At 53.4% G+C, this 49,039-nt stretch carries 38 protein-coding genes and 1 pseudogene (1 of these 39 running past the window's edge); 9 read left to right on the top strand and 30 right to left on the bottom strand.

Annotation, left to right across the window (positions count from 1 at the left end; translation table 11 throughout):
* Window positions 1–761: 761 nt before the first annotated feature.
* The 8 genes from IDH45_RS09155 to IDH45_RS09120 form a co-directional block, all read right to left on the bottom strand.
* Window positions 762–1,613: a phosphotransferase family protein gene (locus tag IDH45_RS09155; protein ID WP_190926761.1), complete on the bottom strand. Its 852-nt coding sequence runs from the start codon at window positions 1,611–1,613 to the stop codon at window positions 762–764.
* Window positions 1,614–1,672: 59 nt separating this feature from the next.
* Complete coding sequence (locus IDH45_RS09150) at window positions 1,673–3,151, bottom strand: Lsa family ABC-F type ribosomal protection protein (protein ID WP_190926759.1); 1,479 nt, start codon at window positions 3,149–3,151, stop codon at window positions 1,673–1,675.
* Window positions 3,152–3,553: 402 nt separating this feature from the next.
* Window positions 3,554–3,820: a hypothetical protein gene (locus IDH45_RS09145; protein WP_190926757.1), complete on the bottom strand. Its 267-nt coding sequence runs from the start codon at window positions 3,818–3,820 to the stop codon at window positions 3,554–3,556.
* Window positions 3,821–4,047: 227 nt separating this feature from the next.
* Window positions 4,048–5,373 (bottom strand): ABC transporter substrate-binding protein, encoded by a 1,326-nt coding sequence (locus IDH45_RS09140; protein ID WP_190926755.1) that lies wholly within the window; start codon window positions 5,371–5,373, stop codon window positions 4,048–4,050.
* Window positions 5,374–5,577: 204 nt separating this feature from the next.
* The gene (locus IDH45_RS09135) at window positions 5,578–6,066 is read right to left on the bottom strand and encodes an NUDIX hydrolase (RefSeq protein ID WP_317891177.1); all 489 of its coding nucleotides are present in this window, start codon (window positions 6,064–6,066) and stop codon (window positions 5,578–5,580) included.
* Between the two features lie 193 nt (window positions 6,067–6,259).
* Window positions 6,260–6,580 carry a thioredoxin family protein gene (locus IDH45_RS09130; protein WP_190926751.1) on the bottom strand — a complete coding sequence of 107 codons (321 nt, stop codon included), beginning with the start codon at window positions 6,578–6,580 and terminating at the stop codon, window positions 6,260–6,262.
* Between the two features lie 214 nt (window positions 6,581–6,794).
* Window positions 6,795–8,540 carry an ABC transporter ATP-binding protein gene (locus IDH45_RS09125; RefSeq protein ID WP_190926749.1) on the bottom strand — a complete coding sequence of 582 codons (1,746 nt, stop codon included), beginning with the start codon at window positions 8,538–8,540 and terminating at the stop codon, window positions 6,795–6,797.
* Entirely contained in the window at window positions 8,527–10,296 is a 1,770-nt protein-coding gene (locus IDH45_RS09120; protein WP_190926747.1) for an ABC transporter ATP-binding protein, read from the bottom strand. Before IDH45_RS09120 ends, IDH45_RS09125 begins: the two co-directional genes overlap by 14 nt.
* 304 nt (window positions 10,297–10,600) lie before the next feature.
* On the opposite strand from IDH45_RS09120, the gene IDH45_RS09115 reads away from it, so the two are divergent.
* Genes IDH45_RS09115 through IDH45_RS09105 form a run of 3 tightly spaced genes read left to right on the top strand, consistent with a single transcriptional unit; the run spans window position 10,601 to window position 15,220 of the window.
* The gene (locus IDH45_RS09115) at window positions 10,601–11,080 is read left to right on the top strand and encodes a MarR family winged helix-turn-helix transcriptional regulator (RefSeq protein ID WP_190926746.1); all 480 of its coding nucleotides are present in this window, start codon (window positions 10,601–10,603) and stop codon (window positions 11,078–11,080) included.
* A gap of 31 nt (window positions 11,081–11,111) precedes the next feature.
* Window positions 11,112–13,334, top strand: a complete 2,223-nt coding sequence (locus IDH45_RS09110) for an ABC transporter ATP-binding protein (RefSeq protein WP_190926743.1) — start codon at window positions 11,112–11,114, stop codon at window positions 13,332–13,334.
* Entirely contained in the window at window positions 13,331–15,220 is a 1,890-nt protein-coding gene (locus tag IDH45_RS09105; protein WP_190926741.1) for an ABC transporter ATP-binding protein, read from the top strand. The genes IDH45_RS09110 and IDH45_RS09105 overlap by 4 nt, the downstream gene beginning before the upstream one ends.
* A 102-nt stretch (window positions 15,221–15,322) precedes the next feature.
* On the opposite strand, the gene IDH45_RS09100 is transcribed toward IDH45_RS09105, so the two are convergent.
* The 3 genes from IDH45_RS09100 to IDH45_RS09090 form a co-directional block, all read right to left on the bottom strand.
* A complete protein-coding gene (locus tag IDH45_RS09100; protein WP_190926739.1) occupies window positions 15,323–16,465 on the bottom strand; it encodes a Gfo/Idh/MocA family protein in 1,143 nt (380 codons plus the stop codon).
* Between the two features lie 70 nt (window positions 16,466–16,535).
* On the bottom strand, window positions 16,536–17,861 hold the full coding sequence (locus tag IDH45_RS09095) for an ABC transporter substrate-binding protein (protein WP_190926738.1): 1,326 nt from the start codon (window positions 17,859–17,861) through the stop codon (window positions 16,536–16,538).
* 131 nt (window positions 17,862–17,992) lie between these two features.
* The gene (locus IDH45_RS09090; RefSeq protein WP_190926736.1) at window positions 17,993–19,252 is read right to left on the bottom strand and encodes an alpha-L-fucosidase; all 1,260 of its coding nucleotides are present in this window, start codon (window positions 19,250–19,252) and stop codon (window positions 17,993–17,995) included.
* 157 nt (window positions 19,253–19,409) lie between these two features.
* On the opposite strand from IDH45_RS09090, the gene IDH45_RS09085 reads away from it, so the two are divergent.
* The gene (locus IDH45_RS09085) at window positions 19,410–20,351 is read left to right on the top strand and encodes a helix-turn-helix transcriptional regulator (RefSeq protein WP_190926735.1); all 942 of its coding nucleotides are present in this window, start codon (window positions 19,410–19,412) and stop codon (window positions 20,349–20,351) included.
* 89 nt (window positions 20,352–20,440) lie between these two features.
* Here IDH45_RS09085 and IDH45_RS09080 read toward each other — a convergent pair whose 3' ends face one another.
* The 3 genes from IDH45_RS09080 to IDH45_RS09070 form a co-directional block, all read right to left on the bottom strand.
* Window positions 20,441–23,551: a hybrid sensor histidine kinase/response regulator gene (locus tag IDH45_RS09080; protein WP_223836497.1), complete on the bottom strand. Its 3,111-nt coding sequence runs from the start codon at window positions 23,549–23,551 to the stop codon at window positions 20,441–20,443.
* A 167-nt stretch (window positions 23,552–23,718) separates the two neighbouring features.
* The gene (locus IDH45_RS09075) at window positions 23,719–24,693 is read right to left on the bottom strand and encodes a Gfo/Idh/MocA family protein (protein WP_190926733.1); all 975 of its coding nucleotides are present in this window, start codon (window positions 24,691–24,693) and stop codon (window positions 23,719–23,721) included.
* A 24-nt stretch (window positions 24,694–24,717) separates the two neighbouring features.
* Window positions 24,718–25,488, bottom strand: a complete 771-nt coding sequence (locus IDH45_RS09070) for a TIM barrel protein (protein ID WP_190926731.1) — start codon at window positions 25,486–25,488, stop codon at window positions 24,718–24,720.
* A 227-nt stretch (window positions 25,489–25,715) separates the two neighbouring features.
* On the opposite strand from IDH45_RS09070, the gene IDH45_RS09065 reads away from it, so the two are divergent.
* On the top strand, window positions 25,716–26,561 hold the full coding sequence (locus IDH45_RS09065; protein ID WP_190926729.1) for a helix-turn-helix domain-containing protein: 846 nt from the start codon (window positions 25,716–25,718) through the stop codon (window positions 26,559–26,561).
* Between the two features lie 579 nt (window positions 26,562–27,140).
* On the opposite strand, the gene IDH45_RS09060 is transcribed toward IDH45_RS09065, so the two are convergent.
* Both IDH45_RS09060 and IDH45_RS09055 read right to left on the bottom strand, forming a co-directional pair.
* Window positions 27,141–28,292, bottom strand: coding sequence for a DUF2264 domain-containing protein (locus IDH45_RS09060; RefSeq protein ID WP_190926727.1), 1,152 nt, complete (start codon window positions 28,290–28,292; stop codon window positions 27,141–27,143).
* A gap of 141 nt (window positions 28,293–28,433) precedes the next feature.
* Window positions 28,434–29,486 (bottom strand): hypothetical protein, encoded by a 1,053-nt coding sequence (locus IDH45_RS09055; protein WP_190926725.1) that lies wholly within the window; start codon window positions 29,484–29,486, stop codon window positions 28,434–28,436.
* Between the two features lie 344 nt (window positions 29,487–29,830).
* Between IDH45_RS09055 and IDH45_RS09050 the strand changes: the two genes are divergently transcribed.
* On the top strand, window positions 29,831–30,628 hold the full coding sequence (locus tag IDH45_RS09050; RefSeq protein WP_190926723.1) for a helix-turn-helix domain-containing protein: 798 nt from the start codon (window positions 29,831–29,833) through the stop codon (window positions 30,626–30,628).
* A gap of 248 nt (window positions 30,629–30,876) precedes the next feature.
* On the opposite strand, the gene IDH45_RS09045 is transcribed toward IDH45_RS09050, so the two are convergent.
* The 4 genes from IDH45_RS09045 to IDH45_RS09030 form a co-directional block, all read right to left on the bottom strand.
* Entirely contained in the window at window positions 30,877–32,274 is a 1,398-nt protein-coding gene (locus IDH45_RS09045; protein ID WP_190926721.1) for an enolase C-terminal domain-like protein, read from the bottom strand.
* Entirely contained in the window at window positions 32,261–33,118 is an 858-nt protein-coding gene (locus IDH45_RS09040; RefSeq protein WP_190926719.1) for a sugar phosphate isomerase/epimerase family protein, read from the bottom strand. Before IDH45_RS09040 ends, IDH45_RS09045 begins: the two co-directional genes overlap by 14 nt.
* A 20-nt stretch (window positions 33,119–33,138) precedes the next feature.
* A complete protein-coding gene (locus IDH45_RS09035) occupies window positions 33,139–34,122 on the bottom strand; it encodes a hydroxyacid dehydrogenase (protein WP_190926718.1) in 984 nt (327 codons plus the stop codon).
* A gap of 165 nt (window positions 34,123–34,287) precedes the next feature.
* Complete coding sequence (locus tag IDH45_RS09030; protein ID WP_190926716.1) at window positions 34,288–35,124, bottom strand: phytanoyl-CoA dioxygenase family protein; 837 nt, start codon at window positions 35,122–35,124, stop codon at window positions 34,288–34,290.
* Window positions 35,125–35,417: 293 nt separating this feature from the next.
* Here IDH45_RS09030 and IDH45_RS09025 point away from each other — a divergent pair, with 293 nt between their 5' ends.
* The gene (locus IDH45_RS09025; RefSeq protein ID WP_190926714.1) at window positions 35,418–35,957 is read left to right on the top strand and encodes a hypothetical protein; all 540 of its coding nucleotides are present in this window, start codon (window positions 35,418–35,420) and stop codon (window positions 35,955–35,957) included.
* 105 nt (window positions 35,958–36,062) lie between these two features.
* Here the strand turns inward: IDH45_RS09025 and IDH45_RS09020 are convergent, their stop codons facing one another.
* From IDH45_RS09020 to IDH45_RS08990, 7 genes are all read right to left on the bottom strand, one after another.
* Window positions 36,063–36,407 (bottom strand): Dabb family protein, encoded by a 345-nt coding sequence (locus IDH45_RS09020; RefSeq protein WP_190926712.1) that lies wholly within the window; start codon window positions 36,405–36,407, stop codon window positions 36,063–36,065.
* A 65-nt stretch (window positions 36,408–36,472) separates the two neighbouring features.
* Window positions 36,473–36,997, bottom strand: coding sequence for a hypothetical protein (locus IDH45_RS09015; RefSeq protein ID WP_190926711.1), 525 nt, complete (start codon window positions 36,995–36,997; stop codon window positions 36,473–36,475).
* 82 nt (window positions 36,998–37,079) lie between these two features.
* Window positions 37,080–37,799, bottom strand: coding sequence for a kasugamycin N-acetyltransferase AAC(2')-IIb (gene aac(2')-IIb / locus IDH45_RS09010; protein WP_223836496.1), 720 nt, complete (start codon window positions 37,797–37,799; stop codon window positions 37,080–37,082).
* A 428-nt stretch (window positions 37,800–38,227) separates the two neighbouring features.
* On the bottom strand, window positions 38,228–39,163 hold the full coding sequence (locus IDH45_RS09005; protein ID WP_190926709.1) for a Gmad2 immunoglobulin-like domain-containing protein: 936 nt from the start codon (window positions 39,161–39,163) through the stop codon (window positions 38,228–38,230).
* 342 nt (window positions 39,164–39,505) lie between these two features.
* Window positions 39,506–41,887: a polyprenyl synthetase family protein gene (locus IDH45_RS09000; RefSeq protein WP_190926707.1), complete on the bottom strand. Its 2,382-nt coding sequence runs from the start codon at window positions 41,885–41,887 to the stop codon at window positions 39,506–39,508.
* Window positions 41,888–42,324: 437 nt separating this feature from the next.
* A complete protein-coding gene (locus tag IDH45_RS08995; RefSeq protein ID WP_190926705.1) occupies window positions 42,325–43,650 on the bottom strand; it encodes an FAD-dependent oxidoreductase in 1,326 nt (441 codons plus the stop codon).
* Entirely contained in the window at window positions 43,647–44,966 is a 1,320-nt protein-coding gene (locus IDH45_RS08990; protein ID WP_190926703.1) for an ABC transporter substrate-binding protein, read from the bottom strand. The genes IDH45_RS08995 and IDH45_RS08990 overlap by 4 nt, the downstream gene beginning before the upstream one ends.
* Window positions 44,967–45,135: 169 nt before the next feature.
* Here IDH45_RS08990 and IDH45_RS08985 point away from each other — a divergent pair, with 169 nt between their 5' ends.
* Window positions 45,136–45,948 (top strand): AraC family transcriptional regulator, encoded by an 813-nt coding sequence (locus IDH45_RS08985; RefSeq protein WP_190926701.1) that lies wholly within the window; start codon window positions 45,136–45,138, stop codon window positions 45,946–45,948.
* Window positions 45,949–46,800: 852 nt separating this feature from the next.
* On the opposite strand, the gene IDH45_RS08980 is transcribed toward IDH45_RS08985, so the two are convergent.
* On the bottom strand, window positions 46,801–47,796 hold the full coding sequence (locus tag IDH45_RS08980; protein WP_190926699.1) for a right-handed parallel beta-helix repeat-containing protein: 996 nt from the start codon (window positions 47,794–47,796) through the stop codon (window positions 46,801–46,803).
* Window positions 47,797–47,814: 18 nt separating this feature from the next.
* Here IDH45_RS08980 and IDH45_RS08975 point away from each other — a divergent pair, with 18 nt between their 5' ends.
* Window positions 47,815–48,453, top strand: coding sequence for a helix-turn-helix transcriptional regulator (locus IDH45_RS08975; protein ID WP_190926698.1), 639 nt, complete (start codon window positions 47,815–47,817; stop codon window positions 48,451–48,453).
* Window positions 48,454–48,480: 27 nt separating this feature from the next.
* On the opposite strand, the pseudogene IDH45_RS35205 reads toward IDH45_RS08975, so the two are convergent.
* Window positions 48,481–48,690: pseudogene (locus IDH45_RS35205) on the bottom strand (hypothetical protein); the annotation flags it as partial.
* An 80-nt stretch (window positions 48,691–48,770) separates the two neighbouring features.
* On the bottom strand, window positions 48,771–49,039 hold the 3' portion of the coding sequence (locus IDH45_RS08965) for a right-handed parallel beta-helix repeat-containing protein (RefSeq protein WP_190926696.1). It continues 1,744 nt past the right edge of the window; 269 of the gene's 2,013 nt are visible here — the last part of the coding sequence; the start codon falls outside the window, past its right edge; its stop codon occupies window positions 48,771–48,773.

Here is a 49,039-nt window from a genome sequence, read left to right as displayed (position 1 = left end):
GTGGGGGCGGGGGTGCGGGGTGCGGGGTGCGGGGTTCAAGCTTCAAAAGTTGCGGGCTCCTGCTGGCTCAAGAAATGTCGCGGCTGGGTTATTCGTGAAAAATCTGGACGAAGGACTTTTCCGGAGGGCGGACGAATGACCGCATACGGGGCAGACTTTTGGCGGGCAAAACGAGTTCCGGTTCGCTGAAATTTATCTGCTGGCTGGTTCCAATAACAAGATAAGAGTCTTTGGCAGCCTTTATTTTCGGCCAATTTGGAAAGCGCTGCCGAATAGAAGCGGTTTGCATCCCTAATTTCATACCAATTGGCTCGATCAGCACCTTTTCGGAGATATTAGCAGCTTCAAACCGCTCTTATTTCCCCGTTCAAGCGAAATTCGGGCAAATTAAGGGGTATGAACCGCTCTTATTCAGCTCCTCTCCTGCCCGGGAACAAGGGACATACATGGCGCCGCCCCTTACACGTTGAACATGTGCGCCAGTATAGACTTTCAGCGCGACTATGGGCGAGCGGCTGTAGTGCGAGCAACCACTTTGTTCCAGGTGCTCACAAATGGGTTTGCACGTCAATGGACCGCCCGGCAGAAATGCCGGACGGTTTTTAATTCGGAAGTGTAAGTTCGTTACCGTAAGAAGCGAGAAGAGTGACCAGTCAGGCAGGAGCGGGTAGGCGAAGATGAGCCCTATTTATCCGTAGCAATCAAGGCCTTCGGCATGTAATGCTTCTAAGCGAAGTCTTTCCACGATTGCTGAACACTCTTTAACTTTCAAAAAATCTCGCGTACCCTTTATGGAAGTCAGGCTTCCTGGGGTCGTTCCGGATATTCTCGATCATATCGTACAAACCGTAGATCCGGTCATACATTTGATTCCTGTCATACAACCCGCTATCCTCCGAACCGTATGCCTCAAGCACCGCATGCCGGAACTCCTCCCGATAATAACGCATATACATCAAATCCAGCGCCGGGTCTTCCACGCCCGCTTCGCCAAAGTCCAATACTCCCAGGCGGCCGGCATCCGAATCCCACACGATGTTATCGAAATGGAAATCTCCATGCACAACACAGGTCTCCACCGTCGCCGCGCTCTCATAATACTCGTTCAGGAATACCGTCACGTGCCGAATCTCAGAAGCAGACAGCCGGGTCTCCAGCAGCTTCAGCCCGGACTCCATATCCCTCGACACATCCTGAACAAATCCGGACCGCAGGCCGAGCCCTTGTGCGGGCATACGGTGAAGCTGCCTTAATAAGCTTCCCACCGCGCTGCCGATCCGCCGCCCCTCTTCCGGATTTTCCTCCACAAGCCGAGGCGTAATCCGTTCTCCCGGGACATAGGTTTCCACGGCGAAATGATTCGCCTGCGACCGATACCGGCACACCGGTAAAATCGCCTCCGACTGCATGGCTAACCGGCGAATCAGCTCTTGTCTTGCGTCGTATGTCTCGGTCCGCAGACCGTCGCGAAAAAACGAAAGAACCGTTTGTTGATCCAAAATAACCACATCTTTCTCGCAGCCCGTCGTAATGACCTTGAGCTCCCGATACGGCAAATCTCCGATTTCGGCTTTCACAAGTTCCAGCCTTTGATCAAGCAACTGCTCGTTCATCCTTTTCCCCTTGGCGTCAGACTTAAGAGTACCGCGGATTTCCAGCCTGACGAGCAGCCTTACAGCTCGACGACTTTCGTAGCAATATGGTCGCAAAATTCGCTGTCATGCTCCACGAACAGGATCGTCGGCGAATGTTCGAGCAGCAGCTCCTCGATCTGCATCCGGGAAATAACGTCGATGTAATTGAGCGGCTCATCCCAGACGTGCAAATGCACTTTCTCACAAAGACTTTTGGCAATCAGCACTTTTTTCTTCTGGCCGCCACTATACGTGGAGATATCCTTCTCGAATTGGACTCTGGAGAAATCCAGTTTCCTTAAAATCGATTTAAACAAGCTTTCGTCAATCTCATGCTCTCTCGCATAATCCGATAAAGATCCTTGTAGATGCGAGGTGTCCTGGGAGACGTAAGAGATTTTCAGCTGGCTTCCTTTTCGGAACATGCCCGTATAGGATACATCCTCACCGCAAATCAGCTTGATCAGGCTTGACTTGCCGGAGCCGTTTTTCCCCGCCAGCGCGATTCGATCCCCCTGCCCGATCGTAAAGCTGGTCTCCGGACAAACCTGCCTCTCACCGTAATAGATCGATACTTTGTCAAGCTCGACAAGCTGGTGTTTATGATATGTCAGCTGAGAAATCTTCAAGCTTTCGGACGTGTCCACATTTTTCAGCAGCCTGGACTTTTCCTCGATCGCGGACTGCTGCCTGTGCTCCATCGATTTGGACCGTTTCATCATTTTGGCGGCTTTATGGCCGACATACCCTTTATCCACCTTGGAGCCGGAATTTCTAGTGCCGTTTTTCGTTTTCTCCACTTCGTGCGACCAGTTCCCCGTCCTTCTGGACGATTCCGACAGGCGCTGAATATCTTTTTTCAGCTTTTCGTTCTCCGCAAGCTCGTAATCGTCCTGTCTTTGTTTATTGGCCCACCAGTCCGAGAAGTTGCCTTTTTGGATTTCGATATCGGTCTTATTGATCGAGAGAATATGGTCGACGCAGTTATCCAGAAACGCCCGATCGTGGGAGACGAGGATATAACCGTTCTTCTTGCTGAGATAATCGCTGACCCGTTTTCTTGCTTCTTTATCGAGATGATTGGTCGGTTCGTCGATCAGCAGAAATCGGTTTTCTTTCAAAAACAAGGCGGCCAGCAGCACCTTCGTCTGTTCTCCGTTAGACAACGAGTCGAAGGGACGATATAAGACGTCCTCCGATACGTCAAGCAGCGACAGCTCGCGCATCAATTGCCAATGGACATAATCCGGGTAAATGTCGCCGACTACATCCACTGTGTTTTGTTCCTTGTTATCGACCGGGTACGGAAAATAGTCGAAATGGACATGAGCCGAAATCGTGCCGCTGTATTCATATTTGCCGAGTAGCAAGTTCAGAAAGGTCGTCTTCCCTCTTCCGTTGCGGCCCGTAAATCCCAGCTTCCAGTCGGTATCGAGCTGGAAATTGACGTTCTCGAAAATGTTATCGTAACTGCCGTCGTAGGCAAATGTCAAATTGACTACATTGATTAATGACATAAAATATCCTCCTGTATAGAAAATAAAAGAGCCGCAAGAAAGTTACCTTTCAGCAGCTCAAATAAATACAGCAAATCCGGCCCGTCAATGGACCAGATCCGGATATTTAAGTTGAGTGATCCGAATAACGTAACTTTCTTGCATATAACGAATAAAACAGGCGAAATAATCGCTTTGATGTTTTATTTCATTACAATCTGCAAGAACAATCACATTATTCTTCTCAACTCCTAGGATTCAAATTAACCGTATCATATCACGTTCAAGACCGCCGATCAACTAGAGCGTACAAAAAACATTGCAGCGTATGTTTCTGCACGGCCCTTCTCTTCGCTTCCCTCCCCCTTCCTTTGCGCTTCCGCCAGCTCCCCGTTCATCCCGGGCTTCGATGAAGCCGGCCGGTTATCTTTTCCTCCACAGCGTTTTGCCGATATAAAACACAGCCGCTCCAAGTAGAATCAGCCCTGAAGCTTCAAGCACGCTCCACACCGGACTGGAGATCGTACCGATCGCCGTCTGCTGCTGCAAATAGTCAACGGATTCGTATGCGTTAAACAGGTCCGGAACATACTCTTTGGTTAGATACATCCCCCGTACGACCTGAACCATATAATAGACGACCGCAATAATAATTCCAGCCAGGAGAGATTGAACGATCGATTTTCTCATCTCGCCCTTCCTTCCTTAGTCGTGACGACTACATCCTTCCTCTTGGAATACCTTACCATACAAACCGTAATCGGTACAGTGAGCCGCAGTGGGCTGCGTGTTCGGCCGCTGCGCACTTTTGTGCCAAACTGTGCCCAAAGGAGACTGCTGAACTATCAGACAGCCTCCGGGCAGAGGAGCGATTCCCCGGGACATCCTCGCAACCGAAGACGCTTGATCTGCGATCTTTATTTTTTCAGCTTCTCCAGTTCTTTGTTGATCAAATCTTCCGCTTCCATCAAGGCCGTGTTGACATCTTTTCCCGTAACCGCCGCATCGTAAAATTTTTGGCGTAAAATCGGGAATACCGCTGCATCGTATTTCGTTACAGGTTGCGGCGTTGGCGCTAGTTTGTTATAAGTAAACGCCCCTGCGTTGCGGCCTTGCAAAACCTCTACATCTTTCCCGAAATTTTCTTTCAGCTGTTTGCTTTTCAGGGCGCTCGGGCGGCCTTGGCGCATACTGTTGCCTTGAATCTCTTCCGACATCAGATGGGCAACGGCGAGGAACGCTTGATCGGGATGTTTGCTCGTTTTCGATACGCCGATCAACGGCGCGAACATTTGAATCGTCGTTTTCGGCGCTTGCGGGAACGACGGCAATGCGACTACGTCCCAATTAAGCCCGTTTTTCGTCGCATCCGGCAAACTGCCAAACAGCGTTGTCCCCGCCCACATCGCAATCGTCTTCGTCCGGAGAAAGCCGTCTACCCCTTTGCCCCATTCGTTTCCGGGAATCGAATAAAATTCTTTCATCGTAGTGAATACTTGCTTCCATGCCTCATTGTTCACACTCGCCTTAAACGTTTTGGCGTCTACCATCGTCGCGGACAACTGATTGTACGGCAGCATGACGTTAAACGCAAAATCGAACCCGATGTATTGGACGCCGTCTTCCTTACGCGTCAATCGTTTCGCCAAGTCCAGCACTTCGCTCCACATCATGCCGTCTTTCGGATAAGGGACGCCGAACTTATCGAACAGGTCCTTGTTGTAATGCAAGGTTGCAATGTTAACCGAGAACGGGAACATCAGAAACTGTCCGTCCGGGAAGTTCGGCCGGATCACTTGGACAATATCCGGGTCCAGCGCATCCAGATCGAACTTATACGTCTTGATGTATGGCGTAAGGTCGGCGAGCACGTCCATCTCCCGGTACACGGGAATATCCCCGCTGCTGTCCCCAAAAATAATATCCGGCACCCGGCCTGAAGCGACCAGTTCCGGCATCGTCATCCCCGGCGATTTTTTAATCATGTCCAGCTTCATATGCGGATACTTTTTCTGAATCGGCTCGATGATCGACGTCTGGAACGCGGCATCGCCCATACTGCTGTTAAACACGGTCAACGTAACCGGGTCGGTGTTGATGACCGGTTCTTTCGCCGCACCCCCGGCAGCTTCTCCCGTCGGACCTCCTTCGTTTTTCGAACAGCCGGATGCAATCAAGGACATCGCTAGCCATGCAGCGGCCGTTGCCTTCACTGCGGCCGCCGTTTTCTCTTTTTGTTTCATCGTGTACCCTCCTCATGAATTGGCTCGTATCGGATCGGAACTTTGTCCGGTTCCAATGTACCAAAACGGCTCCATCGCGGTAAGCTTCACTTTTTGCTTAAGCACACCCTTTTTGCGAAACGCAAAAAAAGCCTTTCCCCGCAAGGAAAAAGACTTGTTTCGGTTTATACTTGCTACACACCTGTCCGGAGAGACCGGTCCCGATTAAAAACCTGGCAATTGGATACGGTGTTTCAAATAAAACGTGATCGCGGCACAATCGATATTAATAAACTGCAGCGGATCGCTGCGAATAAGTTCGGCGAGCTCGTCTACGGTGACCCATCGGGGATTTTGCGCGCAATCGCCTTCGGGAAGCAGTTCGCCTTCCGCTCTGCATAGAAAGTAATACCCGACCGAGTCGATTCCGCCTTTAATCGTCTGGTATGCTGTGAAAGGCCGGATACATTCGACGACGACATTCGGATTGATCCCGACCGTATCGATCCGCGTATCTTCCCCTTCAATCCACACGACATCGAGGCCGGTTTCTTCCTTCACTTCGCGGCGCAGCGCGCTTGTCAGCGACTCGAACTGCTCCACGCCGCCTCCCGGAAGCTCCAGCTGTTTCGGTTGGTTCGGCTTGTTGCGCGTCTGGATGATGATCTCGGTTGTGCCATCGCGTTCGCGCTCGATGATGGCGCGGGAATTCACATAAAACAACGGCAACCTCTCCTCATTCGAAGTCATGTTCGATCCATCGCATAGGCAACTTATGGATATCGACTCTTCCAAATACTACAATTCTCGGTATCCGTAAAAAATCCTTCCCGGCGGCTGCTCCAGGCTAGGAAGCATTTCTCCATCCGTCACTTTCCCTCTAACCCGGTCTGAGGGTGACGGCTCATTAACTTGTGTACTTCGCAAGCAGCGCCGCATACACACTTTTGGGCCGGAGCCCGACCAGCTTCTCCACCGGTACTCCGTTATGAAATACGATAACGGTCGGCATCGACATAATTCCGAATTCGGAAGCGAGGGTCGGGGAGTCGTCGCAGTCCACTTTCAACACCGACAGCCGTTCCCCGTATTCGCTCGCCAGATCGCCCAGGATCGGCAAAAGCACTTTGCACGGCGGGCACCACACCGCTCCAAATTCGACGAGCGTCACCCCTTGCTGGCGGATCATCCCTCGAAATGTCGTATCGTCAACAGCATACAAACTCATCGGTCATTCCTCCTGTTGGGTAGCTGCAGTTGCGAGTCGTTCCTAAGCCCGGCTCTTTTAGCCCCGGTCGTTCTCCCAACCGGTAGGTCCATCATAAACCCTTACATTAATGTCAGAGTCAATACATGCAAACACACATTTTTTCAAAAAATGAATTGGTCTAATACGGCGGATTCACCGATCGATGATGGACTTCCACGCTCTCCCCGGAATTTTATGAACTGGAGATCAACTGCTCCTCGTCCAGCTCGGCCAATCGCCGGAATGCAGAAGAGCGGCTGTACAGCTCTTTATAGGAACCGCAATGTTCCATTTGCCCTCCGGCCAAAAAATAGATGAGATCCGCATTTTTGATCGTGGATAAACGATGGGCGATTAAGATCGTCGTTTTGCCTTGACGGTCCTGATCAAGCGCCTGCATCACCCGTCGCTCCGTCTCCAGATCAAGCGCGGACGTCGCTTCGTCCAGCACGAGAATTTCCGGATTGCGCAGCATGGCGCGAGCAAGCGCCAGTCGTTGCCGCTGCCCGCCCGACATTGTGATCCCCCGTTCCCCGAGAACGCTGTCATAACCGTCCGTCATGCGGATGATCGTTTCATGAATTTGAGCTTTCCGGCAAGCATCGATCATCTCTTGTTCGGTTATGTCCATGCCGAACGTTACATTTTGACGTACCGTATCCGGGAAAAAATAAGGCTCCTGCAGCACGATCGCCAAGCGCCGGTTCCAGTCATCCGCAGCCAGCTGTTCCAGAGGTTGCTGATTGATGAAGACTTGTCCTTGCTGGGGAGAGATCGTTCGGAGCAGCATTTGCAGCAAGGTCGATTTCCCCCCTCCGCTTACGCCGACCAGGGCGATTTTGTGACCGGCCGGAATATCCATAGACAACCCTTCGAATACTGGGGTCGTTTGCGATGGATACGTAAAATGGATTTGTTGAAATCGGATATGGTTGACCGGCTCGCCCAAGCGAAGGGTACCCGAATGCGACTCGGCTTGCCGCATGATCGTCTTTAAACGGTCCGCCGATGCCACGCCGCGCGACAGATCCATGCTGAAATTGAACAAGTTCTGGAAGGAATTGACCAGCTGGGCGATATATTGGTAAGCGACGAGGAACATGCCGATGCTTAAATCCCCCCGGATCACCGCATACCCGCCGAAACCGAGCACAGCGACGTGAATTCCCCATTTGGTCGGTTCGGTCATGAACAACTGTAGGTTGCTCTTTCGTCCTTCCTCCATCACTTTGCGGAAATAACGCGCAAAGCCGGAATGATACTTGTCCATCTCCCACTGCTGCCGGTTGTACGAGATCACTTCGCGGGTTGAGGAGATGCCTTCCTCGATGACGACACCGAGCTGAATCCGTTCATCGTTGACCTCCCGGCTGATTCGTTTGATCATAGGTCCGGAATATTTGCCGATCCATACATAAAAAACGATAAGGGCTGCGGTCACGATCACAATCATCGGCCCCATCTGGCTTAAGATCATAAAAATCGAGAAAACGTAAAACAGATGCTGCAGCCCTCTCGGAATCCGATTGGATAACACTTGCGCGATCGAATCCGCATCATGGGTCATATGGTGCACATATGTGGAAGTGCGTTCCTGCTGGAATACCGCCTGCGGCAGCCGTAAAATCGCATCCATCAAACTTCGGGTGATCAAATGTTTGCTGTCCATCCGATTGAGAAACACATAGTGGGCAACCCGGATATATAGAAGCATAAATACGATTATCAGAACGACGAACACGGCAATAAGCGCCGGCAAGCGCTCATACCTGCCAACAAGAATCACATCGTCGACAAAAAACTTTTGAATGCCGGTAACTCCAAGAGTGACTAGACACTGGGCAAGCATAAGGAGAAGCATCACCGCATAGTTTCTCCGGAACGGGGCTACGAATTGCCAATACCATCGCACATCCGGCTTGGGGTTAGCCTGCTTCATATTCGTCACTCCCCCTCCACAATTGATACAACACACCACGCTGCTTCATAAGCGATTCCCAGTCGCCGACCTCTACAATCGATCCCTGATCCATCACGACAATCCGGTCGTAATCCCTGATCGTGGATAACCGATGGGCTACAGTCAGGACGGTGGCCTGCTCCAGCGCTCGGAGCGACCGGACGATTTCCAGCTCATGCTCGCGATCGAGCGAGGAGGTGGCTTCATCCAGCAATACAATCGGCGGATTTTTGAGCAGCATACGCGCCACCGATATGCGCTGCTTCTGCCCGCCCGACAGCTTCACGCCACGCTCGCCGATCCAGGTCCCGTACCCTTCCGGAAGCTGCCGGATAAACGGATGTGCGGCCGCACGTTCGGCAGCGGCCGTTATCTCTTCCTCCGCACACAACGGATTTCCGAACCGGATATTCTCACTGACCGAACTGCCGAATAAATATGTTTCTTGAAACACATATCCCATCGATTCCCTCAGTTGCCCCAGCGACAACTCCCGGATCGGAACCCCGTCCAGCAAAATCCGGCCTTGCAGCGGATCGTAAAATCGGCTCAGCAGCTTCAGAACCGTCGTTTTGCCGCTCCCGCTTTCGCCTACCAGCGCGACTCTTTCACCCGGACGAACCGTTAAATTAAAATCACGCAGCACAGGCGTCCCGCTCCCGTAAGCAAAGGAGACGTTCTCAAACGTAATTTCGCCGCGCACGTTTTCTAACGAGACAGGCTCCGCCGCTTCCTTCACCTCGGGCACAAGGTGAATAAACCGGTACAACCGGTCTACCTGAACGAGGAGCAGCCTCTGTTCCGTTATTGAGCCGATCAAAGCTTGCATGAAGCCCATCATGCTAAAATAATAGAGAAGAAATGTAATGAACTCTCCGATCTGGACTCGTCCTTCTCGAATCTCGAAACTGCCGGCAATAAACAACAGCGCTGCGCCGACATAATGCGAGAAGTGCCGGAACGATTCCGACCGGTATAAATAGGCGAGCATTTTTAACCATTGCTTCGAGTAGGCTTTATATTTCTGATCGATCTCTTGAAAGACCCATCTTTCTGCGCCGTAAGCTTTCACTTCCGTCATTGCGGAGACGGAATCGTAGATTCGCTTCTGGTAATTTTTATCCAGCTCCGACGCTTCTCTGCGATGGATGCCGGTTTTTCTTTCCAGCGTCGGACCGATGAAATAGTAGATTAGAAACGCGCACAACGACAATACAGTAAGCGTAATGCTCGAGCCAAGCATCAATCCGATACACAGGAGAATAAAAATCGTCCGGGTAATCAGATTCGGGATGTGATGCCGGTACAGCTCCTGAACGGTGCCGACATCCGAACGAAGCAAGGTCAAAATCTCGCCGGTCGGCGTATTCTCGAAGTAAGGATAGCCAAGCCTGCGCAGCTGATGAAAAGATTGCAGCTGAATATCCCGGGACGTATACTCCCGCATCCGGCGCTCGATCAGATTGCGGACGCTTGACAAGGTCAACATGACGGCGATTACGGCAAGGAAGATCCACAGCAGTTTGTCAAGCGCGGCAACATCCTTGGAGGGGATGATCTGATCGATGATAATCCCGATCATTCTCGGAATCGACAGCTCGCCCAAACCGATTAGCAGACCGCAGCTCACCAGCAGCAGGAGCATCCCCCGATACGGCCGCATGAAGCCCAGTATCCAAACATACGATCGGAGCCCCTCTTTGAAGCGCTTCCATTTCGACTCCCTGGTTTCCATTTTTTGCTCCTCTTCCCGATTCGGCACATTACAATTCGCCTAAATGAAATCCCTATATATGGCAATGTAGTTACGATTATACTACACAAAAGGAGCCGGACTCTAGAGAAATTATAAATCCGGCGGTTTCACATGAAAAAACAATTCTATTTACTCCGGTTATATATTTAGGTAAACTAACAAATAGGTAAGCTAATAAATAGGTTGGCTAAACATATGCCAAGCAGAATCCAAGTCATACGGTACGGTCTAGCAACAAAATAGAAAAAAGAAGGTGGCGCTTCAAAGTGGAGGATGATCCGATATGGAACAGGAAATGAGTCAGGGCAAGCGGCTGATTGAGGTGATGGCCAAAATTAGACGCGTGTCGTCCAAGCATCAAGTTGAAGATATGATCCCCCAACGCGAGTTTTATGTATTGGAAATCATCCATAGCCGGATGCGGTGCCGTTCCGGGGAACAGGAGAACCCCGCTCCCCCGGGGGTTCGGGTATCCGAATTAAGCGAGATGTTGCACATTACGATGCCTTCGGTGTCGCAAATGATTAATGGACTGGAGCAGAAAGGTTATGTGAAGCGGGTTACGACCAAAAATGACAGGCGTGTCGTCTATATTACGCTTGATACCGAAGGCGAAGCCGCGTTAAACAAAGCCAAAAAAGCGTTTTTATCTTTTACGGACGAAATTGTTTCACGGCTCGGGCACGAGGAAACCGAGCAGCTGATCTCGCTTTGCACCCGTCTTTATGAGATTATCGGCGATATCCGGAGCCGGCAATCGTGATTAACCCTACTGGAAAGGAAAGGAACCTGTCATGGCCAAACTCGCCAAATATTTAAAGCCCTTCAGCGCGATGCTTGTTTTGTCGATCGCCTTATTGTTTGGACAAGCGATCTCGGATCTGAATTTGCCGAATTACATGTCCGACATCGTCAACACAGGCATTCAGCAAAGCGGAATCGAAAGCGCCGTACCCGATGCGCTCAGCGAGGACGGCTTCACGTTGATGACCTCCCTCATGCAGGAGCAGGAAAAACAAATAATCAAAAATCGTTTTACCCTCGTTCAAGCGGGAGATAACGAATACACCGTTAAATATCCCCTGCTGAAAACGAAAAATGCGTATGTCTTAAAAGAAAAAGACGACACCCTTATAAACGAATTAAATCCGATCTTCGGCAAAGCCGCCGCAACCTTCATTGAAATCTCGAAGCAGCTCTCCGCCTCTTCGGGGAATCAAGCAGCTCCAGCCAAAAAGATGGATATGGCCAACGTCGATTACAAAGAGCTGTACGCTCTAAACCCCGTACTTCAGCAGCTTCCCACCGCAAAGCTGAATGAAGCGATCGCTTCGGCGGACCAGATGGACCCCGCCATGCAGATTCAGACGGGTACGGCTTTCGTGAAGCTGTTATACGGCGAGCTTGGAATGGACGTAGGCCGGATTCAGAACCAGTATATTATGAAGACGGGATTTTTCATGCTGCTGATCGCATTAGGCGGGGCCGCCGCTGCGATCGGAGTTGGCTATTTATCGGCGCGGATCGCAGCAGGCATAGCCAAGAAGCTTCGGCGCGACGTATTCAGCAAGATTGAGAGCTTCTCGAACAACGAATTTGACAAGTTCTCGACCTCCTCGCTGATTACCCGCACGACCAACGATATTACCCAGGTTCAGACGCTCATTATTATGGGTATTCGGATCTTGTTCTATGCTCCGATCTTAGGGGTCGGCGGCGTCATTATGGTGCTGAGAGAGAACAGCTCGATGACGTGGATTATCGGCCTGGCAGTCGCTCTGCTGATTGCCTTGATCGGAATCGTCTTTTATGTCGCGATGCCCAAGTTTAAAATCATCCAGAAGCTGATCGATAAATTAAATCTCGTTGCGAGAGAAAATTTGAGCGGTCTTTCGGTCGTCCGCGCCTTCAGCAACCAAAGCTTCGAGAAAAAACGTTTCGATTCGGCTAACCAGGATTTAACGAATACCAACCTGTTCGTCAACCGCGTTATGGTATTTATGATGCCGGCCATGATGCTGATCATGAACCTGATTACTTTGCTGATCGTATGGGTCGGTGCGAATCAGATCGCGGTATCCGCCATGCAAGTCGGAGATATGATGGCATTTATGCAGTATGCGATGCAGATCATTATGTCCTTCTTGATGATCTCAATGATGTTCATTATGGTGCCGCGCGCTTCCGTATCCGCTCAGCGTATCGTTGAAGTGCTTGCGACCGAACCTTCGATTGTAGATCCCGTTCAAGTGAAGCCGTTTCAGTCCGATATGCGTGGTGTCGTAGAATTCCGCAACGTAAGCTTTCATTACCAGGATGCCCCGGAGGATGTGTTGACCGGCATTACGTTCACGGCCAAGCCCGGGGAAACGACAGCTTTTATCGGCTCGACCGGTTCGGGCAAATCGACGCTGATTAACTTGATCCCTCGCTTCTACGACGTTACTTCAGGCGAAGTGTTCGTTAACGGCGTGAATGTAAAGGACGTGACCCAACACAATCTTCATGAACAGATTGGTTATGTCCCTCAGAAAGGCTTGCTCATGTCCGGCTCGATTGCAAGCAACCTGCGTTACGGCAAAAAAGAAGCGACCGACGAAGAAGTGCGTCATGCCGCCGAGATTGCCCAAGCCGCCGATTTCATCCAGAAGGATGAGGCCGGATTTGAGAAAAATATATCGGAAGGCGGCGCCAACGTGTCCGGAGGCCAGAAGCAGCGTCTGTCGATCGCACGCGCGCTCGTGAAGAAGTCGCCCATCTATATTTTCGACGACAGTTTCTCCGCCCTTGATTACAAAACCGATACGGCTCTCAGACAAGCCTTGAAGAAATATACGGGAGACAGCACCGTCCTGATCGTCGCGCAGCGCGTGAATACGATTCGCCATGCTGAGCAAATTATCGTATTGGACGAAGGAAAAATCGTCGGCATTGGCACCCACGACGAATTGCTTCAAAGCTGCCCGACTTATCTGGAGATCGCTTCATCCCAGCTGTCGAAGGAGGAATTGCAATGAGCGACAAAGCCTCCAAGTTCGGAAAACCGAGAAACAAAGGGCCGATGGGCGGCGGACCCGGGGGACCCGGCGGACCGGGAATGATGATGCCCGGCGAGAAAGCGAAAGACTTTAAAGGAACGTTCCGAAAGCTGATCGCTTACCTGGGCAAGTATAAAACGGCCGTTTTCTTCGTCATCTTGTTCGCGATCGGATCTACGATCTTTAATATTCTCGGCCCTAAAATACTCGGGGAAGCGACAACGAAAGTATTCGAAGGCGTCATGGCCATGATCTCGGGCACGGGCGACGGCATCGATTTCGGTTACGTCAGCCGGATTATGCTGATCCTGGTTGCGTTATATTTGATCAGCGCATTGTTTGCTTATATTCAAGGTTATATCATGTCCAATGTTGCGATGAAGGTGACCTATAATCTTAGGCGCGATATATCCGAGAAAATTCATAAGCTGCCCCTTAAATATTTTGATAAACGTAATTACGGCGAAGTATTGTCGCACATTACGAATGACGTCGATGCCATCAGTCAAAGTCTGAACCAAAGCTTGACTCAGATCATCACCTCCGTTACGAGCATCGTCGGTATTATGATCATGATGTTTACGATCAGCTGGCAAATGACCCTAGTCGCGTTATTCGTTCTGCCGCTGTCCTTTATCTTCATTATGTTCGTCGTGAAAAAGTCGCAGAAGCACTTCGTGGCCCAACAAGAGTCGCTCGGGCACGTCAACGGGCATATTGAGGAGATGTACGGCAGCCATACGGTGATGAAGGCATTCAACGGCGAGGAAGAATCGCTCAAAAAGTTCGACGAGCATAACGAAAAGCTGTACAATTCCGCATGGAAATCGCAGTTTCTCTCCGGGATGATGATGCCGATCATGATGTTTATCGGCAATCTCGGGTATGTTGCCGTTTGTATTCTAGGCGGATATTTGGCCGTGAACGGACGAATCTCGGTCGGGGATATCCAGGCGTTTATCCAATACATGCGCCAGTTTACCCAACCTATTGCTCAGGTGGCCAACATCTCGAACGTCCTTCAGCAGACGGTTGCGGCTGCGGAACGCGTATTTGAGTTTTTGGCCGAGGAAGAAGAGCCTGCAGATACGGCAACGCCTGCGGACACTTCCAAAGTAAAAGGCGCGGTCCGGTTTGACAACGTCCACTTCGGCTACAATCCGGAGAAGCCGGTCATTAATAACTTTACGGCTCTTGTTCAGCCCGGGCAGAAGGTGGCCATCGTCGGCCCTACCGGTGCCGGCAAATCGACGATCATCAAGCTGCTGATGCGCTTCTACGATATACAGAGCGGCGCCATCCTGATCGACGATACCGACATTCGGGACTTTGCCCGCAACGATCTGCGCTCGCTTTTCGGTATGGTGCTGCAGGATACTTGGTTGTACAACAATACGATCAAGGAAAATATCCGTTACGGGAAGCTGGACGCGACCGACGAAGAGCTGTACACGGCGGCGAAGGCCGCTCAGGTGGACCATTTCATCCGTACGCTGCCTGACGGTTACGACATGGTGCTTAACGAAGAAGCGAGCAACGTTTCGCAAGGCCAAAAGCAGCTGCTCACGATCGCGCGCGCGATTTTGTCCAATCCGCAAATTCTGATCCTGGACGAAGCGACGAGCTCGGTCGATACCCGGACCGAGATTCTGATTCAGAAAGCGATGGCAAACCTCATGAAGGGTCGCACCAGCTTCGTGATCGCTCACCGTCTGTCGACCATCCGGGATGCCGATCTGATCTTCGTCATGAAGGACGGCGACATTATCGAGCAAGGCACGCATGACGAGCTGCTGGCGCGGGGCGGCTTCTACGAAAACTTGTACAACAGCCAGTTTTCCGAGGGCGAGGAAGAAGCAAGCTGATAAAACGACAAGGGCTGCCGGTTTCGGCAGCCTTTTGCTTGTTAAGTACCCCACATTAAAGATATCGTCATTACTTTTCCCTTCATCTGAACATCCGACGGCTTATTCAGCTCCATCCTTCGACCGCTTGAATCGGCTGGTCCGCATCCGCTCCTCCAGGTGCGACAAGTACAAGTCTTCATCGATCGGCAGATCGACCCACCTGTCGGTCCAAGTGGACAAATGCATCGCGTTGGACAACATCAGCCCCTTGATTCCCTCTTCCCCCGGAGCAATCAGCGGAGTGCCTGTACGAATCGCATCGGCGAAATTTTGCGTCGTCAGCAGATGCCCGTCCTTCCCCTGCTTCGGAAGCGGAATGTCGCACTTCCAGCATTCCGGCTGGCGAAACAGATCGGTCGATGTGCGGTTGAACTCCGACTCCGGCACCCTCAGCCTCCAGAACGTCATATTTCCGTCCTCGATCACCAGCTTGCCGCGGTCTCCTACCACCTCATACCGGTTCGTCCCCGGCGACTCTCCCGTCGACGTAATCAATTGTCCGGTCGCCCCGTTCTCGTATTCGGCAAATGCGATCACTTCGTCCTCTACCTCGATATCGCGGTTTTTCCCGAAATAACACGACGCCCGAATCCGCCTCGGCATCATATCGATCGTCCACTGCCACAGATCTAGCTGGTGCGGAGCCTGATTAATGAGGACGCCCCCGCCTTCGCCGGCCCACGTTCCTCTCCACGTGCCCGAATCGTAATAGCTCTGCGGACGGTACCAATTCGTCACGATCCAGTTCGTGCGTCGGATCGCCCCCAACTCGCCGGATATGACGAGCTCCCGAAGCTTCCGGTACAACGGCTGTGTCCGCGCATTGTACATGATTCCGAACACGGTGCCCGCCCGGGCGGCCGCCTCGTTCATCTGCCGGACCTGCTTCGTATAGACGCCGGCCGGCTTCTCGGTCAGCACATGCAGGCCGCACTCGAACGCCCGAATCGCGATGGCGGGATGGTCGAAATGAGGGGTAGCGATGTATACGGCGTCGATGCTTCCCGAGGTAAGCATCGCTTCGATCGAGTCGAACCCGGTCACGGAGGACGGGAAATGTCCGGCAGCCCATTTCAGCCTATCGGGATACATCTCGCATACGGCGGCAAGCTCCGCTCCTTCGATCTCGCCTTTCAACAAGTAGTTGGCCGTCATCGTCCCCATATTGCCTAATCCGATAACTCCGAGTCTTACGTTGCTCATCGATTATTGATTCTCCTCTCCAGAATCCGATCCGGGAATCGGGCAGCTGTATGCGGCTGCCCGTTCAGCTTTATTTGGCCTGCAGCTCCTTGATCGCTTTCTCGGCCGTCTCGGTCGCCACCCGCAGCGCCGTATTGGTGTCTTCCTGTCCTTGCGATATCCGGCTCAGCGCCGTGAGCAGCCCGGCTTCGGCGGCGCTTGAATATTTGGTGTACAAGGCCGGATCGGCGTATTTTTCCGGAATCATGCCCTTCCGGTTTTTGCCTGCCGAATATTCGTCATCCTGGGCGTACGCCTTCATCACCTCGGGGCTTTTCAGAATCGAAGGAATTCCTTTCTTCGACTGCTCCAGCTGGAATTCATCCGACGTCAAGTATGCAATGACCTGGAAGGCGGCATCCTTATGCTTGCTGGTGGACGACACATAGAAGAAAGTCGGATACGACTGCGGGCCGAGTCCCGGCGATTCCTTCAGATAAGGCAAGCTAACGACGTCCCAGTTCATCGTCTTGAACGCTTCTCTCATCGCAGGCTCACGCATGCTGGTCGTTAGGTGAGCGAGCATCGCCAGTGTTTTATCCTTAATGAACAGATTGACCTGTTTGCTCAGCACAGCGGTATCCGCATCGCCCTCATTGCCCGGCAGCCTGAAAAATCTCGTGAGATTTTCCGTCATCTGCTTAAAGTTGTCGCTGCCGTACAGCACCTTGTTCGTCTTGGACTCCAGATAAGGAAGCGATTGCTGGTTGAGGCGCATCATATGCGGGAACGACATGGAAAATCCGCGGTACATCACTCCGCCTTCCGTACGGCTCACTTTTTTGGTCAGCTCGTACAGCTCGTCCCAGGTCATCCCGTCCTTCGGGTAAGGAGCGCCGAATTTGTCGAAAATGTCCTTGTTGTAATACAACGCCAGCGTGGTCGTATGGACGGGCAAACCGTACAGGCCTCCGTCGGCAAGTTGCTGCTGCATTTTCACTGTGGACGGCTCCAGACGGTTTAAGTCGTACTGATTTTTCTTAATCAGCTCCGAGATGTCGTATTGCAAACCGAATTCCATCAGCTGCGACGGGGTCAGCCCGATCGAGGTGTACACGATATCGATCGTTTCCTGAGCCGTAACGCGATCTTTCAACGCCGCGCTCGGATGGTATTCCAGCGTGACGTGGGGAAATTTTTTCCGGATCGCGTTACCGTAATCCTGCATGAACCGCTCCTGATCGTCGCTGTTTACGCCATTGTTCACGACGAGCGTTACCGGCTGGTCCGCCGGCTTGACCGCTCCCTCCGGGGCGCCGCTGCCCTCTTTGCCGCTTCCGCCTCCATTCCCTCCGCATGAAGCCAATAGTACCGCCGTCATCGGTATGACCCATCCCATTGCGAGCTTGTTTTTCATTTTGCTCGGCCCCTTTTCGTGAATTTGTATATCCATCTTGCAGCGAAGTTTCGTTGCAGCTTAACGATAGCGCTTACAATTTAGATCGAATATAGCCGATACGATGCCGAAGCCGTTCTTCGGACCGATAGTCAAGCGAAGCAAACCTCCGCCACTCTGACCACATAGTTCACGCCGTAGGGGAAGCTCGTCGCTGTGAATGAAAACGTCCCGGCTGCCGCATCCTGAGTAAATTCCAACCTCTCTCCGTTGTCCAGCCAGCGTACGGATTCGACCTTCCGGCTCAGCCCCGTAAATGTTTTCGCTCCCGGGCCTCCGCCTCCGACGGTTACATCGGCATGTCCGCTTATTTTCAGATGATGGATGAACAGATACAGCTTGCCGTCCGGCGTTTCCAGCGCAAAATTGCTTCCCTCCCCTTCCACGTCGGCTGGTTTTCCTTCGTAGATCGGCTTGCCGTTCACCTTCAGCCATTGACCGAGCACTTCCAGCATCGCCTGCTGGATCGGAACGATTTTGCCGCGGGCGGACGGACCGACATTCAATAAATAATTAGCCCCAACCTTTCTGCACGCGCACAGACTTTCGATCAAATGCGGAACCGACTTGTACATATAATCCGCATCCCCGATCCCCCAATGATCGTTCATCGTCTCGCACATTTCGGCAGCCACGTATTTGCTCATGCCGCTTCGGACCATCGGTTTCGGACGCCCCTGCTCGTACGTGACGCTGTCGATCTCCGGATGGCCCAGCTCGCCTTTTTTCCACAGCCCCGTGTTGTTGATGATCATCGCTTCCGGTTGAAGCCTGCGAATCATCCCGTACAGATCGTCCAGCTTCCAGTCCGCTTCCGGCTTGCTCCAGTTGCCGTCGAACCAGATCCCGCCGATCGGCCCGTAATGGGTGCACAACAGTTCTACAGACTGGTACAAGTAATCCAGATAAGCGCCAAAGTCGGATTGGAAGGAGGGCTCATACCAGTCCAGCGTCGTGTGATAAAACAGGGGCAGTACGCCGCCTTCCCTGCACGCTGCGACGAATTCGGCGACCAGATCCCGCTTCGCCAGGCTGTGCGGAGCATCGTACCGGTTCAACCCCCGCGTGTCGTACAGCGAGAAGCCGTCGTGATGACGCGTCGTGAGCGTAATGTACTTCATCCCGGCTTTTTGGGCGATGGCGACAATTTCCTTGGCGTTAAACTCTTCTGCAGAGAACGTATCCGCCAGCCGCATATAGTCGTCCCCAGCTATTTTGCCGATCTGCTGAATCCACTCCCCCTTCCCGAGCTGCGAATAAAGACCCCAGTGAATAAACATGCCGAAGCCGAGCTGTTCAAACCGTTCGATTCTTGGTTCCGGTTTTGGCTTTGGTAAAAGTACAGGTTCCATAAGTTTTTTTCCTTCCTGGATCGTTGGATTTATTCGAAGGCGCTTTCATTACTAATGTATAAAATCTGGCGTTTGTTTTGTAGATTGGATCACGAACAATAATTGGACGATCCCGACTATTTGTTTCGGATTACGGTAACGCCCGGGATATGATAAGATGGGAAGCATAGTCGGCGTACAGCCAATCTGGCGACGGAAGGAAGATGGGGCCGTGTTATGCCTGGAGTTGAAAATCCCGCCGCTCCCGCAAGTCATTACGGTCGGAAGATCGGTCACCGGCAAAGGCTATCAACATTTCAGAAGATGCTTCGAGGCGTACAATATCGTGTTCGTCCAATCGGGTTCCTTTTACATTACGGAAGATGATATCGCTTACAATATGAAGGAGGGCGACATCCTCGTACTGGAACCGGGCAAAACCCACTGGGGGCATCACCCCTCTCCCGAGCATACGGAGCTGATCTGGGTCCATCTGTCCCATCCGAGAGCGATCCGGTCGCTGGACCGCGAGCAAATTCCTTGGTCTTACCCGCTTCAGCGAAACGAAGACAACGACGAACGTCCGTTCGATCAATCGATGTACTTGCCGAAAATGACTTATATCGACCCTGCCTCGATCGTGCCTTTGCTGGAACGGATGTATTTGATGTTCCATTCGTTTTCCGTATCGAATGCGCTGCCGCTTCATGCTTTAGTGTCGGAGCTGCTGGTCAAAATCCAGTCCGTGGCACAAGTCCGCGGACGCTCCCGGTCCGCTTATTTATCCGAGAAGGTCATCGAGTATTTGCAGCAGCACGCCAACGTCCCTCTGCACTACCAGCATCTGGAGGAATCGCTTCATTATCATTTCGATTATTTGTCCCGCTGCCTCAAGAAACATACCGGCAAAACGCCGCTTCAATATATGCGCGGCATCCAGATCAATCAAGCCAAATCGCTGCTGGAAAATACGGAGCTGACAATCGCCGAGATCGGCGAGCGGGTCGGGCTGAACAGCCACGGTTACTTGAACCGGATCTTCCGGCAAAGCACCGGGATGACGCCGAATCAATACCGGGCCTCCTGCCGCAGAAACTACGGACCGGAACCTCAAAAATAAGCTCCTCCTGCCACCGGAAACGAAAGAAAGATCGTCTGTTTTCGACCGATCGATCAAAAACAGGCGATCTTTAATTAGGAGATATTTCTTTAATCGGAGCCGAGAAGCCGCTGTTCGGTTTTGGCAACTGTAAACGAGACGGAAGTCCCTGCACCGGTCCTGCTTTCTATTCTCAGCCCATGACCGGTAAACTGCTTCAACCGCCGATCCGTATTCAATAGGCCGATTCCCGAACGTTTGTTTTTGTTCCGGTTCAATAACTGCTTGATCATATCTTCATCGATCCCCGTTCCGTTATCGGAAACGCATATTTCGACAATCGGTCCGAGATCGCTGATCCGTATGCGGACTTCTCCACCCGAGCGTCGTTTCAGTATACCGTGCGTTACCGCATTTTCCACAAGCGGCTGGATCGTAAGCGGCGGCAGAAACACGGTCACGTGATCGTCGATCTCCCAGGCTACCCGCAGCCTTTCTTCGAACCTCTCCTGCTGAATGTTCAAATACGAACGCACGAGCTTCAGCTCATGGTCCAGCGGCACCGCCCCGTCAGAGTTTTGAAAATCGATCCCGTACTTGATATACGTAGTCAGCTCCTCCACCAGATCGTCCATCCGGTCTTTGTCGATCCGGCTCAGCGCGGTTACCGCATTAAACGTATTGATGAGGAAATGCGGCTTGATCTGGGCTTGCAGCAAGGCCGCTTCCATCCGCAGCCGTTCGCCCACCGATTTTCTCAGATTCGTCAGCGACCGTATGCGGGCCTTCAACTCGATCGCGTTCACCGGCTTGGTGACATAATCGTTGGCGCCGGCGCGAAATCCGGCTTCGATATCCTGATCCTGACTGCTCGCCGTAAGCAGCAGAATCGGAAGCTCCTCGACGGAATAACGTTCGCGGACCCGCTCCGTCAGCTCGTAACCGGACATGATCGGCATCATGACGTCGGAGATGATCAAATCCCATACGCCGGTTTCCAGCAAGCGCAGCGCTTCCTTCCCCCCGATCGCCGTGAATAGCTCGTACGGCTCCTCGGCAAATATCGCCTTCAGCACATTCAGATTAACCGGATCGTCATCAACCGTGAGCAAGCGGAGCCGTTCCGGAGCCGGGCTGCGCGCCGGTCCGTTAGTCGGAGCGGTCTCTTGGCTGCTCCCCCTGCTGCCTCCGTATGCGGAATCGGCCGATGCCGTTTGCTGGACCGCGGAGTCCATTTCCTCCCTGTCCGCCGCCAGCTTCAGCCGGAAGGTGAATACGGAGCCTTCGTGCAGCTTCGAGCGGACCGTTAACGTGCCGCCGTGCATCTCGACCAGTTGCTTGCATATGTTCAACCCCAACCCGAAGCCGCCGCTGCGGGAACCTTTATCCGGGGATACCTGCTCGTACGGCTCGAATACCCGGCTCAGCAGCTCCTCATCCATGCCCAGCCCCGTATCGGAGACGGAGACGACCGCCCATCCGCCGTCCGCCTCGGCTTGCACGGACACCTCGCCTGCGTTCGAATACTTCACTGCATTATGCAGCAGATTGAACAATATCTGGTTCAGTCTGTTCTCATCGGCATGAACGAGCGGGAACTCGGCCGGAATGCGGTTGACCAACCGGAGAGGCTTGCCTTCCGTCATAAACCGCAGCATATCCATAACGCCCGAAGCGACGCTGTGCACGGACAGATCCGCCAGCTGCAGGTGAATCCGGTTGTCTCTCAGCCGGGCCATATCCAGCAGGTCGTTAAGCAGATACGACATCCGCCTGCCCACCTTGACGAGCATCTGCAGATCGCTTACGCTGTCGATTCCGAGCTTGGACTGTTCCCTCGCCGCTACCGATTGGGAGATGTTGATGAGGCCGTGCAGCGGATTGCGCAGTTCGTGGGCGACGGTGGACAGAAACTCGTCCTTCTGCTTGCTGGCCTGCTGCAGCTTGCTCGTCAGCTCCCTGGATTCCTCGGACATCCGGATATAACGTCTGAACCAGTAAGCGGAAAAGGAAATCATGGCGATGATCAGATCGAACGGATAAGAGATCAGCTCGATTCCGGCAATATGCATAACAACAAGCCAGATCAGGCTGTTGATCGCAGCGGTTGCAGCCAGCAGCAAGAAGATATTGTCCATGTCGATCCGGACAGCCGACCGGAACAGCAGCACCGGCGTCATCAGACAGGGAATGAACATCAGTATCAGGTAGACTTCTTGTAAAGACAGTACAGTAGATAACGGCAGGACCAGCACGGATATAAACGCAACGCCGCATAGCAGCTCATAGATCCGCGATACGCTTCGATGAACAAACGGAACCTTTTCTTTAACGAGCTGGTATAGAAAAAATCCGCCGCTGATCATAACGAGATAGATGCTCTTCAGACTCCATACGAAAGGGAACGGAATCCACGCGTATAGTAACCTTTCCCCGTCCAGCAAAGTTGCCATAATGATGCATACGATCATGAGGGAGTAATAGATCAGACGGCGGTCTTTGCCTCCGACGAGGTACAAGACGAAGCCGTACAGCACATGAATCGCATATGCGACACAAGCGACCCAGACCATATCTCTGGACAAGCCGGTATCCCTGCTCAACGTGGTCTCCAGACCAAACTTGATCGAGCGGAAAATCCCGCCGTTGAGGCGGTTGTCGAAATTGGCGGCTTGAATAACGAGGTCAATCTCGTCAATTCCTTCGCCCACTGAAAATTTTGAAGTGTACGGAACGTCCAGCGGCTTATAGCCTGCTTGGCTGTCGGCCGGCTGGCCGGAACGACCGATCGATTGCCCGTTTACGTAGACTTCCGATGAGCTTTTTATGCTCGTTACATGGATACCGTAATAGCTGCCCTTGCCCGGATCGACCAAGATCCGCAACCGGTAAGAGCCATATCCGTACTTCTCGCTGCCCTTCGGCCGGTCGTCGAAGCTCCAGCTGCCGGGTACTTGGATCGGCAGCCCCGCAGGATCAGAACGATCGGCCGCCGGAACCGCCCCCTCCTTGTACAGCAACGTATCCGGATAAAACATCCATTCGCCGTTAAGCGGAAGGGAATGCTCGGTCAGCGGCTCCCAGCCCCGCAGGTCCAGGACGCCGCCGGCGGCAACCGGATAGGAATCGGCCGAATGGGATTCCAGCCACCAATAACGAAACCCGGTCAGTACGGCTAAAAAAATCGTAGTTATGATCCAAATTTTTCTGGTAGTCATCATAACTATTCATTTCGACAAACTTTGTCGGTATTCCTCTCGCACGCGTTGGGAGAGGATGGAAAATAAGTGTCCCGAAAGGTTATATTTCTTGAATAATTAAAAAAGCACTGCTTCATGGATAAGAAGCAGTGCCCGCACATGATATAACAACGCTTTAAAGCAACTTTCTACAGCTTGACCGGCTTTCCCGTCGCAGCCGACAGATTCGCCGCAACCGTAACTTCGTGTGTTTTCAGGGAATCCGCATACGACGACTTGATCGGCGACGGATCTCCCGTGCGTACAGCATCAAGAAAGGCGATATCTTCGAATACCCGGGGATTTGGCGTGAGCGCGAAAGGTGCCGCAGCCTCCTCCTTGTTTCTTACGATCCGGCTTCCATTGCTCTGCACCTCGACGACGCCCTGCCCGGTGTATACGTTCAGTCCCGTCTTATGTCCGGCCGGCAGCATGCACGAATTGGAGATGGTCGCTACGCTCCCGTTCGCCAGCTTCATCGTCACCGTTCCTACATCCGCCACGTTAGCGCCTTCCTCCAGCTCATGGAGAATCCGATGCCCGTACGCCGCATACACTTCCACCACTTCGCCGCACAAATATCTCAGCAGATCCGTGATATGCGTCGTCTGCTCGACAAACTGCCCCCCGGATAAATGCTGCACCCGCCACCACGGGACTTTCGGCATACTGCCGAGCCAATAACCAAGCGCCATCCCGATGCAGCCGGACTCCAGAAAGCTCTTCGCCTCGTCGAGCGACTGGATATATCGCCACTGGTAGCCCACGGACGTGATCAGCCCTTTCCCGGCAATCTGCTCCGCCAGTTGGCGCGGCAGTTCGTTGTTCACGCCAAGCGGCTTCTCCACCAGAAAGGGAATGCTGCGTTCGATCAACGCCCGCTCGGCCTCGCCATGCGCCATAGGAGGCACACATACAAAGGCGGCATCCAGCTTCCGGTCGTCCAGCATCTCGGTAATGCTGGAATAAGCTTTCGCATCCTTCCAATCTTTAGCCGCCGTAGCGGCGCGCTCCAGCTGCAAATCGCAAAATGCGGAAATCGTAACCCCTTCAATGGCAGCCAGGTTCGTGATATGTCCCTTGGCGACTCCTCCCGTTCCGATAAAGCCGACCTTAAGCGTCATTACGTATCACCCTTTCCCGTTATCTCACGATTCCACATTCCGGAGAATATCCCGCTTGAACTGATGCAGCGCTTCATCCGTATCGATCGTATATCCACACTCCAGACCGACAAAACCGTCAAATCCGGTATCCTTGATGGATTTCAAAATATTCAGATAATTCAGCTCACCCGTTCCCGGCTGCTTCCTCCCCGGATTGTCCGCGATATGAAAATGATTGATCCGATCGATATAAGCGACGGCGTTGCGGATGACGTTGCCTTCGGTAATTTGCTGGTGATACACGTCAAACACCAGCTTGATGAACGGACTGCCGACCCGGTCGATCACTTCGGCGGATTCATCCGAAGCTTGCAGGAAATGCCCGGGGTGGTTGATAAGCCCGTTTAAAGGCTCCAGCTCCAGCACGACACCGGCCGCTTCACACATGGAGGCACAGATCTTCAACGTCTCCACCATATCGTGTGTTTGCTTCTCTCTGGAAATTCCCGGTATCTCTTGCCCCGTCTGCGTTATGATGCTCGCCGTACCGGCCTCCTTGCAGAACGCCAGCGTTTGCCGAAGTCCGTCCAGATACTGCTCCCTCGCCGCGCCGTCAACCAGATTGAAGAAGGTGGTGCATACCGCGCTGATTCCGACTCCTAACCGATCCTGCGCCTTCACCAGCTCACGGACATCCGCCACCGATTTCCAGTTCAAATATTCCAGACCGTGAAAACCGTGCTCCGCCACCTTTTCCAGTAATTCAATTACATTTTTTCCTTTGTAAGCGCCTGCACTTAATGCGTACTTCAACTAGCCTCTCCTCCTTCGCTGTGCCGTGGGCTTCTGCCTTCACCACGGTGCCGGATTACTAGACAAATGAAATAACGTTCGTTATGATTGCGGTATCCCGCATCTGCGGATCTGATAGGCATCCCTTATATGTACACGTTTATATTACCATCGCAAAGAAAATGAAAACAATCTGCTTTTTTGAAGATCAATAGCACTTTTTGAATAAAAAGCGAAGGAAATGATCGATGAGCAATCGGAGACGCCAGTTTATATCAAGCGAAGCGACCTCGGGCAATATCCCCCTGCGCCTTTACAATATGGGTCTTATTCAGCAGAAAAAAATTATCCGGCTGGAAGGATTTCCAGTTCTCCATCTATTCGTCAACCATACGGGCAGCGGTCAGTTCGAGACGCTGCACGACGGCAGGCTGTGGACGCTCTCCGACAATCAGGCGTGCATCCTGCCCGCCCGGGTGCCGCATACTTACTACCCGCTTCCCGACACCGTCTGGAAACACGGCTTCGTCACCATCACCGGGCCGTCCGTTAACGATCTGCTGGAAACGATGAATCTGCCGCTAATGGAAACGATTCCGCTCCAATCGACCGAGTCGATCTGGAAATTGTTCGAGAGCTTGTTCCAGCTCGTCCGGGATAACCCCCCGGAGCAGGAGTGGAACGTCTCTGCGCTGCTCTACGAGCTGTTGCTTGAAGTGCTGAAGCAGTCGCTCCTCCATCACGAGGCGTCTACTCGGACGAAAAGCAGCTCCGGCGCCATCAAAATGGCTGCCAGGATGATCCGCGAGCATTATGCGGAACCGATCCTGCTGGCCGAATACGCCCAAAGCCTCGGGTATACCGTCCAGCATTTGAACCGGCTGTTCAAGCAAGCGTACGGCGTGACGATGCACCAATATTTGGACGATATCCGATTCGAGAAGTCGCTGCAGCTGCTCAGTCTCGATATGAGCGTACAGGACATCGCGTCCGCCCTCGGGATGGAAGCCAATTATTTCATACGCGCCTTCAAACGCGTTCACGGCATTACGCCCGGCCAATACAAGGCCCAGTATGTTTCCGGGCAGGAGTGAAGCAGGGTTTTGCTCCATTTAAGGGGCTGTCTCCATAATCCAAAGTCGTTTGCGATTTTGCGAGCCCGCGTGGAACCGATGTTCCTCTAGAAAAAAGGACCTCAACCTCCACGCCTCGTGGAAGTTGGGGTCCTTTCGTTTGGAAATGGGACGCTCTTTGTCAGGCGGTTTCCGGCTTGCGTGCCGGTCACGCGTCGACTGTTTGTCCGCCTGGGCTCTAAACCAAATAGGAGTCTTCGGCACCCTCTATATTCGGCCTTTTCGCAAAAAAGAAACCAATAAAGGCGGTTTGTACCCCTTATTCAGCCAGTTGGCGCGGGCTGGACCCTTATCGCCGATTTTAGCAGCTGCAAACCGCTCTTATTTCCCCAGCCAAGCGAGTTTCGGACCATATAAAAGCTGCAAACCGCCCTTATTCGCTACCTACCTCACTCACACTAGAAGCAGGCAAACTCCGATCAGCCGCGATAAACAACTTGCGACACTTCACTTGCCGGCCCGATAAACCGCATGAGCAAACTTACACTTTCCTGCAACCCGAAGGCTGTCTGCAGAAGCGAGGGATACACCGGCATAACATCAGCTGCGCTTCAGCGCTGAATCGATGGCAAATGCGTTGCCCGACCACGCCCGGCGCGACGTCCACTCCGCCTCTCCGCACCAGAATGGGTCGTCCACCGGCAAGCCGAGCGGGAGAAAGACGACCGAGCACAAATACAGGCTGCCCGTCGATATATACGTCTCTCCGATCTCCGGCTGGTGTCCGCAAAAACCGATCGTCAGCCAGCCGCCCGGATCAAACGTCCCCGGCGCTTCGATCGTCCGGCGGATAACCGCCGTAAGCGCACATCGGACCTGCGCAGGGATCAGCGGCGCGGGAAGCTCGCGGCGGAGCGACATTTGGGCCAGCGTCTGGAACGCTCCGAATCGATAGGCGAGTGAGCGGCCGAGAGGCGGGAACGTCCCTTCCGGGGATATCAGCCTTTCCTGGACGGCTGCATAACGCTGCGCCCGGCTTCGGATTCGTTCGGCCATTCCTTGCCATTCGCTGTAACATTCCCCCGCCTTATCAACAATATCGAGCAGCATCGGCTGGATGACGAAACTGTTATAGTAATCGGCGTGGTATTCTGGACCGTCTCCGTATGTGCCGTCACCGACATACCATTGTTCGTGCTGCTTCAGCGCATAGTCTACGCGCATCGGGTCCCAGTCGCTCTCCCCCATCCGGTAAAGCGCCGTCTCGATGATCGCCGCAAACAGCACCCAATTGTTATGGAACGGCTTGCGCGTACGCGTCGCTTTCAGCGCGGCCACCGTGTTCCGCCTCACACGTTCCTCCAGCTTGTCCCACAGCTCGGTCGGAGCGCGCAAGATCGCATGGGCCAAAAAAGCCGCATCCACGATTGGCTGGAAGCCATCGCAAAAATTCATATAATCGGTCGACAATGGATCGGTTCCGGCGTCGATCGCTTCCCGGGCCAGCACCGCCGTTCGTTTCCGCCGCTCCCCCTCCTCGCCGTCCGCGGCCCCCGTCTCCAGCCATGGAGCTATGCCTGCGAGCAGACGGCCCAATGCTTCCAGATGAGCATAGTTTGGACGGTCGTCCAGCTTTCCTTCGACCGGCATCGTTGCCTTTAACCGGCGTTCAGCCAGCGCGCCCAAGACGGGGTCCGCAATACGTATCATAGTATGTATCCAATAATCCCTGTCGTCTTTGCCTAATGTCATACCGGTCCACCTCCTCCTGCCAGCAACTCTATCAAAGTGCAGACAGCCGGACCAGGGATAATAGTGGCCGTTTCCCGTACGATTTTATCCTCTTGGCAAAGTAATAGGGAGACTGAGACTACCGGGAACGCGCCGGCAGCTTCATTCGTACTCGACATTCCGTTCCAGCCAGGAAGCCATTCGGCCGAGCAGGTTCGCCCGAAGCATCACCAGTTCTTCGTAGTCATAGAAAAATTCGATCTTCTGCTCCACGATCGAATCGCCTTCCGGCCGCGGAGTCACTACAAAATGGGACCAAGACTCGGCAAAATCCTCATACACATCATTCATCGCATAGTCGGATACGAAGTTTTCCTCGTCCTCGGAATCCCCGTCTTCCCAAAACTGCTTATAAAATTCGTACATATACGAGCCGCGATTGGCGCAGCCTTCATCCCACATATACGTTTTGCAACTGCTCTCGCTTTTGTAAGGATCAACCTGTTTGGCATTTAGCGCGAGCAAATGTCCGAACTCGTGAATGTCGGTTAAGACCCGCTCCGTTTCGAAGGTCGCTTGTTCGACGTTAACGGCGTACGTCCATTTCTCGTAATCCTCATCGTCCTGAATGACATACGCCATCAAATCCACATGTTCAAACACTTCATAGTTCGAAACCATCTTTCGCTCTTTTGACGGAATGATCCAGGTGAACCGTTCCCACAACCACGCGTAATATTGTTCGTCTTCATCAGACGGATCGATCCGGATCGTATTGCCCCGGACCGGATAACTTGCCAGTACGTCCGCATCTTTTTTACTTTTGCGGAGCATCTTCTCATCGAAATACCATTCTTCCGAATACGTCAGTTCACCGTACCATTCTTCCATATCGAAAATGAGGTTTTCAGCCCACGCTTCACAGGTTTTCGGATTTTTGCAATCGACCTTGTAACTGCATACGCCCGGTTCGACTTCCTCTTCGTAGGATTCGCACACGCTTTTCCCCTTTTTCCCGGCAGGTTGGCCTTCTTTGTTCTCTTTCGTTTGCCTTGCAGCGGCAGGAGTTTCCTTCTCTATCGGATACTGTTCGGACACGGCTGTCTCCCCCGCTTCCTCCATCACCATCTCTTCCAGGATGGTGCAGCCCGCCAACACGCTGATGCCCAATAGAAGGAATACCACTGACAAAAAGCTTCCTGTTCGTTTCCCCATACTGCGCCTCAGCTTTCTTAAAAATTGAAATCCGCATGCGATATGACCTTTACTTGTTACGTACCCGGCCGTATCCGGTTTCAAATGAAAAAAGGACCATCAACCGAATCCGATGGCCCATGTTACTTGCAGCGATAATATTCCGAAATTTCTATACTTGAAACTCTCCATTCGGCCAAAAAGCGGTCGTGCTTTCTTTTGTCTTGTTAGCTGACTCCTCTTTGATTTATAATACCTTTACCTTATCATGCGCACCGATTTTCACGAATGTCCGAATAATCGAAATACTTGTCATTATGTGTGATCCCGCTCTCATTCACGATTTCCCCCCGGGGAGGACGCTCATGAAATCCGAATTGCTTTCCGTCTATTTCGGTTCGAAATCGTCTCCGTCTAAAGTAGTGCCGCATACGCACGAATATTGGCAGCTGGAGATCGTAACTCAAGGCGTCATCCACAGCAGGATGCTGGACGAGGAGCTTGGTCTCGAGAAGGGCGATATGCTGCTGGTGCCCCCGGGCTGGGAGCACGGATTCTGGTACAGGAAGCCGGGCGTCAACTGGATTACCTTAAAGTTCGAGCGAGCTCCGGACGAGTCGCCCGTGTGGGGCGGGATCATTCCCGGCAATCAGTTTACCGGCAGGCTTATCGCCGCCCTCAAAGCGGCGATTCATGATTCCGCTTACAGGCCATACGAGAAAGTATTTGTAATCGGCTTTCTCGAAACGATTTTTCACTATATTGTGTCCGACGAATTTCACAAAACGGACGATCCCGCCGAGCAGCTCGTCAAGCATATTATGGAAAAGATATTGTCGTGTGACGGCAGGGCGGTAAGCGTGAGCGAGCTCGCCGGTGAGCTGTCGTATACACGCAGCCATTTATCGAAGAAATTCAAAGAAATTACCGGAGATAACCTCAAATCCTATATCGATCAGATCCGGATTCAGAAAATCGAGGAATTGCTCCGATACCGGGAGCACAGCATCTCGGAAATCGCCGCCGATCTCGGATTTAACGATATTTTTTCGTTCTCGAGGTTTTTCAAGAAACATAAGGGCGAAAGTCCGCGGCAGTTTATTAGGAATGCGGCAACGGCTTCGGCATATTACGATGAAACGAACGGAGAAAACGGTGATTAAGCCGCTGGCGCGATTCTGCAACACTGATACTGAACGGATGAACCGGTTCCTGCCGGGTCTTTCCGGCAGCTGTGTCCGAAACGTCAGGAGGCGGTTCTTATTTTCGAATTGGATTTTTTTTACTGAACCTTTTGTGTCATCAGACTTCAATGCCCGGAGCTGCCGATCGAAGCGCCTTATCCAAAAAAAACCAAAAAGCCGACAACGGCATAAAGCCGGGTCAGCCATCGGGTTCATCGAAACGAGCATCAAATGTGCACGACCGGAGCCGGAAGCGGTCTCTCCATCTCCTCGACCTTGTAACCGAAGCCGTAACCTCCCATTGTCCGAAGCTGCAGCTTGCCCCCTTCTCTCCGGTACAAGCCCGGATGGACTTTGGCTTCGTAGCCGGAAGCTTCCGGATAAAACTGCATGCCGTTCGTTTCCACTCCCATAATCGTACCTGCGTAATAAGCCAGAAGCACGTGCGGAATTTGCGCCAGCATCGGATTCGTCAAATCCTGAACCATCAGCGTCATCCCGTGCGCTTTCGCCCAGCACAGGCTGAGCAATGCCCCGGTTTGCGTCTTGCACGTCTTGAGCGCGACCCCGGTCCAGCCGAGTTCCCGACCCAGCTTCACCAGCTCCCAATCGTGAGCGCTTTCGTCCATAAACAGCGGCTTTCTGGCGCTTACGCTGCGGACATCCAGCCGGTTCGCCTCCAGATCGTACGGAAACGGCTGCTCGATATACAGGATCGACTTATAAATATCCGGAAACTCGTGTAGCAATCGGTCCAGGATGTGATTGACATACTTGCAGTCTGTCACCTGACAGTTGAAATCTGCAGTAAGCCATACGACCTGACGGGCCAAGGCGATTTCGCCCACCTGCACGAGCCGCTCGTAATCCCACGCCGCATCGTTTCCCGCCAGCTTTACCTTCAGGCATTTTAAACCGTCCCGTTCGATCCAATCCTCCAACGTGTAGGGATACCCGTCCTCGCGCTCGTCACCGGTCAGCTCCCGCCTGTATAGAAGATCTTTGCCGCCCACCAAATGCCAGGCCAGCAGCTCCGAAGACGACGGAGTGTCCAGAAAATGCTCCGGGTACAAGCCGTCGAAGCGAACCGCCGCCCCGTTCGCCGGCTCCAAGTAAGCGGCAAGATCCGCATTCATATAACGCTCGTTATATGTCGCATAGACGGAAAGCCGGTTCGTTTGACCGTAGGCGTCATGAAGCGCAATATCGAATAAGGAGAAACAGACGAGCGCCGCCAAATACGGAACGTCCTCCGGCAGTCCCGAGCCGGCATTAAACTGATCGACGAGCACGGGGAGCCGCTGCTTCTGGTACGAGTGGCCGAGCTCGAACGGATGGCCTTGCCCGTTCCATTCCGCAAGATCGTTCGCGATCAGCTCGCATATCCGTTTGAGCGCGCGTTCGCGAATCTCGTAACCAAGCGCGCTCGGCCATACCCATTGAACGCTGAGCGGCGTCTCTCCCCAGCCTTCCCCTCGCTCCCCCCTCCGGTTTTCCGTCCGGATGCATACTCTGGCGCAGGTCACGCTCGTAAGCACCTCGGCTCCGAATTTCAAGGGGACGCGGGTTTCCACGGGCAAATAGTACAGTTGAAGTCCTGTCACACGAATATCATACGGCTTCATCGGCGGCCTCCGTCTGCTCCATCACTTGGCGGATATAACGAACCTCTTCCTGTAAAGCGGGGATCAACAGATCGGGCCGGTCGCTACAGTAGAAAGGCTGGAAATTAAGCACGCCCCGGAACTTCGCTTGATGCAGCGCCCTGGCGATCACCGTCCAATTCGTGACGCCTTCCTGACAGGGAGCCCAAGATTTGGTCCAGCCTTTATTCGGCAGCGCGGCATCTTCGGGCCGGTACCGGTACAAGCCGTCCTTGACTCCAACAGCAGCCGCGTAAGCTCCCAGGCCGGCAATCGCCTTGTTCCAATTATCCGATCCCTCGTGAAACTGGTTCCCGGGGTCCGGCATAACGCCGACGTATTCGGCCGGAAGCCCTTGGACAAGCGCTAACGCCTCATACGTATGCTGGACGAGCATCCGGTTGCCGTGATGCACCTGGTACACCGCTTTGATCTTGAATTTCCCGCATAGCTCGGCCATCCGGTGCATCTGCGCACGCGCCTTCTCCATCTGGGCGGACAGATCCTCGTGTTCGGTGTACGTAAAATATGACATGCGGAAGCTTCGGATTCCGTGATCCGCCATCACGCGCAGCGGCGTATCGTCCTCGGCAAGTTGGTCCGGCGAGAAGCCGGTCGTTGCGAACTCTACCTTTATGTTGCGGCGATGCATGGCTTTGACAAAAGATGACGTCTCCGCGGCCAAATGATCCGGAGTAACCCAAAATCCGTCCCGCACTACCAGATCGACCGCATCCAAGGCGCAATCCAGAACGACCTCCGCCAGCTGATCCGCCGTGCAGCTTTGAAAAAATTTGGGAAACAGCGAGTATGTCATTTCTTTCATAGACTCATCTCCCCTTCACCTCACGCAAGACAATCGAGCATATCCCAGGTTACGACCATTTTCGGCTTCTGCCCGCTTTTGTAAGATCGGATGTCCTCCACCACCTGGTTGCCGATATAATAACTGGGTCCTCCGGCAAGATGGGACGTGTAGATGACGTTCGGCAGCGTGCGGATCGGGTTATTCATCTCCGCCGGCTCCGGGTCCGATACGTCCAGAAATGCGAACAGTCTGCCTTTCTCCAGCTCTGCGATCAGCGCTTTTTCGTCGATGCAGCCCCCCCGCGAGGAATTGATAAACACGGCGTCGTCCTTCATCGCCTGAAACGCAGCCGCGCCCATCATGCGGCGGGTGCTCTCGGTCATTGGAGTATGCATCGTAATCGCATCGCACTGCCCGCACAGCTCCAGCAAGCTGTCGACCTTCGTTGCGCCAAGCTCAGCCGCCGCTTCCGGCGTAAGGAACGGATCGTAGACCAACATTCTAGGACCGAATGGGCGTACGAGCTGCAGAAAGTACCGGCCTACTTGCGAAGCGCCGACCACTCCGATCGTCGACGCCGCCAAATACAGCTTGTTCGGGAGGGGCGCTCTCCGTTCGGTACGATTGCTTTGCGAGTTCGGAATAATCCGGCGCAGGCCGACGATCATTTCGCCAAGAGCCATCTCCGCGACGGTTTTGCCGATCGCAGGGGCGCAAGAAGCAATCATCAGATCGCTTCCGAGCAGGTCGTCGGTAAAAAAAGCTTTGACGCTGCCCGCCGCATGCTCCCACAGCTGAAGGGACGGACACGATTCCAGAATCGCCTTGCTTGGCTTGGGCGTTCTCCAGGACCCGACCGCAACTTGACAGTCTCTCAGGAACGTACATGCTTGCTCTTCCGTCAGCTGTTCGTCCGTTTCATTCCACCTGACGTTTGCGACCGCTTCCAACTCCTTGCGGCTATCCTCGGAAAATATAGCTTTTTGCATATTTGTCGGCAGCAGTACCCCGATGTTGACCATCCGTCCAGCACCTCTTTCGCTGATAAGTTCTTAACCAATATAGCACCCGGCTAACTTGGAACGAATGGCCAAATCGAACATAAAGTTGTCTTTTTGTGTGATGGTCGACGATCAGCCTGACCATGCAGAAGCCCCGTCATCACCGGTGACAGGGGTTTCCTTTTCTCAGTGCGCATAGGCCGTCTGCGATTCACCGCCGCCGATCCAGTACTGTTTCAACGGGACCATCGCCGCTTCCGGGACGTAATATTTGAAGCAATTGTCGCTAACGGCACCGAGCAGCTGGCGGCGAATAGGGTCCGCCCCTTCCAGCAGCGCAGGCGAAGCTTGATGGTAATCGATCGGGCGAATCCAGAGCGGGCTGTAGCCGATAAACAATTGACGGCGCGTAAAGGCCGACCGGTTAGGCGACCCGGCATGCCACAGGTTTTGCGGGAAAATGAATACGTCTCCCGGCTTGCCGCATATTTGCAGCTCGCCTTCCACCGGGACGTTCACATCGGTTTGCACCGGTTGAAAGCCCGCCTTCCGGTGGCTGCCCGGAATAATTTTCGTATTGCCGCGGTCCGGCTCCGACATATCGCTCAAAATGTAGCAAATCTTCACGTAATACGGGGCGGTCAAGCCGCCGATCTTCGGAAAATGCGGATGCGGTCCGTCCTGGTGCCAGTTGATGAAGCTGCTCGTCGCCGTCTTCACGTCATCCGGGTTCGGCTTGCGGACCGTCAGATGGGAGATGTGCAGCTGAATGTTGTACCCGATCAGATTAACCATAAGCGGTAGTAAGGACGGATGATCGATCAGCGACAATATCGACGGGTCCCGCTCGACGCTATGATAGACGTTATAAGCGAGGGATTCGGGTTCCTCGGCGACGATCCGGTCGATGGCGGCGTTCAGCTCCGTTACCTTGGATTCGGACAAGGCGTCCCTGAGCAGCAAATACCCTTTTTCGTGAAATTGCTTCATTAATGCCGGAATATCCAAATTCATCTCGATCATGATTTTCATCCTCCTCTTGTTTTACTCGTGTAAATATTAGAGAAATAAAGGGGGAGATTTTGAACTCCTCCGAGGTTCACAACTAAATTTTACTCCAGTAAATTAAACGTTGCAACTTCATTTTTTCATATTTTTTCCTCGAACGCTCTTAAAATAGTCATTTGGTCGAATATACAAATGAAGTCTGACATGCAAAACTAGGAAAATGACCAAGTTATGAGACAGGTCATCTGTATAAAAATGCGTGATACGGAAATCGATTGTATTCGCATACGAAGGAGGAGACAGCTAACATGCCGATGCCGACGAGTGCCGAAATGTCGATTCTTTTTGAGGAAAACGACTTGCAGCTCCGGCAATTTATAGCGGAGCACAAGATGACCTTGAAACGGCGGGGGATTTCAGAAGAAGATTGGACCGAACGGTCCGGGGAGCCGATCCGGGACCAGATTGTGCAGGCGTTCGCGATTATTTACGGAGTGGCGGTGGATTGGCGGGAGTTTGACGAAGACATCGTTCTTTTATTCGGAAAAATGATTCCGGAGCAGGTAGAGGTTGAAAATACGGACGAAGGGCTGAATGTCGTGTACGACGGCCGCAGCTATTCGATCCCGCTCAGCTTCTCTCCGAAGGACCGGTACATCACGATCAGAGGATTCCAGTCGATCGTGCGCGACCGGTATGAAGTGCGTTTATTGGAGGCTTCTTACTTGTCCGATACGCATGAATTTGTCATATTGCCGGTCACAACCTGGGAAGAGCTTGAGCGGAGTTACCCGGGCAAAATCGGAGAAGTATTCCGGACGATCGACGACGATCTGGACTTCCCGTAATAACCGCGGATGCACGAGTCCCGGGACAACGCAAGCCGGAAACCTGCAGCTTCGGCCTCCGGCTTGCGAACGGGCGGTTCGATCCGTGTTTCTGCAACTTACGGACTACCCTTGTACCGGATAATCCACGACGACTACGTTGTCGAGAATTCCGTCCAGCATCTGAACGAATCGCTGATGCTGCGGATGCGGTCCGTATAACCGCAGCGCTTCCCGGTCTTCGAACGTAACGCGCAAGCCGAGCGTGTACCCGTGGATGTTGCCGGTTTCCTCCGTCACGTTGATGCCGGCGGTTAATTCCACGATGCCTGGAATATTTCCTCGGAACGAATGCAGCGCGTCCAGCAATTCCCGCTCCTTCTCGAAGGTTAGAGGCGCTTTGAAACGAAATGATACCAGATGTTCGTACAGTTGAGGCCAACTCCTCTCCCTAATCAGGTCGACAATCATGTCCTCCCCATTATACGGAAGCCGCCCCGATCTGGACAGCCGGATTTTACATCGTACCGGCTCCGCTACGTCGTTTTCTTCTTATTCCTGTACAACACGATTCCAGAAATGGCGACCAACAGGATTCCAGTCCATACGAGTACCCCCGTATACCGCCCAGCTTGTTCAGCCGGTGTGCCTGAAACCGGGGCTTGCTCCGTTTGAAATACGGCAGGCTGAATCCCGGCCCCCTTCATCGCCTCGTCTCTGGCCGGGTCCCACGGTCCGGTCCTCCCGCACAGGTTCGTTCGGAGCTGCCCTTCCCGCTGGCCGCCGAACACCAAATAATCGGCACCTTTCGTGTAAGGGTCCCAGCCGTTGTCATAAATCTGCACACGGGGACCGTCTACGCCTTTCCAAGCTCGATCGACTTGAAAGACCGTCAATCCCCCTTGTCTGATCTCGATGACCGTTCCCTTGAATACGACCGAACTCGTATCCATCTCTTCGTTGACCGGTCTGGGCGGCGCACAGGATAACGCTTGCGCTTCAGGCACGGCACTCCACATTCCGAACATGGCGATCCATACCGCCAATATCAGCTTTTTCATCGGCTTCGCTCCCTGTCAACAACTTATCTTTTTGACGGCTCCGGCGCCCCGGATGTTGCAGAGGAACATAAGAAACTTCAGGTCAGACGATCGTAAAGTTGACTCCATAGTAGAACAAGCCCAACTTGCCCGCTACGCGTTGGGAAGCGAGATTGTCGGACCATGTGCTGTACAACGGGACCGCCCCTGCCCTCCGTACCTCCTTGGCCCAACCGGCTGCTACCGCCGCGGCGTATCCCCGGCCGCGGAACTCGTCCAGCGTCTCGAGCCCCGCTTCATGCGCCCACGGGGTGATGCGTACGCTGCGACATACGGAGACGGCCCGATTCTCGTACAGAAGCGCCACACAGGGCTGGGCGAAATCAATTTCGGAGGCCAGCCATTCGAAACCGCCGTGCATCAGCCCCTCCATATTCCCGCGCGTAATTTCCATCACCTGCATCGACGGAACGGCTTCGCCGGGGATCTCGAAGCATGGCCCCGTCGTAAACGTAATCCCCTGAAGCAAATTCATATAGGTTGCGAAATGTTTCGGCTTCGTCCGGAAATCCGTCACCTTCGGTTCGTCCGCGCCCAAATCTTCAAGCTGTCTGACGAGCTCTTCCGGAACATCGTGCCGGAACCGGCAAACGCTCGTCCCCTCTATCGTCCGTCCCAAAAAAAAGCGGGGGGCAGCCGTCTCACCCGGCCACGGCTCGTTTATCGTCTGAAGCCTCATGTTCCGGTCATACGTAAACAGCGCCCCGGCATGAAGCTCCATGAGCTCATGCGCGGTCGGCTTTTTCACTTCCCGATCTGTCAACCGTCATTCCTCCCGTTCACCCTATAACGACTATGAAGATGATCCCCATCCATCTTACCCGAACAAGTACCGCGTTCCAGAGAGAAAATGAACTTAATTAAATAATCCTGCGAACCATTTAAGCAAACCGTCCGGTCCGGTAAAGGTGAATACGTAGGTCCCTGCAACAAAATAAGGGTGTTTGGCTCTGGCACCCTTTATCTTCAGCAATTGGGGACGATCGAGACGAATAGAAGCGGTTTGCCCCCTTATTTCAGCCCACTGACCGGGGATGCGCACCCTTTTCGCGGAAATTAACAGCTTCAAACCACTCTTATTCCGCGCCCAAGCCGGCTTTCGGACCAAATAAAGGATGCAAACCGCTCCTATTGGATTCAAAAAAGCCGCCGATCAACGCGGCTCGTTCTGGCAAAACCAGTGCTACAGGCTTAGGAAGCCTTCAACGGAAGGATCAGCTGATGCTGGATGGAGCCGTCCTTGGCGCTGTGGATGAACAAAATCAACATCAGATTCGGCTGCGAGGCGTTCTCGTAGCTGACCTCGAATTTGAACCGCCCCCACGCCGGAGCCCCTTCTTCGGCCATCTCATGGCCTTTGGCTAATATATTGTGGCCGTCTTCCAACTCCCAGCTGAAAGCAGCCTCGAATACCCGGGCTTCGCCTTCCACGGTAAAGGTTTTGGGAACTTTCGTTCCCGGCTTGGGCGCGAAAATCCGGAAAGCGTCGTTCTCCGCTACCGGGGTCGGGATCCCTTTGCCGGAGCGGGCGTCGATTCGTATCGTTTGCGGTTGATCGGGCGTTTCGTGACGGACGATCTCGACTTTCCAGTAACCGTCATCCGTTTGCAGCGAGATGTTTTTAACGGCCGTTGCGGCCGTTGTTCCGGTCAAGGATTGCAAGGCGGACTGTACCGCTGCCGTTTGGCTGATCGTACCTTCGGGCAGTTTGATCTGCTCCTCCTGCATGACTATTTTGGCTGCTGTCGTCTGAGCCGGATACGATTCCGCTACTTTCCCCGTATGCCAAGCCTCCACTTGCACACCGACCGCCATTTTATCCGGGTTAACGGTTTGGCCGAGACGGGTCTCCAGCACCGTCTGCTCAGTCACGGTGAACCAGTAGGCGTCGATAGAAGGCGTGCCGTTTTTGTCGGCATAGGCTGTAATTAGCCAGCGATTCCCGTCCTTCTGTACGATATGGCCTTTATCCATCGCTTTGACCGCAGGTCCCTTCTGCTCGGTGACCGGTTCCGGTGAAGAGTTGGCCGGAGCGGGGCCGGCAGATCCTGCGGAACGGCCGCATGCGGCCAACAGAACGACAAAACAAAGCAAGACGAGCAAATGAAGCTTTTTCAAGGTTCTCATGTCACTCCACTCCTTTGACAAGTCAGACGTATTACGGGCTTCAAAGGTTTCAAGATATCTCCAAATATAGGCTGACCCCGCCGATTATCCGGTAATGAGACTTAGCGGGTGCAACGGTATCTTTAAACAATATAACTCTATTCCATCCGATTTAAACGAAAGAGGCATCACACCGAACAAAATAAGCAGCTCCGGCACGCCCTGCTTTCACGGTGCGCGGGAGCTGCCCCTCTATATTCAACGGCATCCGAACAGCAAAGCCGAATTATCGCTTCATTTGTCCATCAAACCGGAGGATCGCCACGATCATACGGAGGACCTCCTTTCCAGCTATCTGCTAAGTTAACATTCGCGGTTAACGATATACGTTACTAAATGCTTTAAAAATGCGGTATTGCGGGGCATCGTCTGCAACAGTTCCACCGCCAAACAGTAATGCTCCCACATTTCTTTCCGGGCGCCTTCCGGACCGAGTACGGTCACGAAGTTCGAATTGTTATTTTCCGCATCCTGACCGGTAGGCTTGCCTAGCACGAGCAGATCCCCTTCGACATCGAGCAGATCATCTTTAATCTGGAAGGCGATCCCCGCGTGATAAGCGAATTTCTTCAACGCTTCGATCTCCTCCGCGCCGATCCGGGCGAGAATGGCCGGCATGACGAGAGCCGCTTCAAAGGCAATGCCGGTTTTGTAAAAACAGATCGTGTTCAGTTGTTCCAGCGTCAGCCGTTTTCCTTTGGAATCGAGATCCATCGCCTGGCCCACGCACATATCGGCTGCCCGCCGGGACGAGTATTGGATCAGCTCAAGCACGGTCGCAGCGTCGAAAGACCTCAGTGACGATTGCTCTTCAATCGCTTTTTGGATCAGAAACAAACCGGTCAATTCCGCTGTCGCGCTATTGTGCACCTGATGCACGGTGGGACGCCCTCTGCGGGTGGAGGCATTATCCTGCGAAGGCAGATCGTCGAAGATCAGGGAGGCGGTATGCATATACTCCAGCGACTTTAGCAGCGGCACGATCGCGGCGGCCCCCAATCCGTACTCCTGAACTCCCATAACCCAGGTCAGGATCGGCCGCAGACGCTTGCCACCGCCTTCCAGACTGTAGTTCGCGGCATCGATAAGCGACTCTTGCATTGGCGGAATTCCGTCCGGTTTATGGATGCTCAGCTGGTCATTGATTTGCTGGCGGACCGTGTCGAGCGTCTCCCGGAAATGTTCCTTTTCTTTCCTGTCGTTTCGCAGCACCTCGATCAGTTGGTCCCGCAGCAGTTTATCGAAAAAATCCACATCTTCCGCCCGCTGCACCATAGAGTGGACCAGTCGGTGGAACTCCGGATTTCCGGTGGCAAACACGTTCATCACTTCGTTGTACGTATCCGCTCCGATCCGTTTCTTGAACCGCTGCAGCCCGTTGATCGCCCGATCCAGTATGACCTCGCGCGATTTGGCGTCGGAACGGTATACGTGATGAATCAAATAAGAGATGACCGCCCAGTACAGCTCGTAAGGATTGATCAGATCCGGACGCAAACGATGGTATTTGAAATAGTAGGTGTAGGGTGTAACCGCTCCGCTCTTGCTGTCGTCGAACATATCCGCCAAATCATCGGCAAGCTGGTTGTAGATGCCGTAGTAAAACGTTCGTGTATCGAAACCTTCATCCGAGGCAGCGCTAATGACCGAACGGACAATAAGCCGGGAGGAGGAGGATTTGATGATGATGGGCACATACAACTCTTCGTTGGTATAAGTCGCATCCGACAGTTTCTTGTTGCGATCCGTATCCTGGGAATGGAAAAACACGTAGGACTGCTCAAAAAAAGGTTGCTGCGCCTCCGGCCGCTGGTAATTTTTAATATACTCAAAAGCGTCCCGAAGCTCCGTGTGCACGAATCGAACCATACTCAGGTTCGCTCCGCTCCACTCGCCCAGCTCAGGCACCGATCCTGTGAGCAGCGCGGTGCGGATCAGACGGGTATACCGTTCTTTCTCCCGGTCGGTCAACACCCCGGAATCGAGAAGATCGTCGATAAACGGGTACGACAGGCCATACGAGTAACCAAGCCGGATCGCCTCATCCAATCTGCGGGCACGTTCCGCAGGCGGCGCCTCGTCCCCCATCTCTTCGACGACATGAAGGACGACGCCGACGATAATTTTGATCAACTTGCGCATCGCATGTTCCGCGTTCATCTCTTCGGGAATATGGGCCGATACGTTCCTCAGCTTGTTGATGACCCAGATCGTCGCGCTCTCCACGCCTTCCTTCCGGGCCCACCGGTACAGTCCGGCCAAGCTCAAATCTTCGGCCTGATTCCCCTTAGCGGTTGCGGCGGAACAGATCAGACGGCTTTTGACATCGGCGACCATACGTTGGATCCGGGACAACGTGCCGGGCGAATCGAGCGCTTGGCCCAGATCCCTCATATACATGTAGGAGACGCTCCGGTCCAGATAATCGTCCAGTTTCCCCGCATAGTTCAGCCACCGGATGTATTTATTGAAATCCCGGGAGTCAGGTTTATTCTTGCCCCGCAGCAACAAGGACAGCCACGACCGATGGATATGATTCGTTTGCCACGATTGAAAATCTTTCGTCAAAGCAGCCGCATAAGTCCGGTCCCTGACCAACGCTTCAAGCGATGCGAAATACTGGGCCGCCTTCCGCTCGGCCAACCGGTACCAGGCATCGGCATGATCTGTATATGGATGTATCATAGGATTCCCTCAATTTCTATTGTTGTTTAACATGTATCCCGTAAGGAGAATGAGGTTACACCATGAATCGAATCGGAATAGAACTCACGCCGCAATAAATTCGTCGGATCATGTTCATATCTTAATACGTGAAACATCCTTTTGGGTTACGAAATCGTCAGGAGGATCGTTGGATGATCCTATTTGTGCGGGTTGCGGCAGCTATCTTGGCTCACAGCCATCACCCCAAGTTTTTTTCAACACAAAAAAAGATGCCCCTGTTCCCTAAACAGAAGCATCCTGCTTGATCTCCCTGCGAAAGGATCTTCTCGCGAACAATCGCGTTCAGCGACCGATGATCCTTTATCCTGACCTCCCTTTCGCAGTACGAACAGATGTGTAGAACATCAACACTCTACATCTTATTCGTTGCCCGGAGAATGGCAAAAGGAAGCGGCCTACTCCATGGACGAAATCGGAATTTCCGGTACAATCGCTCCGGATCGCTCCAGCTGTTCGCGCAATACCTCCACCGGAACGTCGCGCACCGAACAATTCAACTCGGAGGCAATCGCCGCGGCCATGCCGGCCGCCTGTCCGGTCGCCATGCAACTGGCCTGCACGCGAAAGGCCGAATTGGCCATCCGATCGCCCGATACGCATCGTCCGGCGACGAGCAGGTCGTCGCTTCCTTTCGGAATCAACGCCCGGTAAGGCAGCGTCGCAACGATACCGGGCTGGAGATATTTTTGCTCGATATGGTAGCCGCTGTGATGGTGCAGATCGATCGGGTAAAAACTGTAGCATACCGCATCCGGCCACACATACCCGGACACGTACGACTGCTCGTCAACCTCCGCTTCCCCGTCGATACGCCACGTTTCACGGATGCCGCATTCATTCGCAACATAGCGAACCTCCAGCTTCTCGCAGCCCGGCACCCGGCGCAGCAACCTTACGGTGTCCAGCAAATTCCGCCGTGCCTTCACTTCCGCCGCCGTCCTCGACTCCGATTCCGAGCCGTCGATATGTTGAACGTGCATGTTGATCCTTCCCGCTCTCAGGTCGTTATACAGTCCGTTGCGGCTGCGGTCCACTTCCCCGTTCCGGAACGCTTCTTCGTACAGCCGGTTCAGTTCGCTCTGATCGACGGCCGCCGGATCGTAGCCGCCGATATCGTTGATCAGTGTTCCCGGCTGCAGCACCTCGCCTTTCTGGCGCGCATATCCCATCATGCCCGTCACATCGGCGTCCCCGGTCGCATCGACCAGCTTGCGCGTCTTGAACCATTTCAGCCCCGACTTGCCTACGAGCGCAACATACAGGCCGTCTTCGCCTTTCCGGACCGCAGCGGGCATCTCGTGCAGCCGGAGGCTCACACCCGACTCCAGACAGAGCTGATCCAGTACGGCACTGTATAGAAACCGGTTCACTAATATTTGATGCTTCCAGTGTCTAGGCGGAACGACGGAGAAATCTGGAAGCTCCGCACCGCCCAGCTCCGCCGTTCGTTCGATAATCTCCCAGCCGATGCCGCGAATGACCTGCCTGCCCCAAGCGTGGAACAGGCCGGGGAAATTGACCGAGGCTACGATCGTTGTGCCGCCGAGAATGCCGTTTTTCTCCACGAGCGCCGTCCGCTTGCCGGCCCGGGCCGCCTGAATGGCCGCCGTGCATCCTGCCGATCCGCCGCCGAACACCATGATGTCATACTCGCCGTAAACCTCGTCTTTCGCCGGCAGCGGGATTGTAACAGTCTGCCCGCCGTTTAGCCCCGTACTCATTTGCGCACCGCCTCTTCCAGCGCCTTATTCCCCTGCTCCTCGGTTTGCCGCAGCGCCGTGTTCAGATCCATCTGGCTCATGATCACTTTAGCCAGATTCGCGCCAAGCGGCGACAGCACCAACCCTTCGTTCACCGAACGCGCCATCGGGGCGGCCGGTCTGTTCGTATACAAGGCTTCCACGATCTGCTTATCCTTAAAAGTGGTATCCTGGGCAAACGCATCCCTGACCGCTTTCGTCTTCACGACAGGGATGAACCCTTTCCGCGACAGCTGCATTTGAAAGTCGTCTGATACGAGGTACTTCAGCACTTCCATCCCATGATCCTTGAACTTGCTCGTGCTCGTAATAAACAGGCCATTCGGGTAAGGCTGCGAGCCGACGCCGGGCAAGTCGCTGAACACAGGCAAGCTTGCAATCCCCCAGTTAAACGTGTTGAAGTCCGGCTGCAATTGCAAATAAAAATTCATGACGAACATGGCCAAATTTTTATCTTTCATGAAATTATCGTTAATAATCGTTTTGTTCACTGAGGTTAAATACTGGCGGTATCCGTTCGCCTCGGTCGGCTCGAGAATCGACTTGCTGATGAGCTTGCGGAATGCGTCGGTGTTGACCGCCGCTTTGCCGCCCGTTTCATCGACGAACGGCAGCGAATACGGGTTCATCGTCAGCATATGATTGATCGATACGCCGAGGCCGAGGTATTGAATCCCGTCTTCGAAGCGGGTTAAGCGTTTACCTAGCGCGATCGCCTCATCCCATTTCATGCCGTTTTTCGGATAATCGACGCCGAATTTATCGAAAATATCTTTGTTGTAGTACATCACCAGCCCGCCGTCGTGCAGCGGAAAACCGTACAGCTTCCCCTTGTCGCTGAGCGCATCGAACACCGCCATTTCGAACCGGCTCGTATCGATTTGATGCGTCTTCATAAGCGTTGACAAATCGTACTGAAACCCGTTATCGATAATGTTGGCGCGCATATTGCCCAGCGAATCGTGGATGAGATCGATCGTCTGTCCGGCGGCAATATTGCTTTGCAGCGTGTTTTTGGCCGAGCCTTGAATATAAGTGAATTTGTACTTCGGAAACTTCATCTTAAGCGCCGTCCCGAATCTCTCGTTCCACACCTCTTCGGTATTGCCGACCGCTCCGAAAATAACGAGCTCCGCCGGTTCGTCGGCATACGACTTCGGAGCCGCTTCCGAAGTAGGCGCGTTCTCCTTATTGTCCGTCGCTCCGCAGGCTCCGGTCAGCATAACGACGGCAAGACCCGTCCCCACTACACCCGTTACTGATTTCGACAGCTTCATTTTTAGCGCTCCCCTTTTCTTTGTATTCGGTTTCAGCAGGCCCGCTTCCCTTATTCATTGTAGGAGAAAACGCTTTACTTTCACCATACACTTTTGTAATCTAATCCATATACAAAAAATTGCCTGCTGGGCGTGATCCGTTCTTTGGCCGACGAGGGGAGAGGTTGGGATGTCTTTTCCTTTATGCGGGCATATTCCGCGTCTCACCTATTTTCAGCACGTAGTCAAGCGCGAGCAATTTTTTCAATACGAGAGCGTGCAAATCGAATGGCTCGTCTTTGCGGTCGAAGACGGGTCCTTTTATTACGAGATCGAAGACCATTGTGCAACCGCTTCCTTCGGCGATCTGGTGTTCTGTCCTCCCGGCGTTAATTTCAAACGCGTCGTGATCGCTCCGGTCACCTTGTTCGTTCTCCGGATGGGCTGGGGCGACGACCAGGGCAACGAGCTCGACCCGCTGCGGCTGGACCGTGTTCCGGTCGGCAAAGTAAGTCTGCACGACACGGAGAGGCTTCTGGACGATTACGCCGCCATGAAGCGGCATCATTACCTCGACGAGCGATGGAGCATGATCGGACGCAGCCATTGCCTGCACCATATTTGGTTGATGTACTGCGAACAGGCGGAGCAGCTGCCGTCCGCCGAAGCTCCCGGCTCGCTAGATCCGCTGATCCGGAAGGCGACCGTTCTGATGCAATCCCAGGCGTTCGAGCGGTTCAGCCTGAACGCGTTAGCCGCCTCCCTCGGAGTGAGCCGCGCGCAGTTATGCCAGAAGTTCCATGCCGAGCTGGGAACGACGCCGATCAAATACGTGACCGCCCTGCGGCTTGAGAAAGCGAAGAAGCTGCTCGTCGAAACGAATTTGACGCTGGATCAAATATCCGAATGCTGCGGCTACCAGAACGGGTTTTACTTAAGCCGTGTCTTTAAAAACAATTGCGGCGTCACTCCGAAGCAGTACCGCTTGGAGCACCGGCTGTAGCGGGATGAGAGTAGATAGGAGCTGGTAGGAGCTGATAAGAGCTGATAAGAGTCTCTGGCAACCTCTATTTTCGGCATATGGGGACGGCGGCGGCGAATAAAGGCGGTTTGCCCCCCTTATTTCAACCAGTTGGTGGGGTCTGCACGCTTTTTGCCGATTTTAAGAGCCTCAAACCGCTCCTTATTTCCCTAAACAAGCGAGTTTCGGACAAAATAAAGACTGCAAACCACTCCTATTCGGTTCCTTCCCCGCTATATAAGTTGAACTGAAGATCATCGATGGAAAAACCCAATGTAGTGGAGAAAAGAAATTAGCTTGAAAGCGAGTTTTGGCTTAAGAGCTTTCGTTAGAAAGCTGCTTCGGAAGGATAAGCTTTGAGTGTCAACCGTCCGAAGGCCAATCCAATCCGAGACACTGCAAACAAGATGTCTGAAGCTTCAAGCAATTTTTTTCGCAACGTAATGGACTTCAACTTTCATTTAGTTCAACTTATATAGAAGCAGGTCAGAGAGCCGAACGACCGCGAAGAGGGAGTTACAACATTCGCTGACCCGGCAAGCGATGCCCCTCCATTTCCAAGTTACCACGGCGAAATCCCTCTTTCTATCAGAAGGGGCTGTCTCCAACGTCAGTTTGCGATTTTGTGCCCGTCTAGAGCCGATTTCCCTCGAGAAAAAGGACCTCAGTCTCCACGTTACAGTGGAAGTTGAGGTCCTTTCGTTTGAAGACCGGTACTCGTTATTCCGGCTTACTTAGGTACATGAACTTTTTGCAATAGACACTTCTCCTTCCTTCCGGTTGCCGGCACCGCCGCGGAAGGATCTGCCCCGCTCCCCCCCATAGGAGGCCGGCTTAATTCGTCTCATACCACGTGCCCGATATGCATTTGAACCGGTACAGCCTGCTCGGTTCTAACAGTTTTGTCGCCAATGTATTGGTTTTGAGCGTCGTATTATGGGCGATGCTCGTATTGCCGTTCGTCGTGATCATATCCAGCGTTTGCCCGTTCACTTCGTTTACGAAGCCTGTAATCGTGGTAGCCTCAGAGTTGTGGAAACGGAGGACCGACTGTCCCTTCACATCCGGTACGGCCGTTTTGTTCGGAGGTGTGAACAGCTGCTGGCTGAAGCTAGCCTGCGGCCCGGAGTATCCGCTGATGCCGTCGAACCATTTCGTAGCCGCTCCGTCATCCTTGAACGCCACGACCAACGTATCGCCCGCGCCGTCGTACAAGCCGTACCGGTGCGTCCAACCGTCCTGGCTCCAATACGACGATTTGCAGTTGGTCATTTGGATGCCGTTAATGTATTGTCCGGAATCGATTCTGAAATTATCGAACAAATTGCTGCCGTACCGGCTGTTCCGATGAGCCCAGCAATTCGATAACCGGATTCGCCAAGGCGGTATATCCGTAGGGCTTTCTCTGGTAAACCAGAAGCCGTGCCCGTAATTGATATCCGCCCGGCAATTGACGAAATTGTTGTCCGGTCCGGCGATCAGAATGCCTACATCGGCCCCTTCGAACACGCAGTTCGCAAACATATTGCCTGCCGCGCCTTCCAGCTTGGCCGCGCAGTTCCACAATTCCGTCTGATCCGTTGAATAATCGGCGCCGATCTCCGTATTCGTAACCATATTGTCGTGTCCGCTCAGCCGAAGCGTCGCTGTTCGCTCCTCGAAGGAGGTTCCCTGTCTGCTGACGCCGAATATTTTGCAGTTGTGCATCCGCAGCGTACCGCCGCGCTCCAAGGGCCGGATCGGCATGACAACAAGCCCGAGCTGGCGTACGACAACCCGGCAAGCAAGCCTGACTCCGGGCCGAAGCCGGTCTGGAGCTTCTGGCAGCATGATGTGGAGATTAGCCTCATGTCCGGCAATCTCGCTCCCTTGTACGAATCATTGGATATCATCTGGGAGGAGCACCGGAGCTTTGCCTGGAGTGCTGATGAGATCAGGGAATTTTTGCTTTACCTCAGCGGAACGTTCATTCGGATCGCCGAGCGTCAGGGCTGGAAGCTGAAGGACATTGCCGGAGACGACTATAACGAGGTTATTCAATTGTCCTCCCTGCCTTTAAGCGAGGGCACTCGATGTCTGCTTCGCCGGGTCATGCAACGGTTCGCCGACCAGTTTCGCTTCGTTCCGGCGCCGTCGATGCGTCCACTGATCAAGCAAGTGATAGCGCTCCTCGAGCAATCGGCGGATCAGGAACTGTCGCTGCAGAACATTGCGGAGCAATTGCATGTGAATTCGTCTCACCTTAGCCGCGCTTTCAGAAAAGAGCTGGGAAAACCTTTTTCAACCTATGTTTTGGAAAAGAAGATGCAAAGGGCCAAGCAGCTGCTTCTCGAAGGCGTCCGGATCATCGAAGTTTCGATGACTCTCGGCTACAGAGATCCCAGCCACTTTAATCGCGTATTCCGCACGTATTGGGGAATGACGCCGGGGGAATTGGTTCATCCGCCCAAAAAGAATAAAACCCCGAAAACGAAAACGATTCAGTAGTCCGCTCCGGATGCCCAAGTTGCCAGGGTGAAGATCGCCGTGGAGCCAATCCGGCGGGCCTTGCCAGACGGGAGCCGGGAGCGCGTCTTCCCAAGCGGCGGCTGCCTTATCGCCGTCCGCTTTGTCGTCGTCGTTCCTATTGGCGATGGCCTCCCGTACGGCCTTGTCGCGTACGGCCAGCGGCACGCCCCTGTGCGAGTTATGCGGTCCCGGAACCGGTCCGCCGGCGGCATCGATGCTCTGAATAGCCGCGACGAATTGGGCCAGAGCTATCGACGCTTGCCGGGGATCGGGAATCGGCGATCTAGGCGATTGCCTTAAGCTTCAATCGTTCCGAACGCTTTCCATGTACCCGGCGAACCCGCCGTCGTACACACCCAGCCGATGCAGCCTCCGGGCAAAGGCAGCGTGTTGTATACCAGGTCGCCCCGTGCGTATGATCCCGCTGCAGGTGCTGCCGTACCGTACTTCGCGGCCCCGTTCCAGCTGTTCCCGGCCTCATGAAGTGTGGACACGCCGGCTCCCGTGTATGTAATAGCTCCGCTTGCAACTGTGCCGCTCACGACATTATTCTGGATACTGGCCG

It is taken from the genome of Paenibacillus oceani, assembly GCF_014705615.1.
Taxonomy (GTDB): Bacteria; Bacillota; Bacilli; order Paenibacillales; family NBRC-103111; genus Paenibacillus_AB; species Paenibacillus_AB oceani.
The sequence above is the reverse complement of the archived record's forward strand: the minus strand, read 5'-3'. Positions and strand labels throughout refer to the sequence as shown.

Bases quoted from the DNA above. Each gene is read 5' to 3' on its own strand.
- IDH45_RS08995 (WP_190926705.1), bottom strand. From the start codon at position 43,650: ATGAGTACGGGGCTAAACGGCGGGCAGACTGTTACAATCCCGCTGCCG.
- IDH45_RS09030 (WP_190926716.1), bottom strand. From the start codon at position 35,124: ATGATCGAGATGAATTTGGATATTCCGGCATTAATGAAGCAATTTCAC.
- IDH45_RS09050 (WP_190926723.1), top strand. From the start codon at position 29,831: ATGAAATCCGAATTGCTTTCCGTCTATTTCGGTTCGAAATCGTCTCCG.
- IDH45_RS09080 (WP_223836497.1), bottom strand. From the start codon at position 23,551: ATGATGACTACCAGAAAAATTTGGATCATAACTACGATTTTTTTAGCC.
- IDH45_RS09025 (WP_190926714.1), top strand. From the start codon at position 35,418: ATGCCGATGCCGACGAGTGCCGAAATGTCGATTCTTTTTGAGGAAAAC.
- IDH45_RS09060 (WP_190926727.1), bottom strand. From the start codon at position 28,292: ATGACATTAGGCAAAGACGACAGGGATTATTGGATACATACTATGATA.
- IDH45_RS09020 (WP_190926712.1), bottom strand. From the start codon at position 36,407: ATGATTGTCGACCTGATTAGGGAGAGGAGTTGGCCTCAACTGTACGAA.
- IDH45_RS09055 (WP_190926725.1), bottom strand. From the start codon at position 29,486: ATGGGGAAACGAACAGGAAGCTTTTTGTCAGTGGTATTCCTTCTATTG.
- IDH45_RS09090 (WP_190926736.1), bottom strand. From the start codon at position 19,252: ATGGAACCTGTACTTTTACCAAAGCCAAAACCGGAACCAAGAATCGAA.
- IDH45_RS09000 (WP_190926707.1), bottom strand. From the start codon at position 41,887: ATGATACATCCATATACAGATCATGCCGATGCCTGGTACCGGTTGGCC.
- IDH45_RS09065 (WP_190926729.1), top strand. From the start codon at position 25,716: ATGAGCAATCGGAGACGCCAGTTTATATCAAGCGAAGCGACCTCGGGC.
- IDH45_RS09110 (WP_190926743.1), top strand. From the start codon at position 11,112: ATGGCCAAACTCGCCAAATATTTAAAGCCCTTCAGCGCGATGCTTGTT.
- IDH45_RS09145 (WP_190926757.1), bottom strand. From the start codon at position 3,820: ATGAGAAAATCGATCGTTCAATCTCTCCTGGCTGGAATTATTATTGCG.
- IDH45_RS09040 (WP_190926719.1), bottom strand. From the start codon at position 33,118: ATGAAAGAAATGACATACTCGCTGTTTCCCAAATTTTTTCAAAGCTGC.
- IDH45_RS09105 (WP_190926741.1), top strand. From the start codon at position 13,331: ATGAGCGACAAAGCCTCCAAGTTCGGAAAACCGAGAAACAAAGGGCCG.
- IDH45_RS08975 (WP_190926698.1), top strand. From the start codon at position 47,815: ATGTCCGGCAATCTCGCTCCCTTGTACGAATCATTGGATATCATCTGG.
- IDH45_RS09035 (WP_190926718.1), bottom strand. From the start codon at position 34,122: ATGGTCAACATCGGGGTACTGCTGCCGACAAATATGCAAAAAGCTATA.
- IDH45_RS09130 (WP_190926751.1), bottom strand. From the start codon at position 6,580: ATGAGTTTGTATGCTGTTGACGATACGACATTTCGAGGGATGATCCGC.
- IDH45_RS09155 (WP_190926761.1), bottom strand. From the start codon at position 1,613: ATGAACGAGCAGTTGCTTGATCAAAGGCTGGAACTTGTGAAAGCCGAA.
- IDH45_RS09115 (WP_190926746.1), top strand. From the start codon at position 10,601: ATGGAACAGGAAATGAGTCAGGGCAAGCGGCTGATTGAGGTGATGGCC.
- IDH45_RS09125 (WP_190926749.1), bottom strand. From the start codon at position 8,540: ATGAAGCAGGCTAACCCCAAGCCGGATGTGCGATGGTATTGGCAATTC.
- IDH45_RS08980 (WP_190926699.1), bottom strand. From the start codon at position 47,796: ATGCTGCCAGAAGCTCCAGACCGGCTTCGGCCCGGAGTCAGGCTTGCT.
- IDH45_RS09085 (WP_190926735.1), top strand. From the start codon at position 19,410: ATGGGAAGCATAGTCGGCGTACAGCCAATCTGGCGACGGAAGGAAGAT.
- IDH45_RS09005 (WP_190926709.1), bottom strand. From the start codon at position 39,163: ATGAGAACCTTGAAAAAGCTTCATTTGCTCGTCTTGCTTTGTTTTGTC.
- IDH45_RS09075 (WP_190926733.1), bottom strand. From the start codon at position 24,693: ATGACGCTTAAGGTCGGCTTTATCGGAACGGGAGGAGTCGCCAAGGGA.
- IDH45_RS09095 (WP_190926738.1), bottom strand. From the start codon at position 17,861: ATGAAAAACAAGCTCGCAATGGGATGGGTCATACCGATGACGGCGGTA.
- IDH45_RS09120 (WP_190926747.1), bottom strand. From the start codon at position 10,296: ATGGAAACCAGGGAGTCGAAATGGAAGCGCTTCAAAGAGGGGCTCCGA.
- IDH45_RS09150 (WP_190926759.1), bottom strand. From the start codon at position 3,151: ATGTCATTAATCAATGTAGTCAATTTGACATTTGCCTACGACGGCAGT.
- IDH45_RS09140 (WP_190926755.1), bottom strand. From the start codon at position 5,373: ATGAAACAAAAAGAGAAAACGGCGGCCGCAGTGAAGGCAACGGCCGCT.
- IDH45_RS08990 (WP_190926703.1), bottom strand. From the start codon at position 44,966: ATGAAGCTGTCGAAATCAGTAACGGGTGTAGTGGGGACGGGTCTTGCC.
- IDH45_RS08985 (WP_190926701.1), top strand. From the start codon at position 45,136: ATGTCTTTTCCTTTATGCGGGCATATTCCGCGTCTCACCTATTTTCAG.
- IDH45_RS09045 (WP_190926721.1), bottom strand. From the start codon at position 32,274: ATGAAGCCGTATGATATTCGTGTGACAGGACTTCAACTGTACTATTTG.
- IDH45_RS09015 (WP_190926711.1), bottom strand. From the start codon at position 36,997: ATGAAAAAGCTGATATTGGCGGTATGGATCGCCATGTTCGGAATGTGG.
- IDH45_RS09100 (WP_190926739.1), bottom strand. From the start codon at position 16,465: ATGAGCAACGTAAGACTCGGAGTTATCGGATTAGGCAATATGGGGACG.